54 protein-coding genes, 2 pseudogenes and 1 riboswitch (2 of these 57 only partly in view) are annotated in these 56,067 nt (G+C 61.6%); of the genes and pseudogenes, 29 read left to right on the forward strand and 27 right to left on the reverse strand.

All coding sequences use genetic code 11. The annotated features are described in order from the left end of the window. Window positions 1-207: the 5' end (the start) of a type 1 glutamine amidotransferase domain-containing protein gene (locus FHX03_RS20830; protein WP_183855249.1), read on the reverse strand. Its footprint begins 471 nt before the window's first position; the window shows 207 of its 678 coding nt (coding positions 1-207); its start codon is at window positions 205-207; the stop codon falls past the left edge of the window. A 241-nt stretch (window positions 208-448) separates the two neighbouring features. On the opposite strand from FHX03_RS20830, the gene FHX03_RS20835 reads away from it, so the two are divergent. From FHX03_RS20835 to FHX03_RS20890, 12 genes are all read left to right on the forward strand, one after another. Beyond that, window positions 449-1,450 (forward strand): LacI family DNA-binding transcriptional regulator, encoded by a 1,002-nt coding sequence (locus tag FHX03_RS20835; protein ID WP_183855251.1) that lies wholly within the window; start codon window positions 449-451, stop codon window positions 1,448-1,450. A 112-nt stretch (window positions 1,451-1,562) separates the two neighbouring features. Beyond that, window positions 1,563-2,597 carry a sterol desaturase family protein gene (locus FHX03_RS20840; RefSeq protein ID WP_183855253.1) on the forward strand — a complete coding sequence of 345 codons (1,035 nt, stop codon included), beginning with the start codon at window positions 1,563-1,565 and terminating at the stop codon, window positions 2,595-2,597. Continuing rightward, window positions 2,594-2,905 (forward strand): MocE family 2Fe-2S type ferredoxin, encoded by a 312-nt coding sequence (locus FHX03_RS20845; RefSeq protein ID WP_097625995.1) that lies wholly within the window; start codon window positions 2,594-2,596, stop codon window positions 2,903-2,905. Before FHX03_RS20840 ends, FHX03_RS20845 begins: the two co-directional genes overlap by 4 nt. An 85-nt stretch (window positions 2,906-2,990) precedes the next feature. Next, window positions 2,991-4,196 (forward strand): NAD(P)/FAD-dependent oxidoreductase, encoded by a 1,206-nt coding sequence (locus tag FHX03_RS20850; RefSeq protein ID WP_183855255.1) that lies wholly within the window; start codon window positions 2,991-2,993, stop codon window positions 4,194-4,196. Then, a complete protein-coding gene (locus tag FHX03_RS20855; protein ID WP_183855257.1) occupies window positions 4,193-5,026 on the forward strand; it encodes a sugar phosphate isomerase/epimerase family protein in 834 nt (277 codons plus the stop codon). The genes FHX03_RS20850 and FHX03_RS20855 overlap by 4 nt, the downstream gene beginning before the upstream one ends. Before the next feature lie 196 nt (window positions 5,027-5,222). Then, complete coding sequence (locus FHX03_RS20860; RefSeq protein WP_097625998.1) at window positions 5,223-6,875, forward strand: putative bifunctional diguanylate cyclase/phosphodiesterase; 1,653 nt, start codon at window positions 5,223-5,225, stop codon at window positions 6,873-6,875. A 58-nt stretch (window positions 6,876-6,933) separates the two neighbouring features. Beyond that, entirely contained in the window at window positions 6,934-7,437 is a 504-nt protein-coding gene (locus FHX03_RS20865) for a hypothetical protein (protein ID WP_409565146.1), read from the forward strand. After that, the gene (locus FHX03_RS20870) at window positions 7,434-8,606 is read left to right on the forward strand and encodes a class I SAM-dependent methyltransferase (protein WP_183855261.1); all 1,173 of its coding nucleotides are present in this window, start codon (window positions 7,434-7,436) and stop codon (window positions 8,604-8,606) included. Before FHX03_RS20865 ends, FHX03_RS20870 begins: the two co-directional genes overlap by 4 nt. Further along, entirely contained in the window at window positions 8,606-10,960 is a 2,355-nt protein-coding gene (locus tag FHX03_RS20875) for a SpoIIE family protein phosphatase (protein WP_183855263.1), read from the forward strand. The genes FHX03_RS20870 and FHX03_RS20875 overlap by 1 nt, the downstream gene beginning before the upstream one ends. A gap of 3 nt (window positions 10,961-10,963) precedes the next feature. Beyond that, complete coding sequence (locus FHX03_RS20880; RefSeq protein ID WP_183779559.1) at window positions 10,964-11,524, forward strand: slr1658 superfamily regulator; 561 nt, start codon at window positions 10,964-10,966, stop codon at window positions 11,522-11,524. A gap of 7 nt (window positions 11,525-11,531) precedes the next feature. Then, window positions 11,532-11,870, forward strand: coding sequence for a slr1659 superfamily regulator (locus FHX03_RS20885; protein ID WP_003593689.1), 339 nt, complete (start codon window positions 11,532-11,534; stop codon window positions 11,868-11,870). Between the two features lie 670 nt (window positions 11,871-12,540). Then, window positions 12,541-13,179 (forward strand): hypothetical protein, encoded by a 639-nt coding sequence (locus FHX03_RS20890; protein ID WP_183855265.1) that lies wholly within the window; start codon window positions 12,541-12,543, stop codon window positions 13,177-13,179. A 569-nt stretch (window positions 13,180-13,748) separates the two neighbouring features. Here FHX03_RS20890 and FHX03_RS20895 read toward each other — a convergent pair. From FHX03_RS20895 to FHX03_RS20915, 5 genes and pseudogenes are all read right to left on the reverse strand, one after another. After that, window positions 13,749-13,997, reverse strand: a complete 249-nt coding sequence (locus FHX03_RS20895) for a hypothetical protein (protein ID WP_246699274.1) — start codon at window positions 13,995-13,997, stop codon at window positions 13,749-13,751. Window positions 13,998-14,156: 159 nt separating this feature from the next. After that, on the reverse strand, window positions 14,157-14,747 hold the full coding sequence (locus FHX03_RS20900; RefSeq protein ID WP_183779563.1) for a hypothetical protein: 591 nt from the start codon (window positions 14,745-14,747) through the stop codon (window positions 14,157-14,159). Window positions 14,748-15,664: 917 nt separating this feature from the next. Beyond that, the gene (locus tag FHX03_RS20905) at window positions 15,665-16,429 is read right to left on the reverse strand and encodes a hypothetical protein (RefSeq protein ID WP_097626004.1); all 765 of its coding nucleotides are present in this window, start codon (window positions 16,427-16,429) and stop codon (window positions 15,665-15,667) included. Window positions 16,430-16,460: 31 nt separating this feature from the next. After that, window positions 16,461-19,244, reverse strand: a complete 2,784-nt coding sequence (locus FHX03_RS20910) for an EAL domain-containing protein (protein WP_183779565.1) — start codon at window positions 19,242-19,244, stop codon at window positions 16,461-16,463. A 121-nt stretch (window positions 19,245-19,365) separates the two neighbouring features. Further along, window positions 19,366-19,539 (reverse strand): annotated as a pseudogene (locus FHX03_RS20915) (dihydrofolate reductase family protein); the annotation flags it as partial. A gap of 65 nt (window positions 19,540-19,604) precedes the next feature. Here FHX03_RS20915 and FHX03_RS20920 point away from each other — a divergent pair. Next, entirely contained in the window at window positions 19,605-20,207 is a 603-nt protein-coding gene (locus FHX03_RS20920) for a hypothetical protein (RefSeq protein WP_097626006.1), read from the forward strand. A 104-nt stretch (window positions 20,208-20,311) separates the two neighbouring features. Further along, window positions 20,312-20,472 (forward strand): annotated as a pseudogene (locus tag FHX03_RS20925) (transposase); the annotation flags it as partial. A gap of 182 nt (window positions 20,473-20,654) precedes the next feature. Here FHX03_RS20925 and FHX03_RS20930 read toward each other — a convergent pair. Then, complete coding sequence (locus tag FHX03_RS20930; protein ID WP_097626007.1) at window positions 20,655-21,155, reverse strand: GFA family protein; 501 nt, start codon at window positions 21,153-21,155, stop codon at window positions 20,655-20,657. A gap of 247 nt (window positions 21,156-21,402) precedes the next feature. After that, entirely contained in the window at window positions 21,403-22,299 is an 897-nt protein-coding gene (locus FHX03_RS20935) for a LysR family transcriptional regulator (protein ID WP_097626008.1), read from the reverse strand. A gap of 149 nt (window positions 22,300-22,448) precedes the next feature. Between FHX03_RS20935 and FHX03_RS20940 the strand changes: the two genes are divergently transcribed. Then, complete coding sequence (locus tag FHX03_RS20940) at window positions 22,449-23,465, forward strand: zinc-dependent alcohol dehydrogenase family protein (RefSeq protein WP_097626009.1); 1,017 nt, start codon at window positions 22,449-22,451, stop codon at window positions 23,463-23,465. Between the two features lie 156 nt (window positions 23,466-23,621). Beyond that, window positions 23,622-24,803: an MFS transporter gene (locus FHX03_RS20945; RefSeq protein WP_097626010.1), complete on the forward strand. Its 1,182-nt coding sequence runs from the start codon at window positions 23,622-23,624 to the stop codon at window positions 24,801-24,803. 301 nt (window positions 24,804-25,104) lie between these two features. On the opposite strand, the gene FHX03_RS20950 is transcribed toward FHX03_RS20945, so the two are convergent. The 5 genes from FHX03_RS20950 to FHX03_RS20970 all read right to left on the reverse strand — a co-directional run bounded on the left by FHX03_RS20950 (window position 25,105) and on the right by FHX03_RS20970 (window position 31,786). Continuing rightward, entirely contained in the window at window positions 25,105-27,237 is a 2,133-nt protein-coding gene (locus FHX03_RS20950; protein WP_183855267.1) for a beta-galactosidase, read from the reverse strand. A 13-nt stretch (window positions 27,238-27,250) separates the two neighbouring features. Then, window positions 27,251-28,396, reverse strand: coding sequence for an ABC transporter ATP-binding protein (locus tag FHX03_RS20955; protein ID WP_183855269.1), 1,146 nt, complete (start codon window positions 28,394-28,396; stop codon window positions 27,251-27,253). A gap of 37 nt (window positions 28,397-28,433) precedes the next feature. Continuing rightward, window positions 28,434-29,285, reverse strand: coding sequence for a carbohydrate ABC transporter permease (locus FHX03_RS20960; protein WP_183855271.1), 852 nt, complete (start codon window positions 29,283-29,285; stop codon window positions 28,434-28,436). Then, window positions 29,285-30,169, reverse strand: coding sequence for a carbohydrate ABC transporter permease (locus FHX03_RS20965; protein ID WP_097626014.1), 885 nt, complete (start codon window positions 30,167-30,169; stop codon window positions 29,285-29,287). The genes FHX03_RS20960 and FHX03_RS20965 overlap by 1 nt, the downstream gene beginning before the upstream one ends. Before the next feature lie 342 nt (window positions 30,170-30,511). Then, window positions 30,512-31,786, reverse strand: coding sequence for an ABC transporter substrate-binding protein (locus FHX03_RS20970; RefSeq protein ID WP_183855273.1), 1,275 nt, complete (start codon window positions 31,784-31,786; stop codon window positions 30,512-30,514). A gap of 194 nt (window positions 31,787-31,980) precedes the next feature. Here FHX03_RS20970 and FHX03_RS20975 point away from each other — a divergent pair, with 194 nt between their 5' ends. Continuing rightward, complete coding sequence (locus FHX03_RS20975) at window positions 31,981-33,195, forward strand: ROK family protein (protein ID WP_097626016.1); 1,215 nt, start codon at window positions 31,981-31,983, stop codon at window positions 33,193-33,195. Window positions 33,196-33,412: 217 nt separating this feature from the next. After that, window positions 33,413-33,799, forward strand: a complete 387-nt coding sequence (locus tag FHX03_RS20980; protein ID WP_183855275.1) for a cupin domain-containing protein — start codon at window positions 33,413-33,415, stop codon at window positions 33,797-33,799. A 77-nt stretch (window positions 33,800-33,876) separates the two neighbouring features. On the opposite strand, the gene FHX03_RS20985 is transcribed toward FHX03_RS20980, so the two are convergent. Beyond that, entirely contained in the window at window positions 33,877-34,326 is a 450-nt protein-coding gene (locus tag FHX03_RS20985) for a DUF4168 domain-containing protein (protein ID WP_003593648.1), read from the reverse strand. 299 nt (window positions 34,327-34,625) lie between these two features. Here FHX03_RS20985 and FHX03_RS20990 point away from each other — a divergent pair, with 299 nt between their 5' ends. Further along, window positions 34,626-34,961, forward strand: coding sequence for an antibiotic biosynthesis monooxygenase family protein (locus FHX03_RS20990; protein ID WP_183855277.1), 336 nt, complete (start codon window positions 34,626-34,628; stop codon window positions 34,959-34,961). A gap of 53 nt (window positions 34,962-35,014) precedes the next feature. Here the strand turns inward: FHX03_RS20990 and FHX03_RS20995 are convergent, their stop codons facing one another. Further along, complete coding sequence (locus FHX03_RS20995) at window positions 35,015-35,878, reverse strand: DMT family transporter (protein ID WP_183855279.1); 864 nt, start codon at window positions 35,876-35,878, stop codon at window positions 35,015-35,017. Window positions 35,879-35,969: 91 nt separating this feature from the next. On the opposite strand from FHX03_RS20995, the gene FHX03_RS21000 reads away from it, so the two are divergent. After that, a complete protein-coding gene (locus FHX03_RS21000) occupies window positions 35,970-37,394 on the forward strand; it encodes a PLP-dependent aminotransferase family protein (RefSeq protein ID WP_183855281.1) in 1,425 nt (474 codons plus the stop codon). Between the two features lie 209 nt (window positions 37,395-37,603). Here FHX03_RS21000 and FHX03_RS21005 read toward each other — a convergent pair whose 3' ends face one another. Both FHX03_RS21005 and FHX03_RS21010 read right to left on the reverse strand, forming a co-directional pair. Beyond that, complete coding sequence (locus FHX03_RS21005; protein ID WP_003593640.1) at window positions 37,604-38,005, reverse strand: response regulator; 402 nt, start codon at window positions 38,003-38,005, stop codon at window positions 37,604-37,606. Window positions 38,006-38,015: 10 nt separating this feature from the next. Beyond that, a complete protein-coding gene (locus FHX03_RS21010) occupies window positions 38,016-39,758 on the reverse strand; it encodes a sensor histidine kinase (protein ID WP_183855283.1) in 1,743 nt (580 codons plus the stop codon). Between the two features lie 81 nt (window positions 39,759-39,839). On the opposite strand from FHX03_RS21010, the gene FHX03_RS21015 reads away from it, so the two are divergent. Further along, on the forward strand, window positions 39,840-40,373 hold the full coding sequence (locus tag FHX03_RS21015; RefSeq protein ID WP_097626021.1) for a GNAT family N-acetyltransferase: 534 nt from the start codon (window positions 39,840-39,842) through the stop codon (window positions 40,371-40,373). 262 nt (window positions 40,374-40,635) lie between these two features. Here the strand turns inward: FHX03_RS21015 and FHX03_RS21020 are convergent, their stop codons facing one another. The 3 genes from FHX03_RS21020 to FHX03_RS21030 all read right to left on the reverse strand — a co-directional run bounded on the left by FHX03_RS21020 (window position 40,636) and on the right by FHX03_RS21030 (window position 43,641). After that, window positions 40,636-41,550, reverse strand: coding sequence for a phosphotriesterase (locus tag FHX03_RS21020; RefSeq protein WP_183855285.1), 915 nt, complete (start codon window positions 41,548-41,550; stop codon window positions 40,636-40,638). A 203-nt stretch (window positions 41,551-41,753) separates the two neighbouring features. Beyond that, a complete protein-coding gene (locus tag FHX03_RS21025; protein WP_097626023.1) occupies window positions 41,754-42,392 on the reverse strand; it encodes a PQQ-binding-like beta-propeller repeat protein in 639 nt (212 codons plus the stop codon). Window positions 42,393-42,420: 28 nt separating this feature from the next. Further along, window positions 42,421-43,641 (reverse strand): helix-turn-helix domain-containing protein, encoded by a 1,221-nt coding sequence (locus tag FHX03_RS21030; RefSeq protein WP_097626024.1) that lies wholly within the window; start codon window positions 43,639-43,641, stop codon window positions 42,421-42,423. A gap of 118 nt (window positions 43,642-43,759) precedes the next feature. Between FHX03_RS21030 and FHX03_RS21035 the strand changes: the two genes are divergently transcribed. Both FHX03_RS21035 and FHX03_RS21040 read left to right on the forward strand, forming a co-directional pair. Then, the gene (locus FHX03_RS21035) at window positions 43,760-44,557 is read left to right on the forward strand and encodes a DUF899 domain-containing protein (protein WP_097626025.1); all 798 of its coding nucleotides are present in this window, start codon (window positions 43,760-43,762) and stop codon (window positions 44,555-44,557) included. Window positions 44,558-44,562: 5 nt separating this feature from the next. Then, window positions 44,563-44,925 carry a hypothetical protein gene (locus FHX03_RS21040; RefSeq protein WP_097626026.1) on the forward strand — a complete coding sequence of 121 codons (363 nt, stop codon included), beginning with the start codon at window positions 44,563-44,565 and terminating at the stop codon, window positions 44,923-44,925. A gap of 147 nt (window positions 44,926-45,072) precedes the next feature. On the opposite strand, the gene FHX03_RS21045 is transcribed toward FHX03_RS21040, so the two are convergent. Then, the gene (locus tag FHX03_RS21045; RefSeq protein WP_097626027.1) at window positions 45,073-45,714 is read right to left on the reverse strand and encodes a metallophosphoesterase family protein; all 642 of its coding nucleotides are present in this window, start codon (window positions 45,712-45,714) and stop codon (window positions 45,073-45,075) included. 200 nt (window positions 45,715-45,914) lie between these two features. On the opposite strand from FHX03_RS21045, the gene FHX03_RS21050 reads away from it, so the two are divergent. Beyond that, a complete protein-coding gene (locus tag FHX03_RS21050; protein ID WP_183855287.1) occupies window positions 45,915-46,937 on the forward strand; it encodes an LLM class flavin-dependent oxidoreductase in 1,023 nt (340 codons plus the stop codon). 22 nt (window positions 46,938-46,959) lie between these two features. Here FHX03_RS21050 and FHX03_RS21055 read toward each other — a convergent pair whose 3' ends face one another. After that, window positions 46,960-47,784, reverse strand: coding sequence for a helix-turn-helix transcriptional regulator (locus FHX03_RS21055; protein WP_097626029.1), 825 nt, complete (start codon window positions 47,782-47,784; stop codon window positions 46,960-46,962). Window positions 47,785-47,881: 97 nt separating this feature from the next. On the opposite strand from FHX03_RS21055, the gene FHX03_RS21060 reads away from it, so the two are divergent. Beyond that, entirely contained in the window at window positions 47,882-48,805 is a 924-nt protein-coding gene (locus FHX03_RS21060; RefSeq protein WP_183855289.1) for a phytanoyl-CoA dioxygenase family protein, read from the forward strand. Window positions 48,806-48,934: 129 nt separating this feature from the next. Then, window positions 48,935-49,858, forward strand: a complete 924-nt coding sequence (locus FHX03_RS21065; protein ID WP_183855291.1) for a LysR family transcriptional regulator — start codon at window positions 48,935-48,937, stop codon at window positions 49,856-49,858. Here the strand turns inward: FHX03_RS21065 and FHX03_RS21070 are convergent. The 3 genes from FHX03_RS21070 to FHX03_RS21080 all read right to left on the reverse strand — a co-directional run bounded on the left by FHX03_RS21070 (window position 49,847) and on the right by FHX03_RS21080 (window position 52,935). Next, window positions 49,847-51,103, reverse strand: coding sequence for an MFS transporter (locus tag FHX03_RS21070; RefSeq protein ID WP_183855293.1), 1,257 nt, complete (start codon window positions 51,101-51,103; stop codon window positions 49,847-49,849). The two genes, FHX03_RS21065 and FHX03_RS21070, sit on opposite strands and share 12 nt — an antisense overlap. Further along, window positions 51,100-51,750, reverse strand: coding sequence for an ArsR/SmtB family transcription factor (locus FHX03_RS21075; protein ID WP_097626033.1), 651 nt, complete (start codon window positions 51,748-51,750; stop codon window positions 51,100-51,102). The genes FHX03_RS21070 and FHX03_RS21075 overlap by 4 nt, the downstream gene beginning before the upstream one ends. A 72-nt stretch (window positions 51,751-51,822) precedes the next feature. After that, on the reverse strand, window positions 51,823-52,935 hold the full coding sequence (locus FHX03_RS21080) for an adenylate/guanylate cyclase domain-containing protein (protein ID WP_097626034.1): 1,113 nt from the start codon (window positions 52,933-52,935) through the stop codon (window positions 51,823-51,825). 193 nt (window positions 52,936-53,128) lie between these two features. Here FHX03_RS21080 and FHX03_RS21085 point away from each other — a divergent pair, with 193 nt between their 5' ends. Further along, window positions 53,129-53,353 (forward strand): hypothetical protein, encoded by a 225-nt coding sequence (locus FHX03_RS21085; RefSeq protein WP_003593606.1) that lies wholly within the window; start codon window positions 53,129-53,131, stop codon window positions 53,351-53,353. Between the two features lie 81 nt (window positions 53,354-53,434). On the opposite strand, the gene FHX03_RS21090 is transcribed toward FHX03_RS21085, so the two are convergent. Next, the gene (locus tag FHX03_RS21090; protein ID WP_097626075.1) at window positions 53,435-53,755 is read right to left on the reverse strand and encodes a GCG_CRPN prefix-to-repeats domain-containing protein; all 321 of its coding nucleotides are present in this window, start codon (window positions 53,753-53,755) and stop codon (window positions 53,435-53,437) included. Between the two features lie 183 nt (window positions 53,756-53,938). Further along, entirely contained in the window at window positions 53,939-54,385 is a 447-nt protein-coding gene (locus FHX03_RS21095) for an SRPBCC domain-containing protein (protein WP_097626035.1), read from the reverse strand. Window positions 54,386-54,614: 229 nt separating this feature from the next. Further along, a riboswitch (FMN riboswitch) is annotated at window positions 54,615-54,758 on the forward strand. Window positions 54,759-54,836: 78 nt separating this feature from the next. Here FHX03_RS21095 and FHX03_RS21100 point away from each other — a divergent pair. Together FHX03_RS21100 and FHX03_RS21105 are read left to right on the forward strand one after the other, a co-directional pair. Then, window positions 54,837-55,271, forward strand: coding sequence for a 6,7-dimethyl-8-ribityllumazine synthase (locus FHX03_RS21100; RefSeq protein WP_012558171.1), 435 nt, complete (start codon window positions 54,837-54,839; stop codon window positions 55,269-55,271). Window positions 55,272-55,434: 163 nt separating this feature from the next. Then, on the forward strand, window positions 55,435-56,067 hold the 5' portion of the coding sequence (locus tag FHX03_RS21105) for a VOC family protein (protein WP_097626036.1). Its footprint extends 57 nt past the window's final position; the window shows 633 of its 690 coding nt (coding positions 1-633); the start codon lies at window positions 55,435-55,437; the stop codon falls past the right edge of the window.

Below are 56,067 nucleotides of genomic sequence, written 5' to 3' on the forward strand. Positions count from 1 at the left end.
CCGGCGCGTGTCTTCGGTCTGAAACGCCGGCTCGTTGCTCTTCGGATCGAGCGGAGGCTGGCCGCCTTTGGGCGATGCGAGCGTGACCTCGGCCCCGGCGTCACGGAAGACGAAATAAGGGGCGGCGAGTTCCTCGAGCCAGAATCCGGTCTTCTTGCCGGTATTTCCCAGCTGATCATGCGATGTGAGAACCATGAGAATTTTCATTGCCCAGCTCCTTCGGCCGGCCGGAGGACAAAGTCCCCCGCGTCCGGTTTAACGGTGAAATACTGCCTGCAATCTCATGCTGAAGTGGAAGAAATCATAGATCGACTGCACCCGCGATACAAGTGTCGCTCAAACCCTGCACCGACCAGCCTCTGTACGTTCCGAGGCTCCGGTGTATGAAGAGGGACGGATTGCCCATAGGATCGATCCGATCGCGTTGGCCATTCCAGGGACCTGAAAAGTGAACAAGCCGAATTATCGGGATATCGCCCGCCATGCCGGCGTCGGGACGGCCACGGTCGAGCGGGTCCTGAACGGACGCGGCGGCGTTCGCCCGGAACTGGTCGAGAAGGTGATCATTGCCGCGCGCGCACTGGATTATCCCCGCAAGCTCCCGGACACGCATCGCGGCCTGCTGCGCATAGAGGTGTTGATGGTCCGTCCTGAAACGACCTTCTATCAGCGGCTCTCCGCAGCATTCGAGAGGATCGCGGCCACCCTCGACCCGCTGGTGATCGTGCATCGCAGCTTTACCGAAGAGATGAAGCCGGAAGAAATCGCGCGCCGCATCTTGTCGGCCGGCCTGCGGCGCGCCGGCCTGATCCTGGCGGTGCCCAGCAATCCGGTGATCGGCGCGGCCGTCGAGACGGTCAGCGCCCAAGGCTTGCCGGTGGTCCACGTCGTCACTCGCGCCTCGGAACGGACAGGCGAATTCGTCGGCATCGACAATTATGCCGCCGGCCGGACGGCAGCGCTCTTCATCAGCCGAATGGCACGCCGGACTGGTCCGGTCTTTGCGATCTGCCATCCGATCTATCAGGTGCACCGCGATCGCATCCGCGGTTTTTCGGATTATTTTCTCGAGCATCCCGGCTCCACCAGCTTCCAGCAGCTGGGGTTCGGTCTCGACGACGAGCATCTCGGCGCCGAACTCCTGTCTTCGGCCTTGCGGATGTATCCGGACCTTGCCGGCCTCTACAATGCCGGCGGTGGCAATTCGGCGCTGATCAGTGTGCTGCGGCGGCAGGCGCGCGAACGCGGCATCTTCTTCGTCGGCCACGAACTCACCGATTATACGCGCAGCGCCTTGCAGGACGGCATCATGGATGTGGTACTCGACCAGGCGCCCGAGGCGCAGGCCAGACGATCGCTCGATCTGATCCTGCGCCGGGTTGGCCTGACCGATATCAAACCGGACCAGGCACCAATCCGTTTTATTACCATCACCAAGGAAGGGCTTTGATCTAATCAGATCAAGGAAGGCTTCGGCATTTACCGGCGTCCCTGCTAATTTCCAGTCAGCAGAGAGATGCGGGCGGACGCGGAAACATCCGGCCCGCCGTAAGGAGATGCCAATGGATGATCTGAAATTCGGCAAGCGCAACAAGCGTGGCGACTGGGCGCCGAACCAGCCTGCCGAAACCGCCCCGCTGTTTGCGTTTCCGCCGCGGCTGATGGCGGTCCTGAAATGGCTTCCGCATTACTTCTTTCCCTGGAATGCGATTTTTGCCGCCTCCGCCGTCGCTTATTGGGCCTGGGTCATTCCGCCGGTGGAAACAATGCGCACGCTCAGCCTTGGCTGGATCGCCTGGCTCTATGCGGTGAACGCCGTCGCGGTCTTCCTGTTCTACGGCGCCTTCGAACTGCATCTCTACGTGCTGAAACGGCAGGAAAACCGCTTCAAGTACAATGGCAAGTTCCCGGCCGACCACAAGAGCAACGCCTTCTGGTTCGAACGCCAGAACCTCGACAACATGCTGCGCACCTTCCTGTGGGGTGTGACGATCTGGACCGCCGTCGAGGTCGGCATGCTCTGGGCCTATGCCAATGGCTACGCGCCGTGGCTGAGCTTTGCGGAAAATCCATGGACGCTGGCGCTTGTCGCGCTCGTGGTGCCGATTATTCATGAGTTCCATTTTTTCTGTATACACCGGCTGATTCACACGCCCTTGCTCTACAAATGGGTGCACTCGGTCCACCACAATTCGGTGAACCCCTCACCCTGGTCGTCGCTGTCGATGCATCCGATCGAGCACTTGCTTTATTTTGGGACCGCCTTCTACCATCTGTTCCTGCCCTCCAACCCGATCCTCATGCTCTACCAGCTGCACTATGCGGGTTTCGGGGCCATTCCCGGCCATGTCGGCTTCGACAAGGTCGAGATCGGTAAGGAGAAACTGGTCGATAGCCACGCCTATGCGCATTACCTCCACCACAAATATTTCGAGGTGAACTACGGCGACGCACTGATCCCGCTCGATAAATGGTTCGGCACCTGGCACGACGGCTCGCCCGAAGGCGAAGCGCAGATGCAGGAGCGCTACCGCAGGCGCAAGGAAAAACTCGCGGCCAGCAAGGCCCGCCTGGAAGTCGGGGGGGCGGCCGAATGACCTGGGTTTCAGCTGGCAAACTCGACGACATCGAACAGGAAGGCGCCATCCGCTTCGACCATGGCGGGCGCACCTACGCGATCTACCGTGGCCCGGATGATAGCGTCTACTGCACCGCCGGGCTCTGCACCCACGAGGCGATCCATCTCGCCGACGGATTGGTGATGGATTTCGAGGTGGAATGTCCAAAACATTCCGGCGCCTTCGACTATCGCACTGGCGAGGCCATCAGGCTTCCGGCCTGCGAAAATCTGAAAACCTATCCGGCAGAGGTCATCGACGGAGAGGTTCGCGTCGCTCTGGCTTGATGCATGTCGCCCGGACATGCGCAGCGCTTTAGGCCTTGGTTTTTATGTCGTCACGAGCGCCGGCCGCTTTTTTCACGGAGAAAACATGGACGGTATGGTCATCATCGGCGCCGGCGAATCCGGCACCCGGGCAGCCTTTGCCCTGCGTGGAGCAGGCTATTCGGGGCCCGTCACGCTGGTCGGCGCCGAGCCCCACCTGCCCTATGAACGGCCGCCTTTGTCGAAGACCGTCGGCGATGCGGTGCAGATGAAGCTGATCTGCGCTGCAGAAGCGCTGGATGCGGCCGGCATCACCTATCTCAAGGGCTTGTCGGCCGCCGAGCTGGATGCTGGCGCAGGAGCGGTGCGCTTGAGCGACGGCCGGGTGCTCCACTATGAAAAGCTGCTTCTGGCCACCGGCGCGCGGCCGAGACGGCTCACATGTCCCGGTGCAGCGGGCGCACTCGATTTCCGCACCCACGCCGATGCCGAAGCGATCTTCTCCCGTGTTGCGCCGGGCCGGAGCGTGGCGATCATCGGCGCCGGCCTGATCGGGATGGAACTCGCAGCGGTCCTGCGCGGAAAGGACGTTTCGGTCAGCGTGATCGAAGCCGCGCTGAGACCTTTGGGCCGTGCCGTCCCCGCCCGCTTTGCCGAAACGCTGCACGCCAGACATGTTGCGGAAGGCGTGCGCTTTCACCTCGATCGAGGCGTGGCGGCGATCAGCGACGACGGCGTCACCCTGACCGATGGCAGTCTGGTGCATGCTGATCTCGTCGTCAGCGCCATCGGAGTGGTGCCTGACATCGCTTTGGCGGAAGCAGCGGGACTGGCCACCGGCAACGGCATTCTGACGGACGCCGATCTTCGCACCAGCGCACCGAACGTCTTCGCTTCAGGCGATTGCGCGGCGGTGGCCCAGCCGGGCGGCGGATATATCCGCTATGAAAGCTGGCGCAACGCCAGGACGCAGGCGGAGACCGCGGCGCGAAATATGGCCGGTGCCGCCGAGACCTTCGGCGCCCTCCCCTGGTTCTGGTCAGACCAGTATGATCTCGGCCTCCAGGTGGCGGGACTGCCGCAGCCCGCCCATCAGATCGTCCTGCGTTCGGCCGCGGAGGGCGAACTGGAGTTTTATCTCGACAACGGACGCCTCGCGGCATCCGCGGGCCTCAGCACCGGCAATGGCCTGGCCAGAGACATCAAGCTCGCCGAGATGCTGATTGCCGCGGGCCTCAGCCCCAGCCCCGCAGAACTGGCAGACCCGGGCGTAAACCTCAAAATGCTTCTGAAGAGCGCGCGGGCCGCATGACACAGAAGCTGCTGATCTTCCAATCGCTCTGGGCCATGGAGCGGCGGCACACGGATGGGTTCGAGCGCACACTCGACGAGAACATCGCGATGATCTCAGAGGCGGGCTTCGACGGCATCAGCGCGCATTACACCAACCGGGGCGATGTCGTTGCCCTCAACGAGGCCATCCGGGGCAGCGGCTTGAAGATCGAAGGGGGCTGCTTCCCTCGCTGTGTCGACGATCTGCGTCTGCCGCTGGAACTGGCCGCGGAGTTTCCGGTCAGCCACCTCAACCTGCAACCCGATATCCGCCCGCGCCGCATCGATGCCTGCCTGCCGCTTCTCGACGGCTGGATGCGGCTCGCGGAAGATGCCGGCATCCCCGTGTTCATTGAAACGCATCGCGACAGGATGACCGCGGACCTGTTCTTTACGCTGGATCTGCTCGATCAGCGTCCCGACCTCCCGCTGCTGGCCGACCTGTCGCATTTCCTCGTCGGCCGCGAATTCGCCTTTCCGGTCGATGAGGAAAACCACGCTCTGATCCGACGCATCCTAGGGAACACCCAGGCATTTCACGGTCGGGTTGCCTCGCCTGAACAGGTGCAGATCGAGATCTCCTTTCCGCACCACCGGCCCTGGGTCGATCTCTTCATCGAGTGGTGGGAGTATGGTTTTCGCCACTGGCGATCCCGCTCCGCCGAGGACGCTGAACTGATCTTTACATGCGAGCTGGGTCCCAAACCCTATGCGATCACCGGCAGAGACGGCAACGACTCGTCCGATCGATGGGCTGAGGCCCTGGCGCTGCGGCAGCTGGTGCGTGAACTCTGGGCCGCCGCTGCCTAAATCCCGTTACTCCGCGTCCTCATCGTGCAAATCCCCTGTTGGATCAGTGCAGTGTGCCCCAAATCGTAAGCGTGTCGGCAGAGGTTTGGGATTGTTAATCAGGGGTGCCTAATGTAAATCTTGACGTGCACAAGTTGTGCGACAGTTGATTTGCTACGATATCTGGTTAGGACATTCGACTGAGAGAGGCCCGAAGATGCGGAAAATTCGTGCGGCCAGCTCGGCCCTCGGACAAACACAGCCAGAAGCTTCGACTTCGATCGACCGGCTTTTGTTCTTTGACCGCGACTTCAATCCCGTCGAGAATTTGCTGGGCAATGAACTGCCTGCTTCCGTCAAACCGGCCGCGTCACTTTGGGAGCATTTTCCACAGCTGGACAAATCAGCGATTACGCTCGCTTTCCGCTCCTTGGATGACAGCGCCCAGCCGTTGCGAATATCGGGCGATCTGGGCAGGCCGGGCGCGCACGGGCTGACGATCTATCGGATCGGAGAGCTGTTTGCCGTGGTTCGCTCCGAGGAGCTTGTCGACGATGAGCGCGCGACCCTTTTGCATCTGGCGACCCACGATCCGCTGACGGGACTGCCGAACCGACGCCAGTTCAGCGACGACCTTGCTGCGCTGCTGCAGGAGACCGCAGGCTCGGACGAGACCCTGTCTCTGATGCAGCTCGACCTCGACGATTTCAAGCCCGTTAACGACACGCTTGGGCATCCAGCCGGTGACAAGCTTCTTCAATTTGCCGCAAGGCGTATTCAAGACTGCCTGACCAGCGATGACAGAGCCTACCGACTGGCCGGCGACGAATTCACGGTCATTTCCAGGGGCTCGGGACATCCGGCCAAAGCGCACCGGTTGGCGGAAGCTTTGGTTGCCGCATTCAAAAAGCCTTTCACGATCGATGGCATCGCGGTCTTTGTCGGCACCAGCATCGGCATATCCACAGCTCCTCCAGATGGAACCAATCCGGAGCAGTTGATGAAGGCATCCGATCTTGCGCTTTATGCCGCCAAGCAAGAGGGGCGCGGCCGGGCAAAAGCCTTCGATGCCGCAATGCTGGAATTGCTGGAGCAACGCGAATTGCTGCGCCGCAGCCTGCGCATGGCTTTGGACCAACAGCAATTCTTCGTCGAATATCAACCCCTTGCCGAAGGCGGCTGCATTGTCGGGTTCGAAGCGTTGCTGAGATGGCACCACCCGCTGCTTGGAAAAATTCCACCGGCGGCATTCATTCCGATGGCCGAGGCCGATGGAATGATGCCTGACATCGGCGCATGGGTTTTGGAGCAGGCATGCCGCGAAGCGATGAAGTGGCCTGAGAATTACATCGTGGCCGTCAATGTCTCGGCGGCAGAATTCCTGACGAGCGGCCTCACGGATCGCATATCGCAGACGCTGGACCTTGTCGGACTTCCGCCCGAGCGTCTGGAGCTTGAGATCACCGAAAGCGTGCTGCTCGAGCGCACCGTCAACAACATCGACACGCTGAATACGCTCAACGTACTGGGGATACGGATCTCGCTGGATGATTTCGGGACCGAATATTCTTCACTCAGCTATCTCAAGACATTCCCTTTCGACACGATCAAAATCGACAAATACTTCATCACCGATCTGGAAAGCGATCCGAAAAGCCAGACGATCGTCCGCTGCATCGTCAACCTCGCACATGGCCTCGACATGCAGGTGACGGCCGAAGGGGTCGAGACGCCGGCTCAGGCGGAATGGCTGCACAGTGTGGGCTGCGACAGGCTTCAGGGCTATCTGGTGAGCAGGCCGCTTCCGGTCGAGGCGATCGGCGAATTCATCAACCGGGCTGAAACACCTGTGAGCCACGCGCTGGTATAGCAAGCCAGAGATTTTTCGCCGTGCTTTTTTGAGGGCATCTGACGCGCCAGACAAACTGATGGAGGCTGTTTTGGAAGAGCAAGCATCTGGCTTCGATGACCATGCATTGGCGCCGATGGTATCGCTGGAACTGAATGTTGCGACGTTCAAATCTCAGTGGCAGTTTTGCGACAGGATTACCGAATATCTCTCCGACATTCTCGGCCAAGGTCACAGCGACCCGGCTCGATATTCGAATTTTCTTTCCGTCGCGGCCAACGAACTCATTGAACTTGCCTTCCGCTCGACGCGTGAGCCGGGAAGGATAAGTTTCAGTCTCTATCGCGGCGCGACGTCCAACCGGCTGAGAATTGCCTTTGCCCGCGAGGACCGCGAGAGCACCGGCATGAGGTCAACTGGACGCCAGCCTCTCCCGGGCGCCGGGCCTGACCTGAAGTCCGACGGGACGATTTTGCTCAAAGATCTGGCCACCATATTCCGTGCCGCTATCCGAATTGAGCAGGACGGCACCCACGGGATGCAGATCATCGCGGATTTCCCCTCGGCCGAGGATTTCCAATGAACCTGCTTGCCCGCCCGTTCACCGTCCATTTTGATCCGACAAATCAGGAGCTGCTGCTGTCCGGCAAGATGCGGCCCGAAAGTGCAAACGAGATTGCCGATGCTCTTAAGCTGGTGCGGCAAACTTTGGAACAATACAGCGGCGTCGTTTACCTGAACGTCAAACGTTTGACGCACATCAACATGACGGCGTTTACAGCCCTCTCCGATATTTTGACGGCACACTGCCGGACAAGGCCGGAACGGAAGATCGTCATCATTACGTCGAGCGTGGTGGCCTGGTCGACCTCATTGTTCCAGACGTTGGCGACATCACAGCCAAACCTGTCGGTTGAAGTCTACGATTCGGCGTTTTATCCGGGCCAGACCTTTGTCGAGGATGAGAGCTTCATCCCCATCCTGCGGACCCAGACGAAAATGACATGGAGGCACGAACGCGAGCTGCTGCCGCGCCACGGCCTGCGCAACGGCCTTGTCATGGCGGACATCTGTTGCGGAATTGGTGATTTCGCCGCCTTGGTTCAACGGGAATTCAAACCGGAACGGCTTGTGGCGCTCGATCATTCCATGCGCAGCCTCGACTATGCCCGCAGGGTCGCTGCCGACTTCGATCTGCAGGGGATCGAGTATACCTATGGCGACGCCTCTCAAATGCTGCTTCGGGACAACCAGTTCGACTTTGTGACCTGCCGGCATTCGCTGCAGATTTTCAACCGTCCCGAGATGCTGTTGCGGGAGCTTTACCGCATCTGCAAACCCGGCGGCCGTGTCTACATCACCAACGAAAAAAATTCGCATTGCCTGGGCGAGCCGCATGCGGAAACGATCAAATGGACTTACGAGGAAGTCGCCAAACTGTTCAGGCACTTCGACATGGATGTCGAGATGGGGCCGAAAAGCCGGCATCTTCTCGCCGATGCGGGATTCGATGCCATCAAGGTCGATTGCTTCATGGTGACGAACCTCGACGGGGATCCTCAGGACTTCGCCGACATCATCGTAGCCTGGGAGAATGTCTATGCTGGTGAGATGGCGGTCCGGCGCGGCGACTCGGTGGACTTTATCCGCAGGTTCCGGCAAGGGTTCAGGGATCACGTTTTTGCCGCCCTTCACCCCAAGGGTTATGCCGGCTGGCCGATCTGGGCGGCTTCCGGACGAAAGCCACTGTGATGGGAGGCAGATCACTGAAAAGACCGGCAGGAATAGGCTTTCGGGCAAAGTTCATCCTGGTCGTAGGCGGAGCTGTCCTCTTCGACCTGCTGGTCAGCGGCGGGCTGGCGCTCTGGAACGTTCAGAGGCTGTCGCGCGACGCAACGCTCGAGGTCGGCCAGGGTCTCGAAGCGGCAAGCCAGGAGTACATCCGCACCTACGCGGATTCGACAGCGTCACAGGTGAGTTTGCTGCTGCGGCAGGTTCATAGCGACGTCAGTACGCTCGCCGGCGTGCTGCAGGCGCAGATCGACGATCCCGCGCGCAATTCCGACGTCGGCGCGGCCATCTCCCGCACATCTCCGGGCAGCGTCAGCCTTTCCTATGATCCGCAGGGGAAGTGGTCTCAGAACGCTCCGGGCTCGGTCTCGGTCGTGAGCGTCTGGGGTTACCTGCTCGGACAGGACCGGCAGCCAAGGCAGGACGTCGAGAGCGATATCCGCACGAGCGCGGTTCTGGATCTTGTTGCGCCGAGCCTGCTGCAGCACGGTGCTTCGAAGCTGCAGATGTATTACATCGGCTCGAAAGAACGGCCGATCTTCAGAACGGCGCCCTATACCGACCAGGCCCAGACTTTCGATCGCCTTTATCCCGGCCATAACGAGGCCAATTTCTGGGACTTCTTTTTCCCCGGACTTTACGAATCCTGGCAGGGCTGGGCCAAGGATATGAAGACGCGGCCTGTCGCGGATGACATCACCCAGACAGCGCCCTATACCGACGCCATTACCGGCAAGCTGATCGTCAGTTTCTTTCATCCCCTATGGACAGCCGACAGGCAGGATGTCGCCGGGACAGCCGGCGCCGACATCACGCTCGATCAGCTGGCGCAAACGGTTGAAAATGTCAAAGTCGCCCAATCGGGCTTCGGGTTTCTCGCCATGTCCGACGGCAATGTCGTCGCGATTAACAGCACGGGCGAAAAAACCCTCGGCCTGCGCTCCGCAAGCGGTGCGAGCGGAACCGGCGTGACCGGCCTGGAGCGCTCGCTGAAGGGAAGCTCCCAGCCTGCAATCGCCAAACTGGCCCTCGACCGCGAACAGGGCATCCAACACTTGCTGTTACAGCAGGACGGCAGCGAGGTCCCGTATATCGCCATCGTGAAGAAACTGCCTGCGACCAATCTCTGGGTCAGCGGCCCGGTTCGCCAAGAGGCAATGCTGCTTGGGGTGGTTGTGCCCGAGCGTGAAATCGACGCCTCGCTCTATGCGGCCCAGGCCAAGATTTCCGAGGCGACGAACCGGATCGTGCTCTACCAAATTCTGGCGATCCTGATGTCCCTGCTGATCGTGACGATCGCGGTCTTTGCGGCATCGAAACGAATAACCAGCGGAATCAGCGCCCTGGCAGGTGCTGCCAAGCGAATCCAGACGAAGGATTATTCGGTCAGGGTCGCCATATCGAGCAAGGACGAAGTCGGTGAGGCCGGTGAAGCCTTCAATCGCATGGCCGAAGAAATCAGCTATCACACCGAAAATCTCGAGCAGCTCGTCGAAGAGCGGACCGCTCAAATCGAAGATGCAAAGGAAGAGATTTCGACGCTGAACGCACAACTGCAGCGAGAAAACAGACGTCTTGGAACGGAGCTCGCCGTCGCCGAGAGAATCCAGCTGATGGTGCTTCCGCTGCATCAGGAGCTCGAGGACTTTCAGGCACTCGAGATCGCCGCCTATATGAGACCTGCGGAAGAGGTCGGCGGCGATTATTACGACGTCTTGAAGAACGGAAACCGGTTGAAGATCGGCATCGGCGACGTCACCGGACACGGGCTGGAAAGCGGCGTGTTGATGCTGATGGTTCAGTCTGTCGCCCGCGCCCTGCAGGAAGCCGGAAACACCGATGCCGTCGAATTCTTGACAAATCTGAACAGCGCCCTGTTCAAAAATATCGTCAGGACGAAAATCGATAAGCACCTCACTTTGGCGTTTCTTGACTACGACGGAAAAGAGATGATCCTGTCGGGGCAACACGAGGAAGTTATCGTCGTCAGGGCAAACGGGGAGGTCGAACGCATAGACACCATGGATCTGGGCATACCGATCGGGCTGGAAGCGGATATCTCCGCCTTCATCAAAACCCGTGAAATCGCGTTCGAAAAGGGGGATCTCATACTCTTGCATACCGATGGCGTCACGGAAGCCGAAAACGACGCCGGAGAATTGTTCGGCATGGACCGGCTGTGCTGCGAAGCCGTTCGCCTCAGGAATTTGAGCGCTGAGAAAGTCGTTTCCGAAATTGTGGCGACACTCATGCTCTTTATCGGATCGCAGAAAATCTACGACGACATCACGCTTCTCGCAGTACGGCATAGGTGAGTCATGGCGCCAACGGTATACGGCATCGAATCTCTGACTGACATAAGCCTGGATTCGGGCACGCGCCTCACCTTGACCGATGGACCGCTTCAGCTTGGATGGAAGCACTCGGGCATGACGGCCGACTTCATCGCTGAGGTCATGGCCCTGCCCTTTTCACGTTCAAGAAAGGACTACATGCAGGCGCATCATGACATCGGCTATCTCAGCAACGAGCTGATCGAAAACGCCGTCAAGTTTCGACAGCCGGGTGAGATCCTCATTGAAGCCGGCATATCCGAGGGGAGCTTTTTGATACGGGTAAAGAACACCATCGACGGCGCGACAGCCTCACGCTTTCAGCAACTGCTGCGCCGCCTGCAATCGAAGGATCCTGGGGAACTTCTTCTTGAGCAAATCGAAACCAACGCCATATCGTCTGCAAGCGGTTCCGGCTTGGGCTTGCTGACCCTTTTGAGCGATTACGACGCAAAAATGGCATGGGCATTCGAAGAGAATAATGATGAGCGTATTATCCTGACGACGACTGCAGCCGTGGCAATGCCGCCCTCCTCCAATCCGTGAGCGAAGAATGGAAATCAGCGACGAAAACTTCCGTGTATGGGCGGAACAGAACGAAGTCTATTTCGACGGCGTCTTCCGGCTGGCCGGACCGGACGCCTATGCACCGATCTATTCATTGATCTCCGGCCTGCTCCACGACGGGCACAAACAGGTGACGTTCAACCTGACCGGTCTCGAGTTTCTCAATTCCTCCGGCATAAATCTCCTGGCCAAGTTGACCATCGAGGCCAGAAAGATGGGCGACCTGCTGCTCATCGTCAAAGGCACGCATCAATATCCCTGGCAAGCCAAATCCCTCCCGAACCTCAAGAAGCTGCACCCGCTTCTTGATTTGCGGTTGGCGTAATTTTGGGCGTCCGTGCTTCAAGGCATTCATGTCTCCACCCCTATTCCGGTGCTCGTCACAGAAATCCAGCCACGGCGCGTCCGCGCCGTGAACGAACCAAATCGCGCGGAAAAAGTCTTTCACGCCCAAGGACTTGGGCGCACGGGATTCCTGTGACAAGCACAGGAATGAGGGAGCACGGCTGGCGTCCACGCGCCCAATCCTCCGCTCACATGGTGTAGCACACACCCTGTTCCAGCTCGCCCCTCCCGCATCGACTCCACCAGATTGGCCGCGATGATGGCCGCCGGCACGTCGGCGGTTAGAACCGACTCTGCGCCGTGAATAGATGTTTGTGCCCGCCCTCCCTCCGTCGTGCTCGGCCTTGAGCCGAGCATCCACCGCACCGTGGCGTGGGTCCTCGGCCAAGGCCAAGGAAGACGGAAAGTGGGGCTGGTTTTCCAGCCAAACTTGGGGGCTTACAAGCCGCTGCGTCTCGGCTGTTTCATCGGGCCGGCACACCTTTCCACCCTCACCAAGTCAGCTAAGCCGGCGTTTCCTCTAAGACCATAGCCGTGGGCCGGGACCAGACCTCAGTCCGATGTGCAGAATGCGATCGCGGTTTAATCTTTCACAACTGCTTACGTCGTGAAACTGCACGGCGCCTATTGATCTGATCCGGAGGAAAACGATGCGGATAGCAACCTTAGCGTCTCTGGCTGTGCTCTCGCTGGCTCTTGCCGCAGGCCCGGTCACGATTGCCGGTATTGATATGGCCGCGCTAGCGAAGGACGGCGGCAATGGTGGTGGCAACGGCGGCGGTAACGGCGGCGGCAATGGCGGCGGTCATGGAAGCAGCGGCAGCCACGGCAGCGACAACCAGGGCAGAGGTTCAGCCAATAGCGGCTCCAAATCGACAGGCTTGAAAGGCAAATCTTCGGAAGCGGAAGGCAAGTCCAAGTCGGCAAGAACAGACAGGGTCACAAAAGAGAAAAACCTTTCGGCGCAGCTTGCGGGCCTGAACTCCTTGAAGCGGAATTACAGGGCGTTGATGCATACCTCGGACCCACGCATGACGGCCATCTCGGCCTATGCCGTGGCTTATGCCCAGTATGAAATCGACAACGGAATCGAGCCCACAGCCACCGATCCTCTGCTTGGGGACGCGGCGCTGGAGGATGCATTGGCTTCCGCAACGAAATCCGGTCAGGTGAGCCCGGCGGTCCTGGCTGAAGCGAAGACCATTCTGGGCGTGGGCGATGCGAACGGTAAGATCGATCAAATCCGCACCTCGCTGGAAAACGCCGCGCCGGCGACGTCAGACGAATAGCCACCAGTGGGTTGCGTGAGGTGCGCAGCTAATCGGTTATGTTGCGCGCCAGACTATGAGAGCATTTCCGTCTTTGTTTGAGTAACGGAATGCTCTCTTTTTTTGAGCAAATTCGGGGCGCGAACGTGCTCTGAGAGATCGGCAGGGATGCCCCTCATCCACCTGCCGACACCGATCGGAGTCGAGCCACCGGCCTCGATTCCGGTCGGATTAGGGTAACGGGCAGCGACCTGACGCACCGTTCGGCGCACAGGCGGGGTGGCGCCTCAAGCCGCCTTGCTCGACGGAGACTTCCGCTACGACGATTGTCATATCGCGGCCATAGGCGCGGAAAAACTGGCGGGCCTGGCTGAACCTGCTGCGCGGCGATCGCCACCTGAAAACCTCGCGATTCCCTGAACCGGTTTTTCGCGCCTTCGCGAGTTTCGGCCTCGGGCTTGCGCGAGAAGCCAGGCGGTTTACGTGCCGCCTGGCTACGAAAATCAAAACAGCAGCTATTCCACCGTAAGCGTTCCGTCCCCTTGGAGTATTTCTTCCCCCAAAGCGAATTGATCGTCGCGCATTTTTCCTTATCGAACTTCTCGCACATCTTGTTGCCTTTGATGCTCCATGTGCCCTTGTAAGTGGCCTTGTCCCGTCGGCAGTCGCTTCAATCGTTCCGTCTGGTTTATAAGTTGTGATGCCCGATTGCGTCTTTGACTTCCAGTGGATTGGGTGGCCTCCAACTCGCCTTTCAACTGCTCCCCGGTCAAGGTTGCGGCATATGCACCAGGTGCTGAGACTAGCATAATGAAGCCAGAAACCGTGATCGCTTTCATCGTCCACTCCTTTCTTCCTAAGCCGCTTCTGCCGAAACTGCGTTAGAGCGTAAGCGTTGTGCCGGTCTCACCTAGAAAATAAACTTTGGATGAAATGTCTGGGGTAGAAGACGCGGCAAATATGTATCGAACGGAGCGCTAATTGTCTGATCGCCGTCCTCAGCGGGGATTCAAGTCGCGATGCCGCCCGGTTTCGATTTGAAGCTTAGCTTCAGGAAAGACGTGGGCCATAATTACCCGCTTCCGGTTTGTGCTAATCGTCCATGGCACTTGTACTGAGGACTTGTCGAGAAAGCGGCGCAATTTTTTCCACCAACGCTTGGCATCAGGGTGTGCAGGCTTTCCAATGGACTTGTAACGATCTTCAAGCCAGTTGAATTCCGATCTGGCGAGACTTCCTGGTGCTTCCTGACCAGCCTCAGCGAAGCTGAATGTATAAGGTCCCGGCAAATTGCCACCAAACCATGGCGACGTTTGGCCACTGTGCTGCATCGTCTGGAACCAACCGGCGAATGGATCGGCGACGATCTCATCAGGAATATTGCGGTCAACAGACGGAATGTTGAGCGCCCCGCTTTTGACATGCCACAGCGCGTATATCTGCTCTTCCAGCACCTCAATGGAATCGACTGCCTTCCACTGGCAGATGCGGTCCTGTTCTGAATTTTTGACGATCCACGCGATATGTGGCTCGTCGTTGATCCAGGTTCGGATTAAATCGGCGTCATTTTTGGTCGCATAGATAATCATATTCACGCCTTAAAAAGCCGGAGAAGTCCCTTTTGAATCTGGCGATAGATATTTGTGATAATAAAGCAATCCGCAATTGGCTGATTGGATCATAGGTGGGAGTCGTTATGCATTCCAAGGTAAGCGTTCATTGATCTTGCTCTGTTTGTGACCGTTAACAGGCCTTTTGGATAGATGTTCGCCGTGCTCTACGTAACCGATGGTCTGCCCCCACATTGCCCGCTGTCGCCTGATCTGTGATCGAGTTTCCATGGACGAGTAACAAGGAGTTTCTCCATGGACATTACATTGGAGGTTCTCACAGCACGGCGGAGTCGACGTGAGGCTCACCGTCAATGGCCGGACGATGTCAAGGACGTTCAAACTTGCAGGGGGCTGCCCCGCTCCCCGAGCGCGGTGAGCGCTGGACAAGGGTCGCTACTCGCACCAGTGATTCCTATGGTTAGGTCGCGTGAAGCCTTCCTGCGGTACGGGAGTCCATAAGGAAATGCCCCGCCAGGACGGGTCATTTTGTATTACCTGATGCCGCTTTAATCAGCGATACCGCACGGAGGGGCGCGGCAGGTCGAGGGATGACAGAGTTCGGAAAATCTTCAATTTACCTGAACTACTAATCCTGCTGCGGAGCCCGTTACCTTAGCCATGGCCGGATTGACGGGTCAACGCAGAGGCGGCGCCCTCCGTAAATCCTTCTTTTTTAGCTGGAGAGATCGGCCGAGACGATCGCCGCAGCACGCTGGCGGTCAGGAGCGGCTGCGTAGCCTAGGACCATAGCCGAGGCCGCGAACCCGACCTCAGCCCGATGTGCAATGCGCGACCGCAATCTATCTTTCATCAGGTTAAAATGGCATGCACATTGGGCGCCAAGGCAGCCGCCGACCAAGATCTCACATGGCGCCAAGATTATCTGAAATCGCTTAGAGAGACCGGCCGAGAGTTCGCATCTCGGCAAACACGTGAAAGAATTGCTCTCTCATGCTGTCAAAGCTGGACGGTAAATCGTCACCGACCCTTGCCTCAAACTGATAGTCATCGGACGTATCCCTGGTGTGTCGCGTGAGCGAGCCCGAGATTTTCCTTCCACCGCTTTTGGCAGTGTAACTGCTTGACTGTTTATCGTCTGGGCTCGTGAAACGGTTCTTGATGAACTCACATTGAAGTCCGATGAGTGCTGCCGGCACGAATTTTCGTCCCAAGAAAATTGCGACCTCGCTTCCGGCGACGGTCTGAATGAGCACCTCGTTGCTGCTTGGATGGACAAATATCTTGTATTCGAGACGCGGGGGCAGTGCGTTCATAGGTTCCGCCCATGCTCCGTAAACGGAGCGTATCCGTTTAAGACGTCGCATCCGGGATTCCCGGTCGTAACCTGGAATTTCGTGCTCGTAGAAGCCAGCATTGAAACGATGAACCGCCCTGGTGAACTCGATCCTATCGGCAAGGTCCGGGCTTCGCGTCTGCTGCCAACCATCGAACTTAAGATGGTTCGCGGCCGTACCTAGCGCGGACAACAAGATCTCCATTGCGCTTTCGAAGACCTTTATCTCAGGTTCCGAGAGACCGTTATAGTCGGGGCGCTCGACAGAGGCCGGCCGATATCGCAGCACCGGTTCGAACGGCTTTCGATGCCTTTCCAGCTCACTCAAGCGCTGCAACAGCCTGTAGCCTTCTTGCCTATCCATCGGCACCTCCGCCTTTTATAGAACCCTTCGGTCAAGCGGCCTTCTCAACCGCCGGCTCGCCCATCGCCTGCGGCTTGCCAAGCAGATAACCCTGCGCCTCGTCGCATTGTTCTTCCAAGAGCGTGTCGAGTTGCGCCTGGGTTTCCACGCCCTCCGCCAGCACCGGCACCTCAAGGCTGCGGCCAAGGGCCAGGATGGCGCGGACGATCGCCTTTGATTGCGGGCTGGTTTCGACCTCGGCCATGAAGCTCTTGTCGAGTTTGATCTTGTCGAACGGGAAGGAGCGCAGCGTTTCCAGTGAGGAATAGCCGGTGCCGAAGTCGTCGATGGCGATCGACACGCCGAGCGCCTTGATCTGCCGCATCGTCCGCAAGGCCTTATCCTTGTCGACGATGATCGAGCTTTCGGTGATCTCGATTTCGAGACGCCGCGGGTTCAGGCCGGTTTCCGCAAGGATCTCCGATATGACGGCGGCCATATCGGCATGGCCGAGCTGAATCGGCGAAAGGTTGACGGCGATCTTGTGGTTGTTGTTCCAGCTCGCCGCCTCGCGGCAGGCTTCCCTGAGAACCCATTCGCCGATCGGGAGGATCGCGCCGCATTCCTCGGCAAGGCCGATGAAATCCATGGGCGGGATGTTGCCGCGTTCATGATGGCGCCAGCGCAGCAGAACTTCGTAGCCGGTGATCTCGCCCGTCCGCACCGATTTTTGCACCTGATAGTGCAGATGCAGCTGGCTGCGGTCGATCGAGGCCCAGAGGTCCTTGGCGAGCGAACGGCGGCGGCGCGCATGCTCGTCCATGGCGGCCTCGTAGAAGCAGACCTTCTGCAGCAAGGATTGTTTGGCGCGGTACATGGCAAGGTCGGCATTGGCGAGAAGGCCGTCGACTCCGGCCGCATCGCTCGGATAAACCGCCACGCCGAGGCTGGCGCCCGTCTTGATCTCGAAGCCGTCGATCGTGACCGTCTCGGTGAGCGCGCCTTCCAGCCGTGCGATGAAATCGTGGAGCGCGCTCAGCTCATCGAAGCGCTTGGTCGCGGCGAACTCGTCTCCGCCGAACCGGGCGATGAACTCGCCCTCCTGCCGCGCTTCATCGAGACGCCGCGCCAGCTCGACAAGCACCTTGTCGCCGGTGCCGTGCCCGTGCTGGTCGTTGATCTCCTTGAACTTGTCGAGATCGATGCCGATGACGGCGACATTGCCCCTCACCCGGTCGGCGATCATCATTTCCTCGGAGACGCTCTCGCCGAACTGTAGCCGGTTCGGCAGGCCCGTCAGGCCGTCATGCTTGGCAAGGAAGGCAACCTGCTCCTCGGATTTCAGGCGATCGGTGATGTCTTCGAAGGTGACGACCCAGCCGCCATTGGGCAGCATGTTGACATTCTGCTGGATGGATATGCCGCTCGGATATTTGTGAACCGCGCTGCCGGCGCCTGATCTGATCAGCGCCATGTTCCTGGTATAATGCGCCTCGGCCCGCGCGGCCGCCTCGCCGGGATCCTCCGTATTGGCGGCATAGCCGATGTCGACGATCTCACGGTAGATCATGCCGGGACGCACCGATCCCTCGGGGAACCGGAAGATTTCCAGATAGCGTTTGTTGCAAAGCAGCAGGCGCTCGTCCCTGTCGAACATGCAGATGCCCTGCCCGATATTTTCGAGCGCGACGTCGAGATTGCGGGTGACCTCCTCGATCCGGTCGGCATCGTCCTTCTGCTTGCTGTTATCCTTGGTGATCTTGGCATAGCCGATCAGTTCGCCGGCCTCGTCATAGATCGGGTCGATGACGACATGAGCCCAGAAGGAGGAGCCGTCCTTGCGGTAACGCCATCCCTGGGCTTCGAACTTGCCTTCACTGCGGGCGGTTCGAAGCGCCCGCTGCGGCAGGCCTTTGCGGCGATCTTCCTCAGAATAGAACAGCGAGAAATCCTTGCCGACGATCTCGTCGGCGCTATAGCCCTTGGCACGCTGGGCGCCGGCATTCCAGTTGCTGACCTTGCCATCCGGATCGAGCATGTAGATCGCGTAGTCGGTCACTCCCTGCACCAGGAGCTTGAAGTTGCGCTCCGCCCCGGCCGTCTTGGCCTGCGAGCGCACGGCGAAGATCGCGGCCGCAAAACCCGCCGCCAGCAGCGAAATGGTGACGGCTGCGATCGTCACCGCCATCAGCGCCGGCGAAAGAAGCATGGCGGGATTGAGCGCAGTGATCCCGGGAATGACCGTGATCCCCGCCATTGCGGTGAAATGCAGGGCAACGACACCAAGTGTCAGGAGAACTGTCGGCGCCAGCTTACCCAAAGTCGACCGGCCGCTCCGGCCGGCAAATCGAAAGGCCGCGACCGAAAACGCCACGCCGAGAACGACTGAGGCCGTCACGAAGCCCGTATCCCACGAGATTTCACCGGGGAATTCGATCGCCAACATGCCGGCGAAATGCATAGACCAGATACCGACGCCGAAGAGCACGCCCGCCAGGACGTTCGCCACCCATCTGTCATAGGCGATCTTGGCGGCAACTGCCGCCGTGGTCGCCACGATCGCGACCAAGAGCGAGATCAGCGTCAATCCGGCATGATAACCGACGACGACGCCGGGGTCGTAGGCCAGCATGGCGATGAAATGCGTGGCCCAGATGCCGAAACCACCCGCCGCCCCCGCTGTCGCTAGCCACACCCACCGAACCGCGCCATCGGATAAGGTCGCCCGATGCAGCAGAACGAGCGCGCAATGGCTGGCGAGAAAGCAGATCAGACCCGCAAGCCCGACCAGCGTGAGATCATGCTGGTCGGTAACGCACGTCAGAACGGTAAACATGGAAGAGGCCCTCGATTTCAGAGGGCACGCTAATCAGCGGTCGCTTAAGGAAGGTTGAAATGGGCGGGCGACGAGTGCGGAAATGCCGGTGTTTGGGAGGGTTGGGCGTGGGGTTGTGAGATTAGGGTTTATCGCGGGTGTCTTGGTATGGTGAATGGATTTTCGACTGACGCGGAGGGCGAGGCCCCGCGAAATAGGACTTCCCCTGCCCCACCACGACCGGATGCAGGCAGATCCGATACGCGTCGATCAGGCCAAGTTCGGTCAGGCTGTGGGCGAGCCCCGGGCCGACGACTAGACTAGATCTCCCCAATTTCACCCAAGCACGGTGGTAGCGGACTTGGATGAGGGGAATCTAGGATGTCCATCTTGCTAAGAAATTTGTCGCTACTGGTTGGAATAACATTGGCGGTACCAGCCTTTGGCAATTGCTTAACCGCCAATGAGACCAAACAGGGCGTGCTGATGACCAGAGAGGCGCCTTTCTATTCCGTATTCTACAAGCCGAACGGCCCGGGTCTAACCGAACAACGGCTGGTGGAGCGCGACGGTTCGCTGCAGCCAGTCTCGGCTGTATATCTGCACCCCTTGCTCGTCGAAAAGAGAGTGAGTGCCAGCGGGACGCATGAGCTGAAATACGCGAATGCGATTGCGTTAGACGATCTACCCCAGAAGAAGAACTGGCAATCAGACACCACGCTTTTCATCAATGGCAAAAAATCCGTTTCGGGCACGACCTTCATGAGGTTCGACGGCTTGGGAGAGGAAACTATTGCATCTTGTTCCTACAAAGTCTGGGCCATCAACAGCCGTCTGGAACTGACGGAATTGCCTCCGATTATTTTCGAACAATACTATTCCCCCGAGCTTCATCTCGTTCTTCGTTCGGTGAGGCTGAACGCCTCCAACCAGCCATTGAGCGAGGTTCGATTTGATCGATTCCAAATCGGCTGGGGCAACTAGGGGAATGTCCACTCTATCATCCCAGAAAGCCCGCTGGGCGTGACCTTGCCCCATTGGAATAATCCATTTTGAGGTCAGCTCTGGCCCATTGAGAGGACCAGGGAATGAAGCGCAATCGTTCACAGACGAACAGATCATCGCCGTTCTGAAGGAGCACAGTGAGCCTGCGAACGGCACGCCGGTCTCGGAGCTTTGCCGCAAGCAGGGCGTCAGTGATGCCAGCATCTATAAATGGATGGCAAAATTCGGCGGCATGGACGTATCCTAAGCCAAGCGGCTGAAGACGCTGGAAGACGAGAACACGCAGCGGAAACAATGCACTTTGGCACCAATTTGGCACCGCTTATGCCTAGCTCGACAACATGATACTGCAATACGATAGCGGAATAATCGCTTAAAACGTGGACTTCCCAAGAGCTTCGAAGCACGAGGGCTGCCGCAATAGCCTCAGCCTTCACGCCCCCTCATCGCCCATGAGTTGGTATCGTGATCGGGGTGCTGGTTGTTGCTCTCTTTGATCGCCGCAGCCCAGTCGGCGCCGTTGGTTTCGGTCGCGCCGGTATTTTCGATGCCGGTGATCGTATCGAACCATACCACCATGTTCTCGGTGCAGGTATTGGCATGCGGCGGGAAGAGGTTTGGGTCGTCGAGCGAACCGATCATCAGGTTGGTGCGGCCGTTTTCGAGGTGGTGGAAAAACAAGGGCGTGCCGCAATTGGCGCAGAAGCCGCGCTCGACAAGCTCCGAGCTCTTCCAAATGCCCGGCTTGCCGCGTGTCCAGGTGAGCACATCATCGGGCGCAGCAACGAGCGCGGCAAAGATGTTTCCCGAGGCTTTCTGGCACATGCGGCAATGGCAGAGATGCGAATTGTCGAACATCGCGGTTGCGTGGTAGCGCACGGCACCGCACTGGCAGCCGCCGCTGAGCTGCATCTCGATGCGTTTCATTTTTTCTCCTCCTTCAAGAGGTGGGTTGGGCTTCATCTCTTTTAGGTTGTCGTTTTTTGATCGTCCAGCCTGGCCGGAGATTGCAGTTCGGCGAATGCAAGAAGCAGCGTTGGAGGGTGCTTCGAGGCTCCGCCCTTTCGGGCTACACGCCTCAGCACGAGGAGCCTTGGAGAGTACCGCAACCTCTCTCCGACCTCATCCTGAGGTGCCCGCAGGGCCCTCGAAGGACGGGGCGGGTGTGACGGAGCTAGAGATTTCTCTCTCGAAGCGCATCGACGATGACGGAGAAGGCCGGGAGGTTCTGCCGACGGCTTGGGTAGTAGAGGTAATAGCCGGCGAATTTGGGGGTCCAGTCTTCGAGGAAGAGTTGGAGACGCCCTTCCGCGATATGCGTTTCGATATAGCTTTCCGGAACGAAGGCGATGCCGTAGCCTTGAAGGGCTGCGGCGACCATTTCGCGATCGGTGTTGAAGGTGAACTGGCCCTCCACCCTCACCCGGACCTCCTCGTCGTTCTTTTCGAATTCCCAGGCGTACAGTCCGCCCACCCGGTCGAGACGCCTGTTGATGCAGTTGTGATGCATGAGCTCCTGCGGTGTCGTCGGCACCGCTCTTGTCTTGAAATAGTCAGGGGAAGCGATGGCCACCAGCCGCCAGTCCGGCCCGATCCGCACCGCGACCATGTCCTTCTCCAGGCTCTCGCCAAGACGCACGCCCGCATCGAAGCCATCCTCGACGATGTTGCGGAAGCTGTTGTCGACGCTGAGTTCCAGTTTGATATCCGGATATTCCCCAAGGACGGGGGCGAGCTTCGGCCAGACCACGCTTTCCATCGCGTGGTTCGAAAGGGTGATCTTGACGGTGCCGGCCGGTTTGTCGCGATAGGCCATCAATGCCGCGATATCCGCCTCGATTTCGGAAATGCGCGGTGCAAGCGATTGCCGGAGACGCTCGCCGGCCTCTGTCGTCGCCACGCTCCGCGTCGTGCGGGTGAGAAGCCGCAACCCCATGCGCGCTTCGAGTTCCTTCACGGCGTAGCTCAGCGTCGATTGCGCGACCCCCAGTTTCGCCGCGGCCCTGGTGAAGCTGCGTTCCTCCGCCACCGCCAGGAAGAGCAGCAGTTCATTGAAATTCTCGCGGGCCACGGCGATATCTCCAGTCATTCCGATCCGACGCCATTAATAGCCGATTTCGATAAGTCCATGCAAATTGCAACGGCTAATCGGAGTTATCGAATGGTGCTATCCATCTCCCAAAGAATGAGACGGGCATTCCGCCCGGACAGGAGATGACCATGCTCGGCACCGTCCTTCGCGCCCCCGGCGATATCCGCTGCGAGGAAGTCGCGGAACCGAAAATCGAGAAACCCACCGACGCGATCATCAAGCTGTCGGCGTCCTGTGTCTGCGGCTCCGACCTCTGGCCCTATCGAGGCCTTCAACCGGTGAATGCCCCGCAGCACATGGGTCACGAATATTGCGGCGTGGTCGTCGAGGTCGGCAGCGAGGTCAGGACCGTCCGGCCCGGCCAGTTCGTGGTCGGCTCGTTCTGCCTGTCCGACAACACCTGCCCGCATTGCCGCTATGGCTTCCAGTCGTCATGCGAACATCGCGAATTCATGTCGGGCGCGCAGGCTCCCTATGCCCGGATCGCTATGGCCGACGGCACACTGGTCGCAACCGACACCATGCCGTCCGACGACCTGATCCCGAGCTTGCTCGCGGCTTCGGATGTCCTTGGCACTGGCTGGTATGCGGCCGATGCCGCGCGGGTCACGCCGGGATGCACGGCGGTCGTGGTCGGCGACGGCGCGGTCGGCCTGATGGGCGTGCTCGCGGCCAAACAGCTTGGCGCCGGCCGCATCATTGCGATGAGCCGCCACAAGCAGCGCCAGGAACTGGCGCTCGAATATGGGGCGACCGACATCATCACCGAGCGCGGCGACGCGGGTGTCGCCAGGGTCAAGGAATTGACTGACGGAGTCGGCGCGGACTCGGTGCTGGAATGCGTCGGCACTGAGGAGTCGATGATGCAGGCGATCAATGCCTGCCGCCCCGGCGGTTCGATCGGCTATGTCGGCGTTCCCCATGGCGTCAGTCTCGACGGACAGATGCTTTTCTTCGCACAGAAGAACCTGTTGGGCGGCCCTGCCCCGGTTCGCCGCTTCCTGCCGCACCTGATCGATCTCATCCTGTCGCGCAAGATCAACCCCGGAAGGGTCTTCGACCTCGAAGTGCCGCTCGCCGATGTCGCCCAAGGCTACAAGGCAATGGACGAGCGCTCGGCGATCAAGACGCTTCTGCGAATGTGACGTCCGGTTTCCGGATCACCCCCCGAAACTTAGCCGTCCGAGATTTCGAAATCGACGACGCTGGCATGGCTTGTCGGCGCGACCCTGGTCGCCGGAACGGCGACGCGCAGCCGTCGCCCGGCGCCATGAACAACCCCGCTTAGAAGGGACAGCCCGATGGACATCAATTACGACATGAAAATCGAAGCCAAGACGACGCCGTGGAGTGCGGTCATCTGCATGATGCTGACCTCCTTCGTGCTCGTCGCGTCGGAATTCATGCCGGTAAGCCTGCTGACCCCGATCGCCGACGAACTGGCGAGCACCGCCGGCCAGGCAGGTCAGGCGATCTCGATCTCCGGTTTCTTCGCCGTCATCACCGCCTTGTTCAGCAACGTGTTGTTTGCGCGTTTCGACCGACGACTGGTGATCCTCTGCTACACCGTCGTGCTCCTGGCGTCGGGCCTGGCGGTCACCTTTGCCCCCAATTACCTCATATTCATGGTCGGCCGCGCGCTCATCGGCGTGTCGATCGGCGGCTACTGGTCCTTGGCGACGGCGATCATCGCCCGCATCGCCTCCGGTCCCGACGTGCCGAAGGCGCTGGCCATGCTGCAAGGCGGAAGCGCGCTCGCCGCAGTGATCGCCGCACCGCTTGGAAGCTTCCTCGGCAGCCTTGTCGGATGGCGCGGCGCCTTCTTCATCGTCGTGCCGATCGGCATTATCGCCTTCATCTGGCAAGCCATCGCCCTGCCCCGGATGCCGGGTGGCCAAAGCGGATCGCTCGGCAGGACCTTCAGCCTGATGGGCAACCGCACTTTCGCCCTCGGCATGACGGCGATGATCCTGTTCTTCATGGGGCAATTCGCGCTCTCGACCTATCTCAGGCCGTTTCTCGAAGACATCACCCATCTCGGCGTGAACACGCTCTCGCTGGTGCTCCTCGGAATCGGCCTTGCCGGCCTCGCCGGAACCTCGCTGATCCCCTCCATGCTGCGCTCTCACATGGCCCACGTGCTCATCGGGTTTCCGGCGGTGCTGGTGACCGTGGCCCTGGCGCTCGTCGGCCTTGGCCCCTTCGCCTTCGCGACGGCCGGCTTGCTGCTTTTCTGGGGCTTGCTGACGACGCCGGTGCCGGCGGCATGGACGACCTGGATGACCCGGACAGTCCCGCACCATCTGGAGGAAGCCGGCGCCTGGTTTGTCGCCCTCATTCAGTTTGCGATCACTTCAGGGGCATTCGCCGGCGGTCTGTTGTTCGATCATGTCGGCTGGTGGAGCCCGTTTGTGTTGAGTGCGGTGACCATGCTGGGTTCGGCGGTGACTGCGGTTGGGGTGACGCGGGGGTTGAGACGTTAGGCGGTGGCCGCCTAAAACACGGCGTCGCCGTATATTGGTTGGACTTATGTAAGCGCCGGCGTGCCGTGTGCCCCCCTCATCCGACCCTGCGGGCCACCTTCTCCCCGCTGGGGAGAAGAGGGAGCAAGGCGCGCCGACATTGTCCAACGAACCCGATTCTTCTGAGGCACTCCATTCAATGGAGTCCAGGCGAAGCGGGATTCTCCCCTCTTCTCCCCAGCGGGGAGAAGGTGGCCCGCAGGGTCGGATCAGGGGGCCACACGGCACACCCTCCATTATCACCGTTCTATGCGCCCTCGCCTCACCCCTCCAACTCCACAATCGCACAGCCATACCCCTCAAGCTCCAGCCTCCCCTTCACCGCCTTCCCCCCATCCAGCAGATCTCGCCCGGCCGGCACGCCGCCGATCGTCGCCGGCTGGTCCGTATAGTTCTGCACAAACAGCAGCCGCCGCTCGTCATTCATCCGCATCGTCACCTCCACGCCTTCGGGCAGGCCGCCGACCAGCGGTTCGATGCCTGCCTGGGGGAAGAGGCGTTCGGTCAGCGCTTCGGTCAACTCAGGCGTGAGATAGGTGCCGAGATAGACCACCTGCCCCTTGCCGACCTTGCGGGCGGTCGCCATTGCCCAGCCCTCGGCATAGCGGTTCGACCAGGCGGCGATCACTTCGACGTCGCTATCGACGGTGAGGTTTTCATAGAAGTGGCCGGCGGTGATTTCGCGGTTGCCGATCTTGAAGCGGCGTTGGCGGCGCTGGGATTCGGCCGGTTTGTTCGGCGGGATGACGAGACCGCCGGAGCGCTCCATCACGTCGAACAGGCCGTTGGCGCCGGGGGCGGTAAGACGGCCGAAATCTTCGACGCGTACGCCGGTGAGTTTAGACAGCGCGGTGCCCGGCGCGGTTTGCCGGATGACGTGGTTGTCTTCGTCGCGGGTGCCGGTGCGGGCGCCGATGACGACGGTGCCGCCTGAGGCTGCGAAGGCTTCGAGCTTGGCCGTCCATTCATCCTTCCACATCACCCAATGCGGGACATAGAAAAGTTTCAGCCTGGAAAGATCGTCTTCGGGATGAATGAAACCGCAGGCGATGCCGCGATCGTAGCAATATTGATGCATCAGGATCGCGTCGTCCTGCGGGCTCGGCAGGCCGATCGGATAGGTCTTGTGGGCTTCCTGATTGTCGAAATCGGAGCCGGCGATGCCGACATCCATGCGCACATAGGTGCCGAGGATCTTCGGCTGCAGCGCGATCATCTCGGTCGCGAAGCGCTTGGCCTCCTCATAGCGGTGGCGGCCGATATCGTCATGATCGATGATGCCCATCCAGTAGATCTCGGCGCCGAAATGGGCCGGGCGCCAGCGGAAGAACATCAAGCCGTCAGCCCCGTGGGCGACCGAGGAGAGCGCCATGCGGCGCAACTCGCCCGGCTCCGGCGTCAGCGTGCAGAAGCCCGGCTGGCTGCCGAAACCCGATTGCTGCTCGGGAACGATGTAATTGCCGGAGAAGCCGCGGCAGATATCGAGGTGCAGCGCCTGCACCTTGGCGTGGTTGCCGAGCCGCTGGAACTCGTCATAGAGCATCGGATAGATGTCGTAGCCGACGAAATCGAGATCCTTGCTGAACTGCCCGCGGAAATCGATATCCCTCAAGCCCCCGAGATTGTGGAAGACGAACCAGGAGGGTTTGACGGCTCTGAGGATTTCCACCTGATCGTGCTGGAAGCGCGCGGTGGAGAAGGCGAGGAAGCGGTGGTAATCCTGCAGATGGCCGGGGCTCGGGAAGGTCGGGCCGAACTCGATCGGCAGCACCACCTGATCGAAGCCGTCATAGGCCGTCGCCCAGAAATCGCCGCCCCAGGCCCGGTTGAGCTTGGCGATCTCGCCGTATTTATCGGCGAGGAAGGCCTGGAATTCACTTAGCGTCGTCTTGGAAAAGCTCTCCGGCATGCTGGTGTTCAGCTCGTTGTCGGTCTGCCATCCCACGACATGCGGATTGTCGCGGTAGTGCTCGGCCATCGCCTTGGTGATGCGCTTGCTGTGCTCGCGGAAAACAGGGCTTGCCGTGTCGCAATGCTGGCGCGAGCCGTGGCTCATCGGCCGGCCCTTGCCGTCCACCCTTAAAATTTCAGGGTGGGCTGCGGTCAGCCAGCGCGGCGGCGTCGCCGTCGGCGTGCACATGATCGTATCGATGCCGTAACGCCCGAGCAGTGATATGGCACGGTCGAACAGATCGAAATCGAAAGCACCGAGCTTCGGCTCGAGAATGTGCCAGGCGAATTCTGCCATTCTGACGACATTGAAGCCGGCTTTGGCCATGCGCTCGGCGTCGCGTTCCCAATAGCTTTCATCGACATGCTCGGGATAGTGCGGGGCGCCGACGAGGAAGCGGTCGGTCTTGACGGGGTTCCATACGGAGAGGGTCTTATCGGACACGGTGGGTCTTTCCTTATCTGTCGAGAATGGTCTTGCGGGCGCTGATCGTGCGGCCGCCTTCGGATGAAAAGAGATAAAGCTCGCTGGCATCGAGCTTCAGCGCCACCTTCTGCTCAGCGGCGAAGGGCGCGACGTAGCTGAGCTGCACGGTGATGTGGCCGGTGCCGCTCTCCGAGGCGATGGTTCGCATATTGCCCGCGTCGACATAGAGAATGGTTTCGCGGCCGAGATGCTCGACCAGCCGGACATCACCTTCGATCGCCCCGCCCTGGCTGGCATCGGTGACGATCGATATCGTCTCCGGACGAACGCCGAGCGTCAGGCTGGCGCCTTTTCCAAGCGCCGACGGCTGCGCCAGCTCCACTGTCACCGGCACGAGGCCGGGTGCCGAAACGGTGATATTGCGGCCCGACACGTCGTCGACGGTGACGCCGAGGAAATTCATGCGCGGCGCGCCGAGGAAGCCGGCGACGAAAAGATTGTCGGGGTTGCGGTAAAGCTCCAACGGCGAGCCGACCTGCTCGATGATCCCCTGGTTCAGCACGACGATGCGGCTTGCCATGGTCATCGCCTCCACCTGGTCGTGGGTGACGTAGACCATGGTGGCGCCGAGTTCGGCATGCAGGCTGCTCAATTCGACGCGCATCTGGGTGCGGAGCGCCGCATCGAGGTTCGACAGCGGCTCGTCGAACAGGAAGACCTCGGGCGAGCGGGTGATCGCCCGGCCGATCGCCACACGCTGCCGCTGGCCACCAGAAAGCTGCTTCGGGCGCTTGTCGAGCTGATCGGTAATCCTCAAGATCTTGGCGGCGCGTGCAACGGCCACGTCGATCTCGGCCTTCGGGCGCTTGGCCATGCGCAGGCCGAAGCCCATATTCTCCGCCACCGTCATATGCGGATAGAGCGCATAGGACTGGAAGACCATGGCGATGCCGCGATCACCCGGTTCCTGCTTGCTGACGTCGCGGCCATTGATCAGGATCTGGCCGGAGGAAATCTCCTCCAGGCCGGCGATCGATTTCAAAAGCGTGGACTTGCCGCAGCCCGACGGCCCGACCATGACGATGAACTCGCCTTGCGCCACGGAAAGATCGATGCCGCGCAACGCATGATAGCTGCCGTAATTCTTGTTGATCTCACGGAGTTCGAGACTGGTCATGTCCTGGCCCTCTCTTGTTGAAATGGAAAACGCACGCTCATCCCTTCACCGCCCCCATGGTCAGGCCGGCGATGAAGTGGCGCTGCATTAGGAAGAACATCACCACCGGCGGCACGGCGACGACGATGGTGCCCGCGGAAATCAGGTTCCAGGCCGAGACCCATTCGCCGCGCAGATTGGCAAGGCCTGCGGTGACCGGCTTGACGCTGTCGCTGACGGTCAGCACCACCGCCCAGAAATAGTCGTTCCAGATGAAGGTGAAGATCAGGATGGCAAGCGCCGCCAGTGCCGGCCGCACCAGCGGGATCGCCACATGGATGAGCGTCTGGAAGGGCGACGCCCCTTCGGCGCGGGCCGCCTGAAAGAGTTCGTCCGGCAGGGCGGCGATGAAATTGCGCATGAACAGCGTCGCGAACCCGGTCTGGAAGGCGACATGGAAGATGATCAGCGCCGCCGTGGTGTCGATCAGGTCGAGGCGGACCATCAGGTCGCGCACCGGGATCATCATGATCTGATGCGGCAGGAAATTGCCGCCGACGAACAGCGCGAAGATCAACATATTGCCGGGAAAGCGGTAGCGCGATAGCACGTAGCCGGCGAGCGTCGAGAGCGCCAGCACGCCGATCACCGAGGGAATGGTGATGATCAGGCTGTTGATGAAGTAGCGCGCCATCGGCGTCTGGGTGAAGACGGCGGTGTAATTATCGATGACACCGATGCCGGTCGGCCATCCCCACAGATTGCCGCCCATGACATCCTCGGTCGAGCGGAACGAGGTGAGGATGATTGCAAACAGCGGGCAGAGCCAGAGCAGCAGCACGATGACGACGGCAAGCACATAGAGGCGGCGCTGCCAGACGGCGGCCTCCGGAATGGGACGAGGATACATCAGCCTCCCCTCTCTTCGCTGCGGATGATGTGACTGAGATACCAGGCGATGAAGACGGCCATGATCACGAAGAGCACGGAGGCGATCGCCGCGCCGTAGCCGAAGCGGTAGGAAAAGATCGACTGCTCGTACATCTGGTAGGCAAGCACCGAGGACGAGCCGAACGGCCCGCCTGAGGTCATCACCGACACCATGTCGAAGGAGCGCAGGGCGCCGACGACGGTGACGGCAATGGCGATGAAAGTGACCTGGGTCAGCTGCGGCAGCACGATGTGGCGCAGCATGTTCCAGCCCCTCGCCCCGTCCACGCGGCCGGCGCCGATCAGCTCTTCGCTCAAATTGTTGAGACCGGCGAGATAGAGCACCATGCAGAAGGTGACCTGCGGCCAGAGAGCGGCGATGACAATGGCGAAGGTGACGAAATGCTCGTCGGACAGAACCGCCGGCGCGACCGCCCCGAAGGCCCGGAAGATCAGCGCGAGAAGGCCGAACTCCGGCGTATAGACCCAGGTGAAGACGACGCCGACGGTCACCGAGGCGAGCACCAGCGGAATGAAGAACAGCGACTTCAGGAAGCGCATGCCGCGGATTTTCTGGTTGACCAGCAGCGCGATGGCAAGCCCGATCGGCGGGGCGGCCATGAACATGACGAGCCAGATCAGATTGTTCTTCAGCGACACGTAGAATTGCGGATCGTTGTAGAGCTCGACGTAATTGCCGAAGCCGATCCACACCATCGGGCCGAAGCCGTCCCAGTCGTGCAAACTGATCCAGACGCTGCGGACGGCCGACAGCAGGATGACGGTCGAAAACAGCACGATCGCTGGTGCGATGAGCAAAGTCGGGGTAAGCCACCAACGCTGGCGGCGCCATAATGTCTGCATGTCAGGAGCCTCATGTTAAAGGTGCGAGGTCTTTCCGCTCGAGCCGCCGGCAAAGCCCGCCAACCCCTCTTTCGTCATGCTCGGGCTTGTCCCGCGCATCTGCACAGGTCGGTGCGCAGCAGATCCTCGGCACAAGGCCGAGGATGACGTCGAGTTGAGGCGGGCGTCGCCGGGAGTAGAGCGACGCCCTCGGTTTGCTGGCAAAGCCTGCCAACTCCCCCTTCGTCAGGCTCGGGTTGTCCCGAGCACCTGCAACCGATCGATAGGGCAGCAGATCCTCGGCACGAGGCCGAGGAATGACGTTGAGTAAGAGCGCAGTCCGTCACCAAACCGGTTGCAAGCTCAGATCTTATAGATCCGCTTGCGCGTGCCCTCGAGGCGCGTGAGGATCGCCTTGCGCCGGTCGGGCTTGGCCATGAACTCCTGGAAGCCGACGAGGCCGGCCTGGGCCATGTCGGGGTCGCTGTCTCGGTCGTAATATTGCGAGGTGCCCTGCACCGTCTTCATCGTCTCCACAGCGATATTGACGAGCGGATCCTTGCTCTGAGGCAGGTCGTTGCGCGGTGGCACGTTGCCGCCGGGCTCCAGATAGGCCGCCAGGTTCTCCGGTCTGTAGAAATAGGCGAGGAAGTCGCGGGCGCCCTGCTTATTCTTAGCCTTGGCGGGAATATGGATCGAATTGACCGAGAACTCCTCGAAATGGCCGACCTTGGCGTCGAGCACCGGGAAGGTCGCGTAGCCGAGCTGCGGCAGATCCTCGGCGGTGAAGGCCGAGCGCAGGAAGGCGCCGAGGTTCATCATGCCCGCCTTCTTCTGCGCCAGAAGGGCTGCCGCCTCCTGCCAGCCGAACGAGGTATGGTTCGGGGTGAAGAAACCCTTCGCAATCATCGCTTCCCACTGGTCGAAGACAGCGGTTAGCGACGGATCAAGATAGCTCATTTCGCCATTCATCAGCGCCATGTGCTTGTCGAGACCGTTGATGCGCAGGTTCATCTGGTCGAACCAGCCGGCCGCCGGCCACAATTCCTTGGTGCCGATCGCAACTGGGGTGATGCCGGCCGCCTTGCACTTGTCGCCATAGGCCATGAAGTCCTCGGCCGTTTTCGGCACGGTCAATCCATGCTCTTCGAACACGTCCTTGCGGTAGAACATGCCCCAGAGCGTGCCGCCGGTGGGAAGGCCGTACTGCTTGCCGTCTTCGGTGACGGCGCCGGCCGTCGCCCCCAACACATCCTTGTACTTTTCCTTCTCGAAGAGATCGGAAATATCGTCGAACAGGCCGCGCTTGACGAAGGCGCGCATGCGGTTGCCGGAAAACCAGGAGCAGACATCCGGCGCGCCGGCGACGAGATAGTTGCGGATCGCCGTCTTGTGGGCCTCGTGATCCATATTGTTGATGACGACATTGACGCCGGCTTCCTTGCTGAAGCCCGCGGCGATCGCCTTCAGCGCGCCGAGCGCTTCGCCATTGTTTTCGGCGGAGATCATCGTGACCTCCTGCGCCTGGGCGATCGCCGGGATCGGGAAGCCGCCGGTGACAGCCGCGGCGGACACCACGCCCGCGCCCTTCAGGAAGTGTCTGCGGGTGGTTGACGGAAATTGCTTCAAAAATGTCATTGAATTCCTCCCAGTTGATCGATCGACATCTCCCGACCGCCGCCTCCTCCATGAAACGGTCCGACCAGGCTTCAACACCGCGATCCACCCGCAATTCCAGCGATAATCCGCTTGGCTGAGTTGATCGGCGGGCGAACTTATGCATAGATCTTTTCGGCCCGCAATAATTAATTTACAAAATTAAGGAATGCATCGTGAAGTTAAAAGGCGACCAGACCACGGCGAGAGCCATGAACCGACGCCTCATTCTCAACCTTCTCCGGCGCGAAGGGCCGAGGAGCCGCGCCGACATCGCCGCCGTCATCGGCTTGAGCCCGGCCGCCGTCACCTTCGTCGTCACCGACCTGCTGGAGGAAGGCATCGTCCTCGAAGGCAAGACCGTGCCCGGCCTCACCGGCCGCCGGCCGATCCCGGTCGATATCAACTACGAACACGCGCTTGCCGTCGGCTTCAAGCTGATGGTGGATTCGGTCGAGTGCGTGGCGACGGACCTCGCCACCAACCCGGTCGCCGCCATGCGGGTCAGCCTTGCCGGCCATGACCCCGATAAAGTCGCCGACCTGCTGGCGGCGACCGTCCCGGAACTGGTCAAGCTCGCCGGCCGGCCCGACGCCAGGCTTGCCGGCATCGGCATTTCCATGCCCGGCGTCATCAACCACGAGCAGACGGCCTGCGTGCGCAGCTACCGCTTCGGCTGGAACAACGTTCCGCTGGCCGCGCTGGTCGCGGCCCGCGTTCACGTGCCGGTCTGGCTGGAGGACGACACCAACGCCTATGCCATCGCCCAGCAGCTCTTCGGGCTTGGCCGCCAGCACCGCAACATGGCGGTGCTCGCCGTCGGCGTCGGCATCAGCTGCGCACTCGTCATTGACGGCAAGCTCTATCGCGGCGCCAATGGTGCCGCCGGCAAGTTCGGCCACACGCTCTTCGAGGAAGGCGGCCGGCTCTGCGAATGCGGCAAACGCGGCTGTCTGATGGCCTATCACTCGGAACTGTCGATGCTGCGCCGCTGGCGGGAAGCAACCGGCCGCGGCGAGGAACTGGGCTTGCCCCAACTCTGCGAGGCACTGTTATCAGGCGACGCCACCGCCCTCGCCCTCGTCGCCGATTCCGGCCGCGGCATCGGCACCGCCCTTGCCAATCTCGTCAACATCACCGACCCCGAAGTCATCGTCGCCGGCGGCGAAGCCGTCTCCCTCGGCGATCCCTTCCTGACACCACTGCGCGAAGCCCTCGCCGCCCGAACCTTCCGCACCGCCCCGCCGCTTTTGCCCGACTGGGAAGACAATTCCTGGGCCCGGGGTGCTGCCGCCCTGGTCACCCAGAAGATCTTCGACTTCGAATCGTCGGGCGGGGTGACGGATATTGCGACTCTGGGGAATGTCAGAGGCTCGACGTCGGCGGCTTGAGACGCGCGAGATAGGCCGGATTTGCCGGATAACTCATTCCGTGCAAGGCGAGCTTGCACGGCACGACAGAGGATACATCCAACCCGAGCAGCCACCGCGGCCTAGATACACTCGCTTACAAAAAGGCAGAATTCCCGACACATCTCAGGTTCAATCATCGGCTGAAATGCGATTGCGGCCGATGAGCCGGAAATGTCAATTCAGGAAGGATGACACGATGAAAACGATCCAGGCTATGGCCCTCGCCCTTGTTCTCGGCGCTGCCACGACAGCGCATGCGGACCAGCCGCTGCAGCGCACCGATCTCGTCCGGAGCGATATCGACGTGCCCGGCCATGAGGCCGTTCAGGTACGCGTCGATTTCGCCCCCGGCGTTCTCGCCCCCAATCATTCTCACCCCGGCGAAGAGATCGCCTTCGTTGTCGACGGCACGCTGGAATACCGGCTCGAAGGCCGGGAGCCAGTGACGCTCAAGGCCGGCCAGTCCCTGTTCATTCCCTCCGGCGTGGTGCACTCGGCCAAGAACGTCGGCAGCGGCAAGGCGTCGGAGCTGGCGACCTATATCGTGCACAAGGGAGAGCCGCTGGTCGTGCCTGCCAAGTGAGCCTGCGTCAGGAATGCGGCGGGCGCCGGAAGCGCTCGCCGCCCGGACTCTTGGCCCGCCCCTGCGTTTGAGTGAGGCTATTGCTGCGGCTGCGCCGGCGGCGGGGTGCCGATCTTTTCCAGAACCTTCTTGGCCAGCGCCGGATCGCTCTGGGCGGCCGTCAGGATCGAGGAATATTCCTCGACGGAGATATCTTTGGAGGCTTCGACGGTATCGACCATCTGTTTCTTGGCTTCTGCCTGCAGCTTTTGCTTGCCGGCCTCGTCCTTCGTCGCGCCGATCTTGGCCGAATATTCCTGCCTGACTTTGTCGACCTGCAGATAGGCAACGGCAAAGGCCTCGAGCTTCTGATCGCTGACGGCCGCGGGCGCCGCCGTACCGCCGCTCTGGCCCTGCATCGGCGCCTGGCCCTGTGCCGGCGGCTGGGCTTGCGCCTGGGCCATCTCCGCAGCGGATGCCGGGCTGAAAGCAAGCAGGCTGAAGACAGCCGCGGTCATCATTGCCAGGGATGTGTAACGAGTGATCATATTCGTTCCTTTTCACGTGCATGATTTGATTGGCAGCAAGCCGCCTCGGTCGATCGCCAGCCGCTGAATGGCCGACGAGGTCGCGAACATGGAGCCCCTAAGAGGGCACGGTGCGGCGGTAACGGGGCCATTTGCTGACGATTGAACGGCGGCTTTGTGACGCCGACTGGCCCCGCCGCGCCGATGCCGATGGCGTACGCATCGCCTGAAGGTGGCATTCTCGCCGCAGTAAGAGGCGGAGTTGTGCAGGCTCTGCGGCAATCGTATGGTCCTGCACTACGCCAAACGGAGGAGCCCAAATGCCCATCGCCGCTTTACCTGAGCCGCCCTATTACATGGTCAGTTTTTCCTCTCAGCGAACCAAAGTCGACGATGGTTATGGCGAGATGGGGTATGCGATGACGGAACTTGCAAAACTGCAACCCGGATATCTCGGCTTCGAAAGCGCCCGCGGCGCAGACGGTTTTGGCATACTCATCTCCTATTGGAAGGACGAGGACAGCATTCGAGCCTGGAAATCAGTCGTCGACCATATCGAGGCGCAAAATCGTGGACGCTCAGATTGGTACAGCCGCTATGAGATTCGCGTTGGGCTCGTCGAGCGAGCCTATGGCTTCAACATTGAAGAGGCGTGAGGAGGCTTGGTGAAAAAGCGCGGCGACGGACCCGTCCGTCAATGGATCCTTTCCTACCGAGCAAACCTCTTTGCGCCGGCGACGCATAGAATAACGGCAACCGTCACAGCCAGCATGCTCCACGTCACAGACTCGTGCAGCAGCGTGGCGGCGAGCGTCAGGCCGAAGAACGGCTGCAGCAGCTGCAACTGGCCGACGGCGGCGATGCCGCCCTGCGACAGGCCGCGATACCAGAAGATGAAGCCGATCAGCATGGAGAACAGCGAGACATAGGCAAGGCCGATCAGCGCCGGCGTTTCTATCGCCGCGAAACTCACCGGCCGGTAGAGGAACGCCACGGCGGCCATCACCGGCAGCGACAGAACCAGCGCCCAGGAAATCACCTGCCAGCCGCCGAGGGTGCGCGAAAGCCGGCCGCCTTCGGCATAACCGAGGCCGCAGACGAGGATTGCCGCCAGCATCAAAAGGTCACCGATCGGTGATGCCGTCAGGCCCTGCATCAATGCGAAGCCCGCCACCAGCGCACTGCCGAGAACGGAGAACAGCCAGAAGGCCGGCTTCGGCCGCTCGCCGCCGCGGATCACGCCAAAGATTGCCGTCGCGAGCGGCAGCAGGCCGATGAAGACGATGGAATGGGCTGATGTGACGTGCTGCAGCGCCAGCGCCGTCAGCAGGGGGAAACCGACCACGACACCGAGCGCGACGACGGCAAGAGAGAGAATGTCGCGCCCGCTTGGCCGCTTCTCCCGGAAAGCGATCAGCAGGCCGAGGGCGAGAATGCCGGCGATCGCCGCGCGCGCAACGGTGAGGAAGACCGGATCGAACTGCATCACCGCCACGCGGGTCGCCGGCAGCGATCCGCTGAAGATCACCACTCCGATGAAACCATTGATCCATCCCGATGCCATGCGGTCCATGATGCGTCGCACTCCTTCTTTGCTGGTCCCCTTATCGGCCAAGATGGATGGTCAGGACAGTGACGGTCTGATACGATTTCGCGAAACTGTTATGGTTCAGAAAGCAGTACGGATGAACGAAGGACGCACACGGGTGGAGATGGTCGTCTCAACGATCAGGCAGCGCATTGCCGGCCGCAGCCTGACGCCCGGCGCAAGATTGCCTTCCGTCCGAGGTCTGGCCGCGACATTGAAGCTGTCAACTTCGACTGTGGTGGATGCCTATGAGCGTCTCGTCGCCGAAGGGGCGATCCTGGCGCGGCCGGGCTCGGGATTCTACGTCGCCAACCAGGCAGCCCCCTTTGCGCTCGCCGAGACCGGGCCGAAGCTCGACCGCGCCGTCGATCCGTTCTGGATATCCCGGCAATCGCTGGAGGCAGATGAAACCGACCTGAAGCCCGGCTGCGGCTGGCTGCCGCCCGCCTGGCTGCCGGCGGAAGGCATGCGCCGCGGGCTGAGGACCCTTGCCCGCGCCGACGGGCCGGCGCTTGCCGAGTACGGCTCGCCACTCGGCCTGCCGCCGCTGCGCCAGATGATTTCGCGGCGTATGGGCGAACGCGGCATCGAAGCCTCCCCCGACCAGATCATGCTCGCCGATTCCGGCACGCAGGCAATCGATCTGCTCTGCCGCTTCCTGCTGGAACCCGGCGACACAGTGCTGGTCGACGACCCCTGCTATTTCAATTTTCATGCGCTGCTGCGCGCCCATCGGGCAAAGATCGTTGGTGTGCCCTACACGCCGTCCGGTCCCGATATCGATCTGTTTGCCCACGTCGTCGCCGAACACCGGCCGCGGCTCTACATCACCAACTCCGCCATCCATAATCCGACGGGCGCAACGCTTTCCCCGGTGACGGCCCACCGGCTTCTGAAACTCGCCGACCAGTTCGACCTCACCATCATCGAGGACGATATCTTCACTGATTTCGAATATTCGCCGGCGCCTCGCCTTGCCGCCTTCGACGGGCTCGATCGGGTCATTCACATCGGCAGCTTTTCGAAGACTTTGTCGGCCTCGGCCCGCTGCGGCTTCGTCGCCGCCAAACCGGAATGGATCGACGGCCTGACCGATCTCAAGATCGCCACCTCCTTCGGCGGCGGCCGGCTGACGGCCGAACTGGTGCTGAACGTCTTGAGCGACGGCAGCTATCGCAAACATACGGAAATGCTGAGACAACGGCTCTCCCAAGCGATGAGCGAGGTCTCTGCCAAGCTGAAGGCTTTGGGGATAACACCGTGGCTGGAGCCCCAGGCCGGCATGTTCCTTTGGTGCCGCCTGCCCGACGGCATCGATGCGGCTGATGTGGCACGCGCCGCCTTGGAAAAGAAGATCGTGCTGGCCCCCGGCAACGCCTTCAGCCTGTCGCAATCGGCGACGAATTTCATGCGGTTCAATGTGTCGCAGATGCTCAATGCGCGCGTGTTCGAGGTGCTGGGGGAGGTGTTGGGGAGGCAGGGGACGTCAGGCCGGGATTGAGCCGAGACGCTGCGGGCAACGGCTTGCGGCATCCGCGGTCACCTTGCACCAACCTCTCCTCCGTCATTCCTGCGCTTGTCACACGGCGCAGACGCGCCGTGGCTTGGATTCCTGTGACAAGCACAGGAGTGACGGAGGAGAGGTTAGGCGCTAGTCGATGCCGGTCCAGGGCCGCGCGGCACGCCCTTCATCGTCGCCCAAACCATACCTCAAAACGACCGATTGACCGCCTTGTCGTTCTCCAGCCGCGTCACGCAGCCTTCGAGCTTGGCGAGCAGCAAGTCGAAGTCGAGCGGCTTCGTCAGGTAGTCCGCCGCCCCGGCGCGAAGGCCCGCAAGCGTGTTTTCGCGGTCGGTCAGCGCTGTCAGCAGGATGAAGGGGATGTTGGAGAGCTCGGGGTGGTTGATCTGAATTTCGGCGAGAAGCTGGTGCCCGTCCATGACCGGCATGGAAATATCGCTGATGACGATGTCGGGCCATTTCGACAGGATCATTTCGAGCCCTTCGGCGCCGTTTGAGGCCTCGAGCGTCCTGTAGCCGGCTTCGGTCAACTCCTCGACGAGGAGGTTCCGGATCTCGACTTCATCTTCTATGCACAGGACTGTAACCATAAGCTTTTCCCTAAGCTGCGACGTGTTGATCCGACAATAGAGACCCTATTGGCAGACGAATGATAAATGTTGTGCCCTTGCCGAGCTTGCTCGTCACCTCGACGGTGCCGCCATGCAGTTCGACGACCTGCTTGACAACGTTGAGCCCGATGCCGGTTCCGGCAATGCCCGTCGCGCTGCGGGCGCGGTAATAGGGCTGAAACAGCTTCGGCAGATCATCCGCATCCATGCCGATGCCGCTGTCGGCAACGGCGATCTCCAGCGTCTTTTCATCAACCCGGGCGCGAACATAGATATCAGGTGCATTGGGCGAATATTTGACGGCGTTCGAAATCAGGTTGGTGAAGACCTGCTCCATCGCGCTGCGGTCGAACGTCAAACCCTCGGGTATCGGCTCGAGATCGAGATGGAACAGATGCGAGCGGCTGAGGTGGCGCTGTCTGTCGCAGCAGGTGACGAGCAAGGCTTTCAGATCGCCCTCGCTCCGCTTCAATGTAATCTGTCCGGTTTCGAGCCGGCCACTGGCGAGGATACTCTCCATCAGATCGACCATGCGCACCACCGCGCTGCGGATCACGCCGGCTTTTTCGTGGACGTAATCGCCGCTGACATTGGTGGTCGAGCGGCAGAGCCGCTGAGCCGCGGCGTCGATGATTGCGAGCGGCGTGCGAAACTCGTGCGACGCCATGGCGACGAACTGGCGCTGGAGCGCATTCACCTGGCGTTCGTGCACCAGCAGCCGGTCCAGCTCCTCCCTCTGCCGTTCGATCTCGGCCGTTCGATCGGCCACCATTTCTTCCAGATGGTTGCGGTGGTGGGTGAGCTCAGCCTGGCTGTCCAGCAGGGTCAGCGAGGTCCGATGCAGACCGCGTCCGAGCCAGAAGACGACAGCGATCAGCAGCGCCAGGCAGCCAAGCCCAGCCGGCGCGATCTGTTGAAAGAGCATGAATCCGGGCAGGATCGGTGGCCAGACGAGATAACCGATCGTGCCGCCGTCATGGGACAAGACCGGCACCTGGGCCCGTTCGTCATTGCTTTTCGGCGCGAAATGCAAGCCTTCGAGGCGCGCATAATGGGCGATGCTTTCAGCGGCTTTTCCATCGATGAACTTGACCGAGACGGCGATGAACTCCTGGCCCGCCTCGATCTGCATTCTGGCCGAGCTCGGCAGAATGGGCCGCGCGCTTGCGATCGCCGGCCGATTGCCGATCATGATCGTGCGAACCGTCGCCAGCTGACCAAGCGGTTTGGCGCCGGGCTTTGCCGCCTGCTCGACGAGAACCGCGCGCATCTCTCCGGCAAGCGCGGTCATTTCTCGGCCGTCGTCGCTGCCAAACCGCGGCGGCATGGCATCCGCGCCGTCGCGGAATGCAAACATCAGGCGATTGGTATCGTCGAAGATATAGGTCCGGTCATGCCCGAAATACTGGCTGGTCCACCGGCCGATATTGTCGAGCAGCCATTCATGGTTCCGCTGCTTGGCATAAAGGAAGGCGTCATCCCATTTGGCAACGCTTTCCTGTTCCCGGGGAAGCGCCGCGATCTGCTCCTCCAGTCCCTGCCGGACAAAGTCGGCCTGCCGGCGCAGCGAGAGATCATCGACCTTTATGGCGGCGAGCCACGCAAATCCGCACAGCAACACAGCCGCCGCACTGGTGAGTGTCACCAAGACGAATGTAATGTGGGATGTTAGCCTGACCTTCAATATCTGCAACCTTTTGACGGCGCCCGCTGCCGAGAAATTGACACGCAAAGGTTGACGTACCGTGAATTATGCGCTCCCCTGCACCCCGACTGTCTCCGAAGGCATTCGCGACATTCGAAGGAGAAGCGCATGGACGCCGCCGCGTCGGAAACGTCAGACATCAGGATCGAACCGATTGCTGCCGCGCACATCGACAGCTTTCATCGCGCGCTCGACGTCGTCGCGCGGGAGAAAAAATACCTGTCAATGCTTGAGGCGACGCCGCTTTCGGAAACGCGCGCCTTCGTGATGGGCATGATTGCAAAAGGCAATCCGCAGTTCGTGGCTATCGCGCAAGACGAGGTCGTCGGCTGGTGCGACATCGACCGGCATTTCTTCCCGTCGCACGCCCATCGCGGCAAGCTCGGAATGGGGATTCTTCCCGCCTATCGCAGCCAGGGTCTCGGACGAAAGCTCATCGAGACCACGTTGAGAGCCGCCCAGGAGGCCGGCTTTCTCCGGGTCGAACTCGATGTTTACCAGGACAATCGCCGGGCGATCGCCCTCTATGAAAAAATGGGGTTCGTGCGCGAGGGCATAATCCGGCGCGCCGCGCGTATCGACGGCCGGTTCATCGATGCGATCGGCATGGCGCTCTTGTTCGATGAGGATGGGCCGGCATAAATCGGAGTATCGTCAGCGTTTTTGGACAATAGCGCGGCAATCGATTGGATCGGCGCAGCGCTCAGAAACCCATCCTTAGGGGCCAGCGAAAAGGCTTCTGGTCGAGTGAATCGCGAACCTGGCGGCAGGCACGAACACTTTCGTCGTTCTAACGATCGGGCTTTATAGATGTGCGCAAATCGGCTAAAGGGATTTCGAACAAGCCGTGGGCACTGTTTAGGACGCCCAGCTCGCCGTCAGGGTTCTTTCGCCCGGCCTGCTCCTATCGGGCGAAAGCCTCGAACGGATTATCGTGGGTCAGGCGCATCAGCGTCCCGTCGTCCACGCCTCGCCGTCTTAGCTCGGGCAGCAGGACCGTGGAAAGATGGGTGTAGGGCTTGGGTGTCCCGCCCATCGGCAGCGCCGGATCGTACCAGCCCCGGTCATGGCTCAACAACAGGCGGTCGCCGCAACCAGCCTCCAGCGCCCTGATCACCAGCTCGGCCACTTCGTCGTCCCCGGCCCGGCCGACATGGTCATACTCGATCCACGCACCTCGCTCGGCAACGGCAAGATTATAGGCGAAGTCTTTTTCTTCCTGCGTGTGAATCGAGATGAACCTATCGGCCCGATAGCCTTCCGCCTCGATGACATCGAGCTGATCCATGACGACCCGTCCCCTGATCGTATGACTGCCGATGACGGCGTCCGTCTGGGCAGCGGCGCGCGCCGCTGCCCGCAGGATTTTCGTCTCGAGCGCCGTCATGCCGTCATCACCGGCGCTGAGCTTGATCCAGCCGGCCTGGAACCCGATCTCGTCGATCTGCTCCGTCAGCTCGCGCAGCATCCACGCCTCCAGCTCCTGCTCGGACGCATGGCGGACCCATTCGGGAATCCAGGGTTCACGGTAATTGCCGGTGGGAACGACGATCGGAAAATCCGTCGCAATTGACACGGCAAGATCGATATCCGCACGGCGTCCAACGCCGCCCGTTGAGCATTCGACCAGTGCCGTCACCCCGAGCTTCTTGATGCGCTCGATTTCAGGCGCCATCAGCCCAACAACGTCTTCGGTTTCTGCGTCGGCATAACCGGGCTGGTCGGGTGTCCTGAGGTCGACGAAGACGTGCTCGTGCGGCAGGATCATCCCAAGTTCGGATTTGCTCTTGGGCCCGAGCGTCGTGCGCAGAAATTTCAAAGTCTTCCCCCGGTCACGCCAGCTTTGCGTCCAGGCCGATACCGAAGCCTCGACACTGCCGCCAAACTAGATCGTCAGGTCAGGAAATCAATCGCTCACCCGATCGAAATTCTGACAACTAGACCTGGATGCCGACGATTTTGGAGCCGATTTCTAGGCGCGCTAACTATCGCTTGGGGAGAGTTATGCCGCATCGGCCGCATCTATTTCCCTTTCGGCCGGCTGATGGCGCGGATCTTGCCGCTGCCGCCGCCTCCACAGAAGAAGCAGTCGCCGCCGTCGGATTCGAGGCCGGAGACGCCGGCGCCTTCGGGCATGTCCAGCCGCTCGAGCACCTCTCCGGTTTCCGGATTGATGCGCCTGACGTCGCTGTCGTCGCCCTCCCAGGTGCCGTGCCAGAGCTGGCCGTCGACCCAGGTCACGCCGGTGACGACGCGGTTGGATTCGATGGTGCGGAGGATTTTGCCGGTTTCCGGATCGATCTGATGGATCCTGCGGCCGCGATGCTGGCCGACCCAGAGCGTGCCCTCGGCCCAAGCGAGGCCGGAATCGCCGCCATTGCCGGGTGCCGGGATGGTGGAAAGGATATGGCCGGTCTTCGGGTCGATCTTGTGAATGACGTCCTCGGCGATCTGGTAGAGAAACTCTCCGTCGAAAGCCGTCCCCGCATGCGACGCGACCTCGATGGAGCGCACCACCTCGCCGCTTGCGGGATCGAGCGCGTTCAGTCTGTCGCCCGAGGCAAACCAGACGTGCTGGCCGTCGAACGTGACGCCGTTGACGCGCTCAGCGCCGGGAAAAGGCCCATATTCACGCAGGATATTCGCAGCTGATTTTTTCATCTCTTCCTTCCCTGTTACTCCGATCATCCTAATCGCTCGGCAGCGGCCCGGGGAGTAACAAGATCGTCGGGAAACCAGGCAGCGGCGGGCTCATCCAGCGCCGTGCCCGCCCGCGCCCCAGCGATTGCACCTTGCCTTCGCCGGCGAGAGAATCCAGCGCCCGCTGCACCGTGCGGGGGCTCGCCGCAAGCGCAATCGCCAGCGCCGAACTCGACCACGCCTCCCCGTCGGCCAGAAAAGCGAGCACCGCTCCATGCGCCCCTTCGACGATTGGCGCCAGCACGGCAATCTCCGGGGCGCCGCGCGGCGAAAGCGCAAAGCCGCGCTTTGTCGCCGCAACCTCCGCCAGTCCCCGCAGTTCAGCGCGCAGCCGGCCGATCTCGACCCGCAGCCGGGCGCGATGCGATTCATCGGCATGTTTGCCACGGAAGGCGCGGGCAATCAGCGTACCCCTTGCCACATCCCCCGGCCAGGCTTCGGCGAGCGTGCGGGCAAGTGCAAACAGCACCGGCCGCGTCGCGAGCGGGACGGCGGCTCCCGCGGTCCACACCACATGGCGGCAGGCATCGACGACGAGCGTGCCGGAGGAAAGCAGCGCTTCTACCTCGGCGAGCAACAGCGGACGTTCTTGACCGTGCGAGATCAGCCGCGCCGCCGGGGTGTCGAGCACCAGCGCGGCGGTTTCGACCTCCGCCGTCAAAGCGGGGATCGCGGCAGCCCGCGCCGAAAGCCTTGCCCGGTCGAGAGCGGCGCGCGCTGCCTGCGTCTGCAGGCGCCGAACGGCGATGCCCGCCGCCACCAGTTCGTGGGCAGTCCGCAGCGCCGGCGGCAGCGGCGCCGGATCGAGTGCTGCGAGCGCGCGCTCGGCCTCATCGAGGCGGCCGATCAGCACCAGCCTGCGAATGGCCACATTGCCCGCATGGGCGGCATTGACCCTGTCGTCATGCGCTTCCAGCACCCTGCGCGCCGATTCCAACACCTTCGGCGGCCAGATGAGATCGCGTGAGACCAGCGCGATCTCGGCTTCGGCGACCACGCATCGCGCCCGCGCCACCGCCTCCCGCGGTCCGAAGGCGCGCGCCGCACTCTTCAACAGCGCCTTGGCGCGGACGAGATCACCAAGCTGGGCCATTGCAATGCCGCGCAGCGCCAGCGCCGGCGCGTCGTCGCGCAGCGCCACCCGCTTCAGCGCGCCAAGCGCATCGCCCGATGCCAGCGCCCTTGCGGCCGCTGTGATCAACGAGTCCATTCAAATCCCGTCACACTTGTCACTCCCGCCATTTCGCTGCCCGGCCGTAATCTGCTTGGGACCGGCAGGCAACCCGCGCCGGATGCTACGACGATAGACAGGCAAAGGAGAAGACCCCATGACGGCACAACTCAACGCAACGCGCCAGCAATGGCTGGCAGCAAGGCTCGATCTACTCGAGGAGGAGAAGGAATTGACCCGGCGGAGCGACGCGCTGGCGGTCAAGCGCCAGCAATTGCCGCGTGTTGGGATCGATAAGGAATACCGCTTCGACACCGAAAGCGGCAACATCTCGCTGAAAGAGCTCTTCGGCGGCCGTTCACAGCTTCTCGTCTATCACTTCATGTTCGGCCCCGATTATACCGCCGGATGCCCGTCCTGCTCCTCGATCGCTGACGGTTTCAACGGCGTCTTCGTCCATCTCGAGAACCACGATGTCGCCTTCTGGGCGGTGTCGCGCGCGCCGCTCACAAAGCTTCAGGCATTCAAGCAGCGCATGGGTTGGAGCTTCCCCTGGGCCTCGTCCTTCGGCAGCGATTTCAACGGCGATTTTAGCGTCTGGTTCAGTGCCGAAGATCAGCGCCGGGGCGATATAGAATACAATTACCGGCTCGAGCCGCCCGCCCCCGAACCGCTCGCCGGCCAAACCGTGCAGCAATGGCAGCAGCCGGAGGGAGAAGGCCCGGTCGCCCAAATCGCCGCCATGACCGGCACCGATGTCATGACCTACACCCGCGACCGGCCTGGAGTCAGCGCCTTCGAACTCGTCGACGGTAGGGTCTATCATAGCTATTCCAGCTATGCCCGCGGGTTGGACGGACTGTGGGGCATGTATCAATGGCTCGACCGCGCGCCCAAGGGCCGTAACGAAACCGGCATCTGGTGGCGCCATCACGACCGCTACAGCAAGGAGTAACGGCGATGCTGCGTTCCGCCCACACCGCAAAGAGAGGCGATGGCAACGCGCCTCTCAACGACGCCGAATGGCTGTCGCTGGCAGCCGCCGACGAAGTATCAACCGGTAAGCCGAGCGGGAGGATGACCAACCCGGCCGGCAGCATCGCCGCCCATGCCGCCGACCGGCTATCCCTCGCCGCCGCCCCGACATTCGCGCTCATGGCGCTGCTGACGGCCACCACCGGCAGCGCCGACACGATCTGCACCGCGACGCCGAATGCTTTCCCGATCGGCGGAATGGTCCCGATGTACCTGCTGATGAGCGGCTTCCACGTGGCGCCCTGGCTGCGCCTGGCCGCCGGCTGGCGAGGCATGGGCCGAAGGTGATGGTGCCAACGTCGCGACACCTCTCTTCCGTCATCCTGCCCTCGGGCTTTAACCGAGGGATGTCACAGGAATGACGGAGATGGGGGTGCGTTCCCGCTGCTCCACTCCGCCGTCTCTGACTTTACACCCCAACCGACGCGACCAGCTTCATGCCCTCACCTCGATAAAGTCGATCGGCCCGCCGGCAACCTCGTCGTCGAACACAGCACAGGAAAGCTTGCCGCCGAAGACGCAGCCGCTATCGATATTGGTGCGGTTTCCTGTCGTCACCGGGTTAGACAGTGAGGGAGTATGGCCGTGGACCAGATGTTTGCCCCAATAGTCGCTGGACTCACCGGGCGGGAACCGTAGCCAGAGAAGATCGAGCTTGGTCTGCCGTTCCAGCGGAAATTCCGGAACAACGCCGGCATGGACAAAGATGCGATATCGATCAACATGCATAAGCGGACGATCACCAGCCCATTGCAAATGCTGAGGCGGAACCCTGCCATCATAGGACATTTCGGTTTCAAGTCCGCCATTGCTGATCCATACGGGTCTGTCGTCGCTATCGGCATATGCAGCGACCATCATGTCTTCATGATTGCCTTTCAGGCAGATCCAGCGCCACGGGCCGGCCGGACCGGCAATGAGCCGGTCGAGGACGCTTTTGCTGTCTGGCCCGCGATCGATATAGTCGCCAAGGAAAACGACTGTGCCCTTGGACGCGTATGTCTCGATGCGATCGATCATGCTGTCGAGCGGATCGATGCAGCCGTGAATATCGCCTATGGCAAACGTGTAGCGCATGTTCCAAGCCTCTCGGCTGCGATGTGACGGCCGGCGATCAAGGACGAAAAGGCGCGCAAGGGCATGGCGCGGAGGCTCACGCCCCCTCCGCCGTCCGTCGCATCATAACAAACGCAAACCCCGGCGCCATCTCCGATTGTCTTCCAGGCCGGAATTGTGTCATGACCTGACAACGCAACAGCGCAAGGTGCGGCATTAACATGAAGAAGATCGGGTTCCTTTCGTTCGGGCACTGGACGCCCTCGCCGCAATCGCAGACGCGCTCGGCGGGCGATGCCCTGCTGCAGTCGATCGACCTTGCCGTCGCGGCCGAAGAACTCGGTGCTGACGGGGCGTATTTTCGCGTGCATCATTTCGCCCGCCAGCTCGCCGCGCCCTTCCCGCTACTATCGGCCGTCGGCGCGAGAACCAGCCGGATCGAGATCGGCACCGCCGTCATCGACATGCGTTACGAGAACCCGCTCTACATGGCCGAGGATGCGGGTGCCGCCGACCTCATCGCCGGCGGCCGGCTGCAGCTCGGCATCAGCCGCGGTTCGCCCGAGCAGGTGATCGATGGCTGGCGCCATTTCGGCTATGCCCCATCGGAAGGTCAGGACGCGGCCGAGATGGCCCGCCGCCACGCCGAAGTGTTTCTTGAGGTGCTGCGCGGCGAAGGCTTTGCCAAACCCAACCCGCGGCCGATGTTTCCGAACCCGCCCGGCCTTCTGCGTCTCGAGCCGCATTCCGAGGGCTTGCGCGAGCGGATTTGGTGGGGCGCAAGCTCCAATGCCACCGCCGTCTGGGCGGCCAAGCTCGGCATGAACCTGCAGAGCTCGACGCTGAAGGACGACGAGACGGGAGAGCCGTTCCATGTCCAGCAGGCCGACCAGATTCGTGCTTACCGTGAGGCCTGGAAGGCCGCCGGCCACACCCGCCAGCCGCGCGTCTCGGTCAGCCGCAGCATCTTCGCGCTCGTCGACGACCGCGACCGCGCCTATTTCGGCTATGGCAGCGACGAGGACGACAAGATCGGTTTCATTGACGAGAAGACCCGGGCGATCTTCGGCCGCAGCTATGCCGCCGAGCCCGACATTCTGATCAAACAGCTTGCCGAAGACCAGGCGATCGCTGAGGCCGACACGCTGCTGCTCACCGTCCCCAACCAGCTCGGCGTCGCTTACAACGCCCATGTCATCGAGGCAATTCTGACCCACGTCGCTCCGGCGCTTGGCTGGCGCTGACGCTCGCCAAAGCACCGGGCGCTCACATTCGCCTGTATCTGGCGCGGAATTCGCGGGGACTGCAGCCCTCGCGCTCGTGGAAGACCCGTGAAAAATAAAAGGGGTCATCCAGACCGATCATGGCGGCAACCGCTTCGATTTTTTCGTCGGTGGTGGCCAACAGCTGTTTGGCATGGTCCATGCGCGCCCGAAGCTGAAATGCCTTGGGCGGCAGTCCTGTTTCCAGCGTGAACCGCCGGCGCAATGTTGCCGGAGACATACCGTGCTCGGCGGCAAAGGCGGCAAGGTCGAGCGGTTGCATCGCCCGCCGCCGTAGCGTTTCCACGATCACGGCCATGGCGGGCCTCTCCTGGCGCCGATCCGCCGCTCCAATTGCCTGTCTGGCGGCTGATATGACGATGCGATGCAGCATCAGTGCCGCCGACGCCTGTCCCAGATGGGTATCGTCGAGCAGATCGGCATGGAGCATCCCGAAGAGCCGCGCCACTTCATCGAGGCGATGCAAGGTCACGACGGGATGCCGTTCGCCAATGATCCTCAGCCTGACGAAGTCCCGCGTGAAGGATCCTTCGAAAAGCGCCCAGCGCTCGTCCCAGCCGCCTTCGTCGGGAGCGTAGGAATGCGCGCGGTTGGGAAACAGCCAGAACAGGGCAGGCCCGGTCAGGCTGAAGCGGCCGCTGGCGGCGGTCTCCAGCCAGCCCTGCCCGCGCTCCACCAGCACGACGGCGAAACTCGGAAGTTTCCGGTCGGTCACCGCATGGCGGGCATGCTGCCTGCCGCTTCCGGTGACCGCCAGTCCGCCGGCCGCGCCAAGCGGCGTTCTGTAAATGGCCTCGGCCTGTTTCATGATGAGCGAAAAGTCCAGCTACCAGTTTCCTCTATGTCGGTTATTCCTGCAGATCAGATAATTAAGCGCAACTCAATTCAAGCTGGGGAAGGCTGAAATGTCGATTGCCGCCGAAGCCGTGCAGGCCCGAACACCGGAATTTCCCCTGACCGCCCACGGCAAAACCTTGACTGCGGAGCGGATCGGCTGGCTCACGCCGACCGATCCCGCCATCGGCGTCGACGCCATCCGCCGCCGCTACCAGAACGACGGCTATGTTTGGCTGAAGGGCCTCCTGCCGCGGGCCGATGTCATCGATTTCCGTGGCTGGGCGTTCGAGCGCCTCGCGGTGACAGGATTGGTCGAGCCCGGCAGCGATTTTTCGCAAGGGATTGCGTCGGCCGCCAGCGTCGACTGGAGCCTGGCGGACCGGCGCCTGATGTCGCTTGTCCGCTCCGCCGCCTATGAAGGTTTTTGCGCGCAGCCGCCGCTTACCCGCTTCATGGACGAATTTCTGCAGGGCATCTCCTATCTGCACAAGCGCAAGATCATGCGTTTCACCCAGCCGGGAACGCCGACGGCCACACCCGCTCACTACGATCTCGTTTATCTCCGCGGCGGCACCAGTCGCCTGGTGACGGTATGGATCCCGATCGGCGACATCCCTGCCGAGATGGGCGGCCTCGTCTACCTCGAAGGTTCGCACGCGCTTGGAGTCAAGATGGAGGCGAAGTTCCAGGCCGCAAGCGGCGATCTTTCTCCGGAAGAGCGGATCAGCGCCTATAACAGCCACATGACGGAAGGCGGCTGGGTCTCGAAAGATCTTCCCGATATGGCGGAGCGCTTCGACACCCGCTGGCTCGCCGCCGATTATGAGGCCGGCGACGTTGTGCTGCACTCGCCCTACATGATCCACGCCTCAACCACCAACCAGAACAGCAGCCGGCGGCTGCGCCTTTCCACCGACATCAGATATCAGAATGTCGACGACGAGATCGACGCCCGATGGAACAACCATTGGAGCCTCGGCGATATGCTGTAGCCCGGCTTCAGCGCCCCGGCAGCGAAGCGTCGGGACCTTACTGCCGCCGTGAGCGTTGATGGTCCAAGCCTTGAATCGGTTGCATGACTGACCGACTTATGGCTGGGACCGAACCGCTCGAGTTGCCTGATGCCGCGCACGAACCTGAACGATATCCTGATCTTCATGGCCGTCGTCGATGCCGGAAGTTTTATCGCCGGCGGCCAGGCCATGGGCCTGTCCCGCTCGGCGGCCGGAAAGGCCGTCATCCGCCTCGAAGACCGGCTCGGCGCACGTCTGCTCAACCGCACGACGAGAACGCTGAGCCTGACCGATGAAGGGCGGGTCTTTTACGAGCGCGGCCTGCAGATCCTTGCGGCGGTCGATGAGGCGGAAGCGAGTCTGGGAGGCCAGAGCGGCATGCCGCGCGGCCTTCTCAGACTGACTGTACCCGATGCCTTCGGCCGGCTCGTCGTGATGCCGCTGCTGGAAAAATATCTTCGGGCCTGGCCCGACATCCAGGTCGAGGTGAGCTTTACCGATCACCTCTCCGACATCATCGAGGACGGCTTCGATCTGGCGATCCGTATCGGCGCCGCGGCGTCGGATACCCGGCTGGTCTCGCGCGTGATCGCCACCTACAAGACACGCCTCTGCGCCTCGCCTTCCTATCTCGCCGCGAACGGCGAGCCACGCGAAATCGACGATCTCGCAGCCCACGACTGCCTGATTTTCGCCAACCGCAATCAAAGGCAAGGCTGGCGTTTTCGTGGCAAGGGCGGTGCCTGGATCAAGGCGCAGGGGCGCAGCCGCCTCAGGCTCGACAACGGCGAGGCGATCCGCGACGCTGCCCTGGCGGGATTGGGTATCGCGCTCCTGCCCGATTTTCTCATCGGCGGCGATCTCGCCGCCGGGCGTCTTCGGCAGGTCCTGCCCGACCTGGAAGCCGATGACGCCAAGATCGTCACGCTCTATCCCGACAAGCGCCTGCTGGAACCGCGCATCCACCGTTTCGTCGATCTGATGGTCGAGGCACTGGGACACGAGAGATCGGGCGCGCGCTCATCGCCTTGATACGGAAGCACCAACATCGGCAACCGCCCTGTCGAAACCGCGGAAACTTTTCAAGGCAAGGGGAAAGAGAGTGGCGACGAGATAGGCAAACCCGGTGAGCAGCAGCGCCGCGGCAAGACCGATCGTGCTGATCAGCGTACCGCCGACAAGGCCGCCGAAGGGAATGAGGGCGAAGCAGAGGGCGGTATTCAATGCGATGACGCGGCCGGTCAGCGGCTTGGGGATGCGCTCGAAGATCACCGCCGACAGGATCGGGTTGAGAAAGCCCGAGGCGAATCCCCCGATGGCCAGGGTCGTAAAGACAAGACCGAGCGGCGCATCCAGCGCAGTAACGAGAAAACGCGGAAAGCCGGTCAACAGGAATGCCACGGTATAGACGATCAGGCGCGGCATCCGTTCGCCGATTGCTGCGGCGATCGCCGCACCTGCGATCGATGCGCCGGCGAATGCCGCAAACATTGCTCCCAGCAGTTCCGGACCATGGCCGGAATCACGTGTCCAGACAGGCAGCAGCACCGCATGATAGGCCTGATCCAGCAGGTTGGTGATCGCCACCATAACGACGATGCTGACGAGCACAGCATCGCCGCGCAAAAAGCGCCAGCCTTCGCGGAGATCGTCGAGATAAGAAGGTCTCTCGGCCGGTCGGGCGCCGGATAGCTCTGGCGTGCGCCGCATATCGGGGATGCCGATGGCAACGATCAGCGCGGCCGCGGCGAAGGTGGCGGCATTGACGAGGAGCGCCTGACCCGGGCCGATCAGGCCGATCAGCGCCCCGGCTCCGGCCGCACCCGCCGTCGAGGCCAGCCGCTCAATGGCGCTGGCGACGCCAGTCACCCGTTCGAGCGGCACATTCGCGAGCCTGGCGATATCGGGAACCATCGCCTGCTTGGCGGCGTCGGAAGGCCCACGCAGCACGCCCATGGCAAAAACGGCAGGCAGCAGCACCGGCATGCCGAGCAGGCCGAAAAAATCGAACAACGGCACCAACGCCACCACGGCCACCGAAACGCTATCGCAGACGATGGCGATGCGCTTGGCGCCGACGCGGTCGATCAGCGGCCCGCCGAGCGCCTTGGCGACGACATAGGGCAGCATCTCCATCATCGCCGTCACGCCGGTCAGGACAGGGCTGCCCGTCGTGCTCAACACCAGCCAGGGAATGGCGATGGTCGACAGCCGCGTGCCGGAAAGCGAACATGTCTCGGCAGCAGCGAGCGCCAGGAAAGGCCCAGCCTTCCTCACGCCTCGTCCTCCCCTTCGCGATGCGGAAGGCGGCCCGGATAGGGGAAGGCGTGCAGCATGACATAGAAAGGAACCATGTCGGAATTCCGGGACGCCGCCTCGCCCAGCGGCGGAGCCGCCCGCATCGCTTCCAGGATGATGTCGGTCAGCCGTTTCGTCAGAGCCTCGGCCTGTGGCGCCGTCATCGGAATAATGATGTCGTCGGCAGTCGTCGCCTTGCGCCATTCGGCCGGCAGTTCGGCATATTCCTCGAGCGCCTGCTGCATCTGGCCGACCTGCAGCGAGAGCGCCGCCTGGTTGAAAGCGAGGTCGAGATCGAGCGCCTCCCCCTCGGCTTCGCTCGGCGGCACCGAGGTCAGCTCATGGCTGGCGCGCCACCAACGGTCTCGCCGTGAGGCATGCGGCGCCTCCTCGATGAAGCCATATTGGGCAAGCTGGCGCAGATGATAGCTCGTCGCGCCGCTGTTCAGGCCGAGCCGCGCGGCAAGCTGCGTCGCCGTGGCAGGTCCATCGATCCTCAGCATGCCGAGCATGCGCAGCCGGACGGGATGAGCCAGCGCCTTCAGCGCGGTCGGTTCGGGCACGACGCGGCTGACGATGCGGGAGGCGGCGGTATCTGCGGCAGGTTTCGGGTGCGGATGTTTCATGCTTCAAGCATATATTTGCAAACATATCTTTGCAAATATTTCTTTGCAAAAGCGATGCGTCTGCCCGCAGGCTCAATCCTCCCGCAGGGTGAAGACCGCGCAAGGATCGGCGATGCCGCGCAGGGTATGCTCTCCGAGCGGCATCAAGGGCGTCCCCGTGTTGGCCGCCACCGCGCCTGAGATCAGCACAGTTCGGCCGAGCGGCTTGCAGAGCCCTTCCAGCCGGCTGACCAGGTTGACCGCAGGGCCGATGGCGGTAAAGTCCAGCCGGTCGGCCGCGCCGATATTGCCCCACAGAATCTCGCCGAAATGCAGCGCCGCGCCGAACGGCAACGGTGCCAGCCCCTGCGCCTGGCGCACCTGGTCGAGATGAACCATGCCGGCGCGGCTGGCGGCGACCGCCCGCAATGCGGCCTCGCAGGCCTCCCGGTCTCCTTCGATCGCTCCGCCAGAAGCCGCCGTCACCGGAAAGATCGCCAGCACGCCGTCACCGATGAATTTCAGCACCTCGCCGCCGAAGGCGTGCACTGCGCCTGCGACGCGGTCGAAATAGGCGTCCAGCGCGGTGATCATCTGGTGAGGATCGGTCACCTCGGAGAGCGCGGTGAAATCGCGCAGATCGGCGCAAAGAAGAGCGGCTCGGATGGTCTCGCCGGTGCCGCGGGCTAGCGCGCCGGCCTGCACTCGGGCCGCACTGCGCCGGCCGAGATAGGCTTCGAGGAGCGCGGCCCGCGCCTCCCGCGCAGCAAGTGCGGCAAGCGGCGCAGCGGCAAAACGCGCGACCTCGCGCAGCAGGCTGATCGCGGCCGGGCCGAATGCGCTGTTCCCTGCCCCGCTGGCAACCCCCGCCCAGCCGAGCAGCGGGCCGTCCGATGCCTGATTATCCTGTGCTGGCCCGATCCTGGTCTCCCACACCGGCCCCAGCCCGGCCAGCCACTCGCGCCCGGCTTCGCTCTGCGGAGTGGCGGCAAAGGCCAATGCCTCGATGACCGCCTCGGTCTCGGCCCGCCACAGCCAGGTGCGCCGCGCGATGATCGGATGCGGCACCGATAGCGTCAGCGCGCCGCCCGAAAGCGGCAGGCCCTCAGCCAAAAGCCGGCGCCCGAGCTCGGCCAGAAACCGTTCGGGACCGGGCGAGGCACCGGCCTCGTCAACCAGCCAGGCAAGGGGAGACGGCAGATCCATGCTGCAACATGACACCGCCCCGGGACGTCCGCAAGGATGCCTTCAGGAGCCTATCGACACCTTGAGCCCTTCCTGCGCAGACAATTCCTGTCGCGAACCTTCCATCACGGGGAAAAGCGAAAAATAACGCTTTAAACTTGCGCCGTTTTGATTTCATTATGCGCCGTTCGTCATCGTGTGATTGAGGGGTACGATGGGCACGATATTCTGGCCGAAAGATCCGCTGGATGGGAATGACATGACGCTGCTGACGTCGATCCTTCGGCGGTGGTGCGAAAGGTATCAGGTCGAGCTGACGGCGGAGGAAAGCAGCCGCAAGGCAAAGGAACTCGTCGAATGGTTCGAATTCGGCGTCAAGGATCCGATCGAGCTCGCCGAACTGATCGACGACAAGCACTGGCTCGTCAGCAGGATCTGACACAGGGCCTGCGGAAATTTCATAGGAAAAGGCCGGGCGAAACATCGCACCGGCCCTCGTCAACTTGCCTAACCAAGGCTTTTAGTCATCATCCCGCCAGCGACGGTCGCGATCCCAGCGCCGCTCATGGCTCCAGCGCGGGCCGTCCCAATCGCGGTGACGTCGCTCCCAGCCCCAACGCGGCGGGCCACCGTAAAATGCCACCGGCGGCGGGCGTCGCCAATTCGGCCGGCATTCACCCCAGCGGGTCAGATGCCAGCCGCGGCCGCACGCATAGTCGACCTTCGTGACATCGCTTGTGGCTTTGCTCTGGACATTGATTGTCCCCATCGGCATTGCCTCAGCCGTGCCGATCGAGAGGCTGCCAGCGAGCAAGGCAGCCGCGATAGAAAGTGCCTTCATCGAAAACTCCATTTCATCCAGCCGCCCTGATCTTATGGCCGCCAAATTGAACTGGAGATGAACTGCACGTTCATGTTTAGACGATAAAAACCAGCGTTTTCGGACGCCCGATCAGGGTATCGCCGCACCGCTTTTCCCGCGGCGTCAAGCGCTTGCGGGCGCCCGCTGCCCGTAAAAAATCGTTCATGTTCTGCCGTGAAAACTGTCAGGACCGGGATCGCGCCCGGCGGCGACCTCGGTCAGCCGTCCAAGGTAGTGCGCCCAGCCTTCTGCATGGCCGGCGCATTGATCGGCGCTCGGCAGGCCGCTATGGGTGAGTCGCAGCAGCGTTCCGTCTCCTTGCTCGATCAGGTCGATCTCGACCAGGCTCGACCCCGGCGGAACCACCTCGCTGCCGTCCCAGCCGAAGCTATAGGCAAGGCGATGAACCGGCACCACCTCGCGAAACGAGCCGCGCGCAAAACGAGCGCCGGTGACGTTGACGAGGTAGAGCCCGCCCGGCTGCGGCTCGACCTGAGCCTCGGTTCCCATCCAGCGCAGAATCTTTTCAGGGTCGGTCATCAGCGCAAACACCGCGGCCGGCGGCGCCGCGATATGCGCCTCGCGGTGAACGACGAGGGGATCTTGCATGTCTCTCTCCCATGGTTGTCATGGCCTGCCCTCGCCTCCGGCGGGATCAGCGGGTCATGCTGTGTAGATTGGGTGTCCTCATCGGAATCATGTAGGCAAACGTGTACGTTCAGCAAGGGCGCTCGGGGCGTCATCCTCATATTGCGGACACAGGTAAGCCGCTGCTCCTTGCACATTGCAGAAAGTATTTCGCCCTATTGCCAGCCCGCCGCCTTGCCCCTATTGTCCCCGCCGTTCTCAGGGCGGGGTGAAAGTCCCTACCGGCGGTATGCAGTTTCGATTGCGAGCCCGCGAGCGCCTTCTTAAGGAAGGGTCAGCAGATCAGGTGAGATGCCTGAGCCGACGGTCATAGTCCGGATGAAAGAGAACGCGCGTTCCTGCCGCCCTTGCGGCTGTCGGGGACGTTCGTGATCGCCTTGGGTGATGTGTCTGTTCGCCAAAGGAGATTACCATGACACCCACCCGCTACGCCTTTATCAAAGCCAGCTGGCACGCCGACATCGTCGACCGCGCCCTTGACGGCTTCTACCAACTCGTGCCGCCCGAGCAGGTCGATGTGTTCGATGTTCCCGGCGCCTTCGAAATGCCGCTGCTTTCCCGCGATCTTGCCGCAACCGGGCGCTATGCCGCCGTCGTTGCCGCCGCTTTCGTCGTCGACGGCGGAATTTACCGCCATGAATTCGTCGCCCAGGCCGTGGTCGACGGGCTGATGCGCGCCGGCATGGATACCGGCGTGCCGGTGCTGTCGGTTTCGCTGACGCCGCACCAATATCAGGAAACCGACCACCACAAGCAGATCTACCGGGCACACTTCGTCGAGAAAGGGCGGGAGGCTGCAAAGGCCGCGCTGACGATCGGGAAGACACGCGCCGCTCTTGCCGCGTAGCAAGGCTGATCCGCTGAAACCGAGGCGGCGGGACCGATCCCGCCGTCTTCATCAGGCCAATTCCGACAGAATAATTGATTCGACGCCCTCGCCGCGCTGTGGTCCACTCGACCCCGACATGTATCGCCATTCTTAACGCATCCACAACCTCAAGGAGCTGAAGATGAGCAATGCAATGCGCAGTGAACCCCCTATCGAAAATCCGAAAACACGGCCCGTCGACACCAAGCTCGAAGTGGTCGTCATCCCCGTTTCCGACGTCGACCGCGCCAAACGTTTTTACGACGGCCTCGGCTGGCGGCTCGACGCCGACTTCGCCAGTGATGCCGATTTCCGGGTGATCCAGTTCACCCCGCCCGGCTCCGGCTGCGCGATCATTTTCGGCAAGAACATAACCGCAGCCGCACCCGGCTCCGCCCAGGGGCTCTACCTCATCGTCTCCGACATCGAGGCCGCCCGTCGCGATCTCATCGCCCGTGGCGTCGAGGTCAGCGACGTGTTCCATGACGCTGCCGGCGTCTATGCCGGCAAGGACGAACCCTATCTCTTCGGACGGCTGAGGCTCGCCGGCCGCGATCCCGATCACCGCAGCTATCGCTCCTTCGCCTCGTTCAAGGATCCCGACGGCAACGGCTGGCTTTTCCAGGAAGTCACCCAGCGCCTGCCCGGACGCATCGACGCCGACGAGACGGCCTTTGCGACCTCGAGCGACCTTGCGTCAGCGCTGCGCCGCGCGGCCATCGCCCACGGCGAACACGAGAAACGCAACGGCGGCAAACACGACGAGAACTGGCCG

This window comes from Rhizobium sp. BK456, assembly GCF_014194045.1.
Classification (GTDB): domain Bacteria; phylum Pseudomonadota; class Alphaproteobacteria; order Rhizobiales; family Rhizobiaceae; genus Rhizobium; species Rhizobium redzepovicii.

Excerpts from the sequence above, each read along its gene's own strand:
- FHX03_RS20840 (WP_183855253.1), top strand. The coding sequence starts at position 1,563 with ATGGATGATCTGAAATTCGGCAAGCGCAACAAGCGTGGCGACTGGGCG.
- FHX03_RS20845 (WP_097625995.1), top strand. The coding sequence starts at position 2,594 with ATGACCTGGGTTTCAGCTGGCAAACTCGACGACATCGAACAGGAAGGC.
- FHX03_RS20850 (WP_183855255.1), top strand. The coding sequence starts at position 2,991 with ATGGACGGTATGGTCATCATCGGCGCCGGCGAATCCGGCACCCGGGCA.
- FHX03_RS20855 (WP_183855257.1), top strand. The coding sequence starts at position 4,193 with ATGACACAGAAGCTGCTGATCTTCCAATCGCTCTGGGCCATGGAGCGG.
- FHX03_RS20860 (WP_097625998.1), top strand. The coding sequence starts at position 5,223 with ATGCGGAAAATTCGTGCGGCCAGCTCGGCCCTCGGACAAACACAGCCA.
- FHX03_RS20865 (WP_409565146.1), top strand. The coding sequence starts at position 6,934 with ATGGAGGCTGTTTTGGAAGAGCAAGCATCTGGCTTCGATGACCATGCA.
- FHX03_RS20870 (WP_183855261.1), top strand. The coding sequence starts at position 7,434 with ATGAACCTGCTTGCCCGCCCGTTCACCGTCCATTTTGATCCGACAAAT.
- FHX03_RS20875 (WP_183855263.1), top strand. The coding sequence starts at position 8,606 with ATGGGAGGCAGATCACTGAAAAGACCGGCAGGAATAGGCTTTCGGGCA.
- FHX03_RS20880 (WP_183779559.1), top strand. The coding sequence starts at position 10,964 with ATGGCGCCAACGGTATACGGCATCGAATCTCTGACTGACATAAGCCTG.
- FHX03_RS20885 (WP_003593689.1), top strand. The coding sequence starts at position 11,532 with ATGGAAATCAGCGACGAAAACTTCCGTGTATGGGCGGAACAGAACGAA.
- FHX03_RS20890 (WP_183855265.1), top strand. The coding sequence starts at position 12,541 with ATGCGGATAGCAACCTTAGCGTCTCTGGCTGTGCTCTCGCTGGCTCTT.
- FHX03_RS20895 (WP_246699274.1), bottom strand. The coding sequence starts at position 13,997 with ATGAAAGCGATCACGGTTTCTGGCTTCATTATGCTAGTCTCAGCACCT.
- FHX03_RS20900 (WP_183779563.1), bottom strand. The coding sequence starts at position 14,747 with ATGATTATCTATGCGACCAAAAATGACGCCGATTTAATCCGAACCTGG.
- FHX03_RS20905 (WP_097626004.1), bottom strand. The coding sequence starts at position 16,429 with ATGGATAGGCAAGAAGGCTACAGGCTGTTGCAGCGCTTGAGTGAGCTG.
- FHX03_RS20910 (WP_183779565.1), bottom strand. The coding sequence starts at position 19,244 with ATGTTTACCGTTCTGACGTGCGTTACCGACCAGCATGATCTCACGCTG.
- FHX03_RS20920 (WP_097626006.1), top strand. The coding sequence starts at position 19,605 with ATGTCCATCTTGCTAAGAAATTTGTCGCTACTGGTTGGAATAACATTG.
- FHX03_RS20930 (WP_097626007.1), bottom strand. The coding sequence starts at position 21,155 with ATGAAACGCATCGAGATGCAGCTCAGCGGCGGCTGCCAGTGCGGTGCC.
- FHX03_RS20940 (WP_097626009.1), top strand. The coding sequence starts at position 22,449 with ATGCTCGGCACCGTCCTTCGCGCCCCCGGCGATATCCGCTGCGAGGAA.
- FHX03_RS20945 (WP_097626010.1), top strand. The coding sequence starts at position 23,622 with ATGGACATCAATTACGACATGAAAATCGAAGCCAAGACGACGCCGTGG.
- FHX03_RS20955 (WP_183855269.1), bottom strand. The coding sequence starts at position 28,396 with ATGACCAGTCTCGAACTCCGTGAGATCAACAAGAATTACGGCAGCTAT.
- FHX03_RS20960 (WP_183855271.1), bottom strand. The coding sequence starts at position 29,285 with ATGTATCCTCGTCCCATTCCGGAGGCCGCCGTCTGGCAGCGCCGCCTC.
- FHX03_RS20965 (WP_097626014.1), bottom strand. The coding sequence starts at position 30,169 with ATGCAGACATTATGGCGCCGCCAGCGTTGGTGGCTTACCCCGACTTTG.
- FHX03_RS20970 (WP_183855273.1), bottom strand. The coding sequence starts at position 31,786 with ATGACATTTTTGAAGCAATTTCCGTCAACCACCCGCAGACACTTCCTG.
- FHX03_RS20980 (WP_183855275.1), top strand. The coding sequence starts at position 33,413 with ATGAAAACGATCCAGGCTATGGCCCTCGCCCTTGTTCTCGGCGCTGCC.
- FHX03_RS20985 (WP_003593648.1), bottom strand. The coding sequence starts at position 34,326 with ATGATCACTCGTTACACATCCCTGGCAATGATGACCGCGGCTGTCTTC.
- FHX03_RS20990 (WP_183855277.1), top strand. The coding sequence starts at position 34,626 with ATGCCCATCGCCGCTTTACCTGAGCCGCCCTATTACATGGTCAGTTTT.
- FHX03_RS20995 (WP_183855279.1), bottom strand. The coding sequence starts at position 35,878 with ATGGACCGCATGGCATCGGGATGGATCAATGGTTTCATCGGAGTGGTG.
- FHX03_RS21000 (WP_183855281.1), top strand. The coding sequence starts at position 35,970 with ATGGTTCAGAAAGCAGTACGGATGAACGAAGGACGCACACGGGTGGAG.
- FHX03_RS21005 (WP_003593640.1), bottom strand. The coding sequence starts at position 38,005 with ATGGTTACAGTCCTGTGCATAGAAGATGAAGTCGAGATCCGGAACCTC.
- FHX03_RS21015 (WP_097626021.1), top strand. The coding sequence starts at position 39,840 with ATGGACGCCGCCGCGTCGGAAACGTCAGACATCAGGATCGAACCGATT.
- FHX03_RS21025 (WP_097626023.1), bottom strand. The coding sequence starts at position 42,392 with ATGAAAAAATCAGCTGCGAATATCCTGCGTGAATATGGGCCTTTTCCC.
- FHX03_RS21030 (WP_097626024.1), bottom strand. The coding sequence starts at position 43,641 with ATGGACTCGTTGATCACAGCGGCCGCAAGGGCGCTGGCATCGGGCGAT.
- FHX03_RS21035 (WP_097626025.1), top strand. The coding sequence starts at position 43,760 with ATGACGGCACAACTCAACGCAACGCGCCAGCAATGGCTGGCAGCAAGG.
- FHX03_RS21040 (WP_097626026.1), top strand. The coding sequence starts at position 44,563 with ATGCTGCGTTCCGCCCACACCGCAAAGAGAGGCGATGGCAACGCGCCT.
- FHX03_RS21045 (WP_097626027.1), bottom strand. The coding sequence starts at position 45,714 with ATGCGCTACACGTTTGCCATAGGCGATATTCACGGCTGCATCGATCCG.
- FHX03_RS21050 (WP_183855287.1), top strand. The coding sequence starts at position 45,915 with ATGAAGAAGATCGGGTTCCTTTCGTTCGGGCACTGGACGCCCTCGCCG.
- FHX03_RS21055 (WP_097626029.1), bottom strand. The coding sequence starts at position 47,784 with ATGAAACAGGCCGAGGCCATTTACAGAACGCCGCTTGGCGCGGCCGGC.
- FHX03_RS21060 (WP_183855289.1), top strand. The coding sequence starts at position 47,882 with ATGTCGATTGCCGCCGAAGCCGTGCAGGCCCGAACACCGGAATTTCCC.
- FHX03_RS21065 (WP_183855291.1), top strand. The coding sequence starts at position 48,935 with ATGCCGCGCACGAACCTGAACGATATCCTGATCTTCATGGCCGTCGTC.
- FHX03_RS21075 (WP_097626033.1), bottom strand. The coding sequence starts at position 51,750 with ATGAAACATCCGCACCCGAAACCTGCCGCAGATACCGCCGCCTCCCGC.
- FHX03_RS21080 (WP_097626034.1), bottom strand. The coding sequence starts at position 52,935 with ATGGATCTGCCGTCTCCCCTTGCCTGGCTGGTTGACGAGGCCGGTGCC.
- FHX03_RS21085 (WP_003593606.1), top strand. The coding sequence starts at position 53,129 with ATGGGCACGATATTCTGGCCGAAAGATCCGCTGGATGGGAATGACATG.
- FHX03_RS21090 (WP_097626075.1), bottom strand. The coding sequence starts at position 53,755 with ATGAAGGCACTTTCTATCGCGGCTGCCTTGCTCGCTGGCAGCCTCTCG.
- FHX03_RS21095 (WP_097626035.1), bottom strand. The coding sequence starts at position 54,385 with ATGCAAGATCCCCTCGTCGTTCACCGCGAGGCGCATATCGCGGCGCCG.
- FHX03_RS21100 (WP_012558171.1), top strand. The coding sequence starts at position 54,837 with ATGACACCCACCCGCTACGCCTTTATCAAAGCCAGCTGGCACGCCGAC.